The sequence below is a fragment of the Ureibacillus terrenus genome, assembly GCF_006569205.1.
Taxonomy (GTDB): domain Bacteria; phylum Bacillota; class Bacilli; order Bacillales_A; family Planococcaceae; genus Ureibacillus; species Ureibacillus terrenus.
This window is the reverse complement of record NZ_VIGD01000008.1, coordinates 1-57,671: the sequence shown is the minus strand read 5'-3', so window position 1 is coordinate 57,671 and position 57,671 is coordinate 1. Positions and strand designations below refer to the sequence as shown.

General features: G+C 48.2%; 56 protein-coding genes, 1 pseudogene, 1 riboswitch and 1 other annotated feature (1 of these 59 running past the window's edge). Of the genes and pseudogenes, 20 read left to right on the top strand and 37 right to left on the bottom strand.

The genetic code is table 11. The annotated features are described in order from the left end of the window. From icmF to speB, 15 genes are all read right to left on the bottom strand, one after another. A protein-coding gene (icmF, locus tag FKZ59_RS07620; RefSeq protein ID WP_141602239.1) for a fused isobutyryl-CoA mutase/GTPase IcmF crosses the window boundary here: on the bottom strand, positions 1–1,931 show its 5' portion. Its footprint begins 1,321 nt before the window's first position; only the first 1,931 of its 3,252 coding nucleotides appear in the window; it begins with the start codon at positions 1,929–1,931; its stop codon lies off the left edge, out of view. A gap of 451 nt (positions 1,932–2,382) precedes the next feature. Next, positions 2,383–3,021, bottom strand: coding sequence for a TetR/AcrR family transcriptional regulator (locus FKZ59_RS07615; protein ID WP_141602159.1), 639 nt, complete (start codon positions 3,019–3,021; stop codon positions 2,383–2,385). Positions 3,022–3,024: 3 nt separating this feature from the next. Next, positions 3,025–4,164, bottom strand: a complete 1,140-nt coding sequence (locus FKZ59_RS07610; RefSeq protein WP_141602158.1) for an acyl-CoA dehydrogenase — start codon at positions 4,162–4,164, stop codon at positions 3,025–3,027. Between the two features lie 93 nt (positions 4,165–4,257). After that, complete coding sequence (locus tag FKZ59_RS07605) at positions 4,258–5,388, bottom strand: acyl-CoA dehydrogenase (protein ID WP_141602157.1); 1,131 nt, start codon at positions 5,386–5,388, stop codon at positions 4,258–4,260. A 12-nt stretch (positions 5,389–5,400) separates the two neighbouring features. Next, a complete protein-coding gene (locus tag FKZ59_RS07600; protein WP_141602156.1) occupies positions 5,401–6,255 on the bottom strand; it encodes a 3-hydroxybutyryl-CoA dehydrogenase in 855 nt (284 codons plus the stop codon). A gap of 25 nt (positions 6,256–6,280) precedes the next feature. Then, positions 6,281–7,468, bottom strand: coding sequence for an acetyl-CoA C-acetyltransferase (locus FKZ59_RS07595; protein ID WP_141602155.1), 1,188 nt, complete (start codon positions 7,466–7,468; stop codon positions 6,281–6,283). Between the two features lie 799 nt (positions 7,469–8,267). Further along, on the bottom strand, positions 8,268–10,424 hold the full coding sequence (locus tag FKZ59_RS07590) for a (Fe-S)-binding protein (RefSeq protein ID WP_141602154.1): 2,157 nt from the start codon (positions 10,422–10,424) through the stop codon (positions 8,268–8,270). Positions 10,425–10,707: 283 nt separating this feature from the next. After that, a complete protein-coding gene (locus FKZ59_RS07585; RefSeq protein ID WP_141602153.1) occupies positions 10,708–11,268 on the bottom strand; it encodes a cob(I)yrinic acid a,c-diamide adenosyltransferase in 561 nt (186 codons plus the stop codon). Then, positions 11,265–12,731 (bottom strand): adenosylcobinamide amidohydrolase, encoded by a 1,467-nt coding sequence (locus FKZ59_RS07580; protein ID WP_141602152.1) that lies wholly within the window; start codon positions 12,729–12,731, stop codon positions 11,265–11,267. The genes FKZ59_RS07585 and FKZ59_RS07580 overlap by 4 nt, the downstream gene beginning before the upstream one ends. A 13-nt stretch (positions 12,732–12,744) precedes the next feature. Next, positions 12,745–13,734: a FecCD family ABC transporter permease gene (locus FKZ59_RS07575; protein WP_141602151.1), complete on the bottom strand. Its 990-nt coding sequence runs from the start codon at positions 13,732–13,734 to the stop codon at positions 12,745–12,747. A 295-nt stretch (positions 13,735–14,029) separates the two neighbouring features. Beyond that, positions 14,030–15,202, bottom strand: coding sequence for an acyl-CoA dehydrogenase family protein (locus FKZ59_RS07570; protein ID WP_141602150.1), 1,173 nt, complete (start codon positions 15,200–15,202; stop codon positions 14,030–14,032). A gap of 459 nt (positions 15,203–15,661) precedes the next feature. Continuing rightward, positions 15,662–17,329, bottom strand: a complete 1,668-nt coding sequence (argS, locus tag FKZ59_RS07565) for an arginine--tRNA ligase (protein WP_141602149.1) — start codon at positions 17,327–17,329, stop codon at positions 15,662–15,664. Further along, on the bottom strand, positions 17,326–17,763 hold the full coding sequence (locus FKZ59_RS07560) for a DUF1934 domain-containing protein (protein WP_141602148.1): 438 nt from the start codon (positions 17,761–17,763) through the stop codon (positions 17,326–17,328). Before FKZ59_RS07560 ends, argS begins: the two co-directional genes overlap by 4 nt. 62 nt (positions 17,764–17,825) lie before the next feature. Beyond that, on the bottom strand, positions 17,826–17,984 hold the full coding sequence (locus tag FKZ59_RS14715; protein ID WP_181733222.1) for a hypothetical protein: 159 nt from the start codon (positions 17,982–17,984) through the stop codon (positions 17,826–17,828). 137 nt (positions 17,985–18,121) lie between these two features. Beyond that, a complete protein-coding gene (speB, locus tag FKZ59_RS07555) occupies positions 18,122–18,994 on the bottom strand; it encodes an agmatinase (RefSeq protein WP_141602147.1) in 873 nt (290 codons plus the stop codon). 285 nt (positions 18,995–19,279) lie between these two features. On the opposite strand from speB, the gene FKZ59_RS07550 reads away from it, so the two are divergent. Beyond that, positions 19,280–21,337, top strand: a complete 2,058-nt coding sequence (locus tag FKZ59_RS07550; protein WP_141602146.1) for a transglycosylase domain-containing protein — start codon at positions 19,280–19,282, stop codon at positions 21,335–21,337. Positions 21,338–21,762: 425 nt separating this feature from the next. Here FKZ59_RS07550 and FKZ59_RS07545 read toward each other — a convergent pair whose 3' ends face one another. Further along, on the bottom strand, positions 21,763–22,284 hold the full coding sequence (locus FKZ59_RS07545; protein WP_141602145.1) for a YwhD family protein: 522 nt from the start codon (positions 22,282–22,284) through the stop codon (positions 21,763–21,765). Positions 22,285–22,354: 70 nt separating this feature from the next. Between FKZ59_RS07545 and FKZ59_RS07540 the strand changes: the two genes are divergently transcribed. Next, complete coding sequence (locus FKZ59_RS07540) at positions 22,355–22,540, top strand: 2-hydroxymuconate tautomerase (RefSeq protein ID WP_141602144.1); 186 nt, start codon at positions 22,355–22,357, stop codon at positions 22,538–22,540. 227 nt (positions 22,541–22,767) lie between these two features. Here the strand turns inward: FKZ59_RS07540 and FKZ59_RS07535 are convergent, their stop codons facing one another. Together FKZ59_RS07535 and FKZ59_RS07530 are read right to left on the bottom strand one after the other, a co-directional pair. Beyond that, positions 22,768–24,075 (bottom strand): HD domain-containing protein, encoded by a 1,308-nt coding sequence (locus FKZ59_RS07535; RefSeq protein ID WP_141602143.1) that lies wholly within the window; start codon positions 24,073–24,075, stop codon positions 22,768–22,770. A 275-nt stretch (positions 24,076–24,350) separates the two neighbouring features. After that, on the bottom strand, positions 24,351–24,581 hold the full coding sequence (locus tag FKZ59_RS07530) for a DUF1450 domain-containing protein (protein ID WP_141602142.1): 231 nt from the start codon (positions 24,579–24,581) through the stop codon (positions 24,351–24,353). 249 nt (positions 24,582–24,830) lie between these two features. On the opposite strand from FKZ59_RS07530, the gene FKZ59_RS07525 reads away from it, so the two are divergent. Next, positions 24,831–25,493, top strand: coding sequence for an RsfA family transcriptional regulator (locus FKZ59_RS07525; RefSeq protein ID WP_141602141.1), 663 nt, complete (start codon positions 24,831–24,833; stop codon positions 25,491–25,493). Positions 25,494–25,502: 9 nt separating this feature from the next. Here the strand turns inward: FKZ59_RS07525 and FKZ59_RS07520 are convergent, their stop codons facing one another. Further along, positions 25,503–26,336 (bottom strand): lipoate--protein ligase family protein, encoded by an 834-nt coding sequence (locus FKZ59_RS07520; RefSeq protein ID WP_141602140.1) that lies wholly within the window; start codon positions 26,334–26,336, stop codon positions 25,503–25,505. Positions 26,337–26,604: 268 nt separating this feature from the next. Here FKZ59_RS07520 and hemQ point away from each other — a divergent pair, with 268 nt between their 5' ends. Continuing rightward, entirely contained in the window at positions 26,605–27,354 is a 750-nt protein-coding gene (gene hemQ / locus FKZ59_RS07515; RefSeq protein WP_141602139.1) for a hydrogen peroxide-dependent heme synthase, read from the top strand. 39 nt (positions 27,355–27,393) lie between these two features. On the opposite strand, the gene FKZ59_RS07510 is transcribed toward hemQ, so the two are convergent. Next, entirely contained in the window at positions 27,394–27,585 is a 192-nt protein-coding gene (locus tag FKZ59_RS07510) for a hypothetical protein (protein WP_141602138.1), read from the bottom strand. A gap of 278 nt (positions 27,586–27,863) precedes the next feature. On the opposite strand from FKZ59_RS07510, the gene FKZ59_RS07505 reads away from it, so the two are divergent. Both FKZ59_RS07505 and FKZ59_RS07500 read left to right on the top strand, forming a co-directional pair. Beyond that, positions 27,864–28,283 (top strand): cell wall hydrolase, encoded by a 420-nt coding sequence (locus tag FKZ59_RS07505; RefSeq protein ID WP_141602137.1) that lies wholly within the window; start codon positions 27,864–27,866, stop codon positions 28,281–28,283. Positions 28,284–28,313: 30 nt separating this feature from the next. Continuing rightward, complete coding sequence (locus FKZ59_RS07500; RefSeq protein ID WP_246045844.1) at positions 28,314–28,757, top strand: spore coat protein GerQ; 444 nt, start codon at positions 28,314–28,316, stop codon at positions 28,755–28,757. A gap of 86 nt (positions 28,758–28,843) precedes the next feature. On the opposite strand, the gene FKZ59_RS07495 is transcribed toward FKZ59_RS07500, so the two are convergent. The 6 genes from FKZ59_RS07495 to FKZ59_RS07470 form a co-directional block, all read right to left on the bottom strand. Then, the gene (locus tag FKZ59_RS07495) at positions 28,844–30,514 is read right to left on the bottom strand and encodes a methyl-accepting chemotaxis protein (protein WP_141602136.1); all 1,671 of its coding nucleotides are present in this window, start codon (positions 30,512–30,514) and stop codon (positions 28,844–28,846) included. An 87-nt stretch (positions 30,515–30,601) separates the two neighbouring features. Then, complete coding sequence (locus FKZ59_RS07490) at positions 30,602–31,783, bottom strand: M20 family metallopeptidase (protein WP_141602135.1); 1,182 nt, start codon at positions 31,781–31,783, stop codon at positions 30,602–30,604. 185 nt (positions 31,784–31,968) lie between these two features. After that, complete coding sequence (locus FKZ59_RS07485) at positions 31,969–32,352, bottom strand: DUF423 domain-containing protein (protein WP_141602237.1); 384 nt, start codon at positions 32,350–32,352, stop codon at positions 31,969–31,971. A gap of 31 nt (positions 32,353–32,383) precedes the next feature. After that, the gene (locus tag FKZ59_RS07480) at positions 32,384–32,632 is read right to left on the bottom strand and encodes a YwdI family protein (protein WP_141602134.1); all 249 of its coding nucleotides are present in this window, start codon (positions 32,630–32,632) and stop codon (positions 32,384–32,386) included. After that, positions 32,629–32,808 carry a uracil-DNA glycosylase gene (locus FKZ59_RS14935; RefSeq protein WP_141602133.1) on the bottom strand — a complete coding sequence of 60 codons (180 nt, stop codon included), beginning with the start codon at positions 32,806–32,808 and terminating at the stop codon, positions 32,629–32,631. Before FKZ59_RS14935 ends, FKZ59_RS07480 begins: the two co-directional genes overlap by 4 nt. A 79-nt stretch (positions 32,809–32,887) precedes the next feature. After that, positions 32,888–33,565, bottom strand: a complete 678-nt coding sequence (locus FKZ59_RS07470) for a uracil-DNA glycosylase (protein ID WP_141602236.1) — start codon at positions 33,563–33,565, stop codon at positions 32,888–32,890. Between the two features lie 252 nt (positions 33,566–33,817). Here FKZ59_RS07470 and thiD point away from each other — a divergent pair, with 252 nt between their 5' ends. From thiD to ilvA, 7 genes are all read left to right on the top strand, one after another. After that, positions 33,818–34,654 (top strand): bifunctional hydroxymethylpyrimidine kinase/phosphomethylpyrimidine kinase, encoded by an 837-nt coding sequence (thiD, locus tag FKZ59_RS07465; protein WP_141602132.1) that lies wholly within the window; start codon positions 33,818–33,820, stop codon positions 34,652–34,654. A gap of 198 nt (positions 34,655–34,852) precedes the next feature. Further along, positions 34,853–35,200 carry a YojF family protein gene (locus tag FKZ59_RS07460; RefSeq protein ID WP_141602131.1) on the top strand — a complete coding sequence of 116 codons (348 nt, stop codon included), beginning with the start codon at positions 34,853–34,855 and terminating at the stop codon, positions 35,198–35,200. A 12-nt stretch (positions 35,201–35,212) separates the two neighbouring features. Beyond that, positions 35,213–35,896, top strand: coding sequence for a bacillithiol biosynthesis deacetylase BshB2 (gene bshB2 / locus FKZ59_RS07455; protein WP_141602130.1), 684 nt, complete (start codon positions 35,213–35,215; stop codon positions 35,894–35,896). Positions 35,897–36,495: 599 nt separating this feature from the next. Then, positions 36,496–36,879: a DUF485 domain-containing protein gene (locus tag FKZ59_RS07450; protein ID WP_141602129.1), complete on the top strand. Its 384-nt coding sequence runs from the start codon at positions 36,496–36,498 to the stop codon at positions 36,877–36,879. After that, positions 36,879–38,429, top strand: a complete 1,551-nt coding sequence (locus tag FKZ59_RS07445) for a solute symporter family protein (RefSeq protein WP_141602128.1) — start codon at positions 36,879–36,881, stop codon at positions 38,427–38,429. Before FKZ59_RS07450 ends, FKZ59_RS07445 begins: the two co-directional genes overlap by 1 nt. Positions 38,430–38,687: 258 nt before the next feature. After that, positions 38,688–40,040 carry a YjiH family protein gene (locus FKZ59_RS07440; RefSeq protein ID WP_141602127.1) on the top strand — a complete coding sequence of 451 codons (1,353 nt, stop codon included), beginning with the start codon at positions 38,688–38,690 and terminating at the stop codon, positions 40,038–40,040. Between the two features lie 350 nt (positions 40,041–40,390). Beyond that, the gene (gene ilvA / locus FKZ59_RS07435) at positions 40,391–41,650 is read left to right on the top strand and encodes a threonine ammonia-lyase IlvA (protein WP_141602126.1); all 1,260 of its coding nucleotides are present in this window, start codon (positions 40,391–40,393) and stop codon (positions 41,648–41,650) included. A gap of 324 nt (positions 41,651–41,974) precedes the next feature. Here the strand turns inward: ilvA and FKZ59_RS07430 are convergent, their stop codons facing one another. The 3 genes from FKZ59_RS07430 to FKZ59_RS07420 are packed head-to-tail and all read right to left on the bottom strand — an operon-like array spanning position 41,975 to position 44,830. Next, positions 41,975–42,769: an ABC transporter ATP-binding protein gene (locus FKZ59_RS07430; protein ID WP_141602125.1), complete on the bottom strand. Its 795-nt coding sequence runs from the start codon at positions 42,767–42,769 to the stop codon at positions 41,975–41,977. Positions 42,770–42,796: 27 nt separating this feature from the next. Further along, a complete protein-coding gene (locus tag FKZ59_RS07425) occupies positions 42,797–43,786 on the bottom strand; it encodes an ABC transporter permease (protein ID WP_141602124.1) in 990 nt (329 codons plus the stop codon). A 33-nt stretch (positions 43,787–43,819) separates the two neighbouring features. Beyond that, on the bottom strand, positions 43,820–44,830 hold the full coding sequence (locus tag FKZ59_RS07420; RefSeq protein WP_141602123.1) for an ABC transporter substrate-binding protein: 1,011 nt from the start codon (positions 44,828–44,830) through the stop codon (positions 43,820–43,822). Positions 44,831–45,199: 369 nt separating this feature from the next. Beyond that, positions 45,200–45,243: riboswitch (PreQ1 riboswitch) on the top strand. An 11-nt stretch (positions 45,244–45,254) separates the two neighbouring features. Here FKZ59_RS07420 and FKZ59_RS07415 point away from each other — a divergent pair. Further along, positions 45,255–45,743: a QueT transporter family protein gene (locus tag FKZ59_RS07415; RefSeq protein ID WP_141602122.1), complete on the top strand. Its 489-nt coding sequence runs from the start codon at positions 45,255–45,257 to the stop codon at positions 45,741–45,743. A gap of 323 nt (positions 45,744–46,066) precedes the next feature. Here the strand turns inward: FKZ59_RS07415 and FKZ59_RS07410 are convergent, their stop codons facing one another. After that, entirely contained in the window at positions 46,067–46,546 is a 480-nt protein-coding gene (locus FKZ59_RS07410) for a hypothetical protein (protein WP_141602121.1), read from the bottom strand. A 125-nt stretch (positions 46,547–46,671) separates the two neighbouring features. After that, positions 46,672–46,899 (top strand) — a binding site (T-box leader). A gap of 88 nt (positions 46,900–46,987) precedes the next feature. Between FKZ59_RS07410 and trpD the strand changes: the two genes are divergently transcribed. The 6 genes from trpD (at position 46,988) to trpB (FKZ59_RS07380) (ending at position 52,899) form a co-directional block, all read left to right on the top strand. Continuing rightward, entirely contained in the window at positions 46,988–48,022 is a 1,035-nt protein-coding gene (gene trpD / locus FKZ59_RS07405; protein WP_141602120.1) for an anthranilate phosphoribosyltransferase, read from the top strand. Beyond that, positions 48,022–48,819 (top strand): indole-3-glycerol phosphate synthase TrpC, encoded by a 798-nt coding sequence (trpC, locus tag FKZ59_RS07400; RefSeq protein WP_141602119.1) that lies wholly within the window; start codon positions 48,022–48,024, stop codon positions 48,817–48,819. The genes trpD and trpC overlap by 1 nt, the downstream gene beginning before the upstream one ends. Beyond that, complete coding sequence (locus tag FKZ59_RS07395; protein ID WP_141602118.1) at positions 48,816–49,454, top strand: phosphoribosylanthranilate isomerase; 639 nt, start codon at positions 48,816–48,818, stop codon at positions 49,452–49,454. The genes trpC and FKZ59_RS07395 overlap by 4 nt, the downstream gene beginning before the upstream one ends. A 59-nt stretch (positions 49,455–49,513) precedes the next feature. Then, positions 49,514–50,704: a tryptophan synthase subunit beta gene (gene trpB, locus FKZ59_RS07390; RefSeq protein ID WP_141602117.1), complete on the top strand. Its 1,191-nt coding sequence runs from the start codon at positions 49,514–49,516 to the stop codon at positions 50,702–50,704. Continuing rightward, entirely contained in the window at positions 50,701–51,483 is a 783-nt protein-coding gene (gene trpA, locus FKZ59_RS07385) for a tryptophan synthase subunit alpha (protein ID WP_141602116.1), read from the top strand. Before trpB (FKZ59_RS07390) ends, trpA begins: the two co-directional genes overlap by 4 nt. A 249-nt stretch (positions 51,484–51,732) precedes the next feature. Next, positions 51,733–52,899: a tryptophan synthase subunit beta gene (trpB, locus tag FKZ59_RS07380; RefSeq protein ID WP_141602115.1), complete on the top strand. Its 1,167-nt coding sequence runs from the start codon at positions 51,733–51,735 to the stop codon at positions 52,897–52,899. Between the two features lie 175 nt (positions 52,900–53,074). On the opposite strand, the gene FKZ59_RS07375 is transcribed toward trpB (FKZ59_RS07380), so the two are convergent. From FKZ59_RS07375 to FKZ59_RS07350, 7 genes and pseudogenes are all read right to left on the bottom strand, one after another. Next, on the bottom strand, positions 53,075–54,028 hold the full coding sequence (locus tag FKZ59_RS07375; RefSeq protein ID WP_141602114.1) for an NAD-dependent epimerase/dehydratase family protein: 954 nt from the start codon (positions 54,026–54,028) through the stop codon (positions 53,075–53,077). Between the two features lie 111 nt (positions 54,029–54,139). Next, on the bottom strand, positions 54,140–54,460 hold the full coding sequence (locus tag FKZ59_RS07370) for a YolD-like family protein (protein ID WP_141602113.1): 321 nt from the start codon (positions 54,458–54,460) through the stop codon (positions 54,140–54,142). Between the two features lie 145 nt (positions 54,461–54,605). Beyond that, a complete protein-coding gene (locus FKZ59_RS07365; RefSeq protein WP_181733226.1) occupies positions 54,606–55,904 on the bottom strand; it encodes a Y-family DNA polymerase in 1,299 nt (432 codons plus the stop codon). 225 nt (positions 55,905–56,129) lie between these two features. Next, the gene (locus FKZ59_RS07360) at positions 56,130–56,669 is read right to left on the bottom strand and encodes a cysteine hydrolase family protein (protein ID WP_141602112.1); all 540 of its coding nucleotides are present in this window, start codon (positions 56,667–56,669) and stop codon (positions 56,130–56,132) included. Positions 56,670–56,880: 211 nt separating this feature from the next. Further along, a complete protein-coding gene (locus FKZ59_RS07355; RefSeq protein WP_141602111.1) occupies positions 56,881–57,183 on the bottom strand; it encodes a DUF2269 family protein in 303 nt (100 codons plus the stop codon). A 5-nt stretch (positions 57,184–57,188) separates the two neighbouring features. Then, positions 57,189–57,332 (bottom strand): hypothetical protein, encoded by a 144-nt coding sequence (locus FKZ59_RS14710; protein ID WP_181733221.1) that lies wholly within the window; start codon positions 57,330–57,332, stop codon positions 57,189–57,191. 144 nt (positions 57,333–57,476) lie between these two features. Then, positions 57,477–57,671 (bottom strand): annotated as a pseudogene (locus FKZ59_RS07350) (IS1634 family transposase); the annotation flags it as partial.

Genomic DNA, 57,671 nt, shown 5'->3' with positions numbered 1-57,671 from the left:
CAGACGCTCACGCCGGATTCGCCGATTTTTCCGAAAATGTCCGGACGCTCATCCGGATCTTCCCCGTACAATGTCACGGAATCGAATGCCGTGGATAAACGTTTTGCCGGATCGTCTTTGCATAGATAATGGAACCGTTTGTTTGTGCGTTCCGGCGTCCCTTCTCCCGCGAATTGGCGTTTCGGATCTTCTCCCTGGCGTTTGAACGGGAACACGCCCGCCGTGTACGGGAAGGAACCCGGCACATTTTCTTTGTAAACCCAGCGCAAAATTTCGCCGTAGTCTTTGAACTTCGGCAAGGCCACTTTCGGAATTTTCGTTCCGGATAGAGAAGTCGTCGAGAGCAATGTGCGGATTTCTTTGTCGCGCACCTTTGTCACCATTTCATCTTTGGAGTAGGCCTCCTTCAATTTCTCCCAGTTTTCCAAAATCCGTTTGGACTCAGGCGTCAATTCATTTTTGATGCCTTCCGCCAACGTTTCAAGGGATTTGATGAGGGCTTCATCCGGATTCTTCGCTTTCAGCTCTTTGATGGTGCCTTCGATTTGGTAGAGCCTTGTCGCAAGTTCCGATTGCTGTTCGGCTTTTTTATGGTAATTGCGCACCGTTTCCACGATTTCCCTCAGATAGAACCGGCGGTCATTCGGAATGATGACATCCTGCTTCTCCGTTTTGGACACGATTTCATAGGATGTTTTCCAATTGTAGCCGAATTTTTCGTTGATTTTCTTGACAAGGGCCGCAAACAAGGCGTTTGTTCCTTTGTCGTTGAATTGGCTGGCGATTGTGCCGTAAACCGGCATGTCATCCAATTTTTTGTCCCATAATCCGTGGGAGCGCTGATATTGCTTCTGCACCTGGCGAAGGGCGTCTTCGGATCCTTTGCGCTCGAATTTGTTGATGGCGATCAAGTCCGCGAAATCGATCATATCGATTTTTTCCAGCTGCGTCGGCGCTCCGAACTCGCTCGTCATCACGTACATGGAAAGATCCGTGTATTTTGTGATTTCCGCATCCCCTTGGCCGATGCCGCTCGTTTCCACGAAGATCAGGTCGAATCCGGCCGCTTTCACCACATCGAGGATGTCGCCGATCGCCGCGGAAAGCTCCGAACGGGAACCGCGCGTCGCCAGGCTTCGCATGTACACCCGCTTGTCGAAAATGGCATTCATGCGGATGCGGTCGCCAAGCAATGCCCCTCCCGTTTTTTGCTTCGTCGGGTCGACGGAAATGATGGCAATCCGTTTGTCCGGGAATTCCCGCAAGAATCTGCGGACAAGTTCATCCGTCAAGGAAGATTTTCCGGCTCCCCCCGTGCCTGTGATGCCGACAACCGGCGTGCCTTTCGAACTTTGGCGCGCGCGTTTCAGCATTTCGTCGATTTCAGGGTCGCCGCCGATTTCCGCGGCTGTGATCAGATTCGCCAAGATTTCCGGCCGTTCCGGCGACAATTTTTCAAAGAGCTCCAGGTAGTTTCCTCTTAATGTGGAGAAGTCCGCCCCTTTGAGTTTGACGTTGATCATGCCCTGAAGGCCCAGGCGCATGCCGTCTTCCGGCGAGAAAATGCCGGCGATGCCGTAGTCGTGAAGCTCCTTGATTTCCCGCGGCAGGATCACGCCGCCTCCGCCCCCGTAGATTTTGATGTGGGGCGCCCCTTTTTCTTTCAGCAAATCATACATGTACTTGAAATATTCCATATGTCCGCCCTGGTAGGAGGACACAGCGACCGCTTGCACATCTTCCTGAATCGCCGCATTCACCACTTCTTCCACGGAGCGGTTGTGCCCGAGGTGAATGACCTCCGCGCCGCTTGCCTGAAGAAGTCTGCGGATGATGTTCACCGATACGTCGTGGCCGTCGAAAAGGCTGGATGCCGTCACGAAACGGACATGGTTTTTCGGACGATATACTTCTGTATCCGATCGTTTCATTTCTGCTGCCGATTGATTTGCCTCTGTTCGAACTTGAACCATATGTCAAACCCCTTTCGTTGAAATGTGAACATAATCCCCCAAAGCCAAATTTTGAAAAACGGATAGAAATTTTCGTATTAGCGTATGGAAATTCCCGAAATCCTGTAACCGGTTGGATCCGGAAAGTTTCTCTTGCGGTCAGCAATTTGATTCGCTCGCCCAATTTTTTGAAAAATCTTAAAACTTTATCAAAAAAATTTTTACCCGCTCTATTTATCTATGAAACATGGACGAAAACTATGAAAACTCTTACAAAATTTTTTCTGAAAATCTCGCAAAAATCTATCTTTCTATGTGCAAATGGAACACAGCCGTCTAAGAAACTCCCATTTTCCCCTTTGAATGAATGCAGGTGATAAAACACCGCTTTGCAAACGGAGAGGCCGTTTGCAGCGAGCGGTGTCCAATTTTATTTTTCCTGAAAATGAAGAATCCCTGAGAAAAATAATTTTATTTGCGTTTCAATAAAGTCTTCGATGGTATATTTCTTGTGGAATGCCCATTTCCGGAATGCCCAGCTTTGGCCCTGGACAACGAGATGGTTCGCGGCCAGGTAGATTTCCCGGTCCGTCAGACTGATTTCCCCGGACTTCACGCAGTTGTGGAGGATTTTTTCGAACAGGGAAACCATCTCCAGCTCTTTGGATAATACGTATTGCATCGCCTGCTTCGGCAAGGACTTCGTTTCCTGGTACATGACGGTGAATTCGTCCACCATGCGGTCGATCAAAAGGAAATATTGCCGGATGGCCTTTTCCAATTCTTCGATGGTCCCCTTTTTCGTGGAAATCTCCGATAAACATTCGGTCACTTTGTTGTAAATGTGGTCACATACCAGATAGAGCACGTCTTCCTTGGTGCGGATGTATTCGTATAATGTTCCGATACTGAATCCAGCAGCTTTGGCAATTTCTCTCGTCGTCGCCCGATGAAAGCCTTTTTCTTTGAACAGCTTGACGCCCGCTTCGATGATTTGCTGGCGCCTTAATTCAATCAGGCTCTCATCTTTGACGGACGTTTGTACGACAATTTTCTTCTTGTCGCCCATAGGTTATTTTGCCAACATGCGAGAGATTACAAGTCTTTGGATCTCTTGCGTTCCTTCATAGATTTGCGTGATTTTTGCGTCGCGCATGAAGCGTTCCACCGGATACTCTTTCGTGTAGCCGTATCCGCCAAAGACCTGCACAGCTTCTGTTGTCACTTTCATCGCTGTATCTCCCGCCATCAGTTTTGCCATTGCGCTTGCTTTTCCGTATGGCAAGCCATTGGATTCAAGCCAAGCTGCCTGATAAGTAAGTAGTCTGGATGCTTCTACAGCTGTAGCCATATCCGCCAGTTTGAAAGAGATTCCCTGGTTTGCGATGATCGGTTTTCCGAATTGCTCGCGTTCTTTTGCATATTCTACCGCTGCATCCAACGCACCTTGGGCGATTCCGACCGCCTGGGCCGCAATTCCGTTGCGTCCGCCGTCCAATGTTTGCATGGCGATTTTGAAGCCTTGCCCTTCTTCGCCCAGCAAGTTTTCTTTCGGCACGCGGCAGTTGTCAAAGATGATTTCCGCTGTAGGCGATGAACGGATTCCCATTTTGTCTTCTTTTTTGCCGACTTGGAAGCCCGGGAAGCTTGGTTCGACGATAAATGCGCTTACCCCTCTTGTTCTTGCTTCCGGATTTGTCAACGCAAAGACGATGTAGACATCGGCGATGCCGCCGTTGGTGATGAAGATTTTGGAACCGTTGATGACATATTCGTCCCCGTCAAGGACGGCCGTCGTTCTCATGCCGCCGGCGTCGCTTCCTGAACCCGGTTCAGTCAGGCAGTAGGCGCCGATTTTCTTTCCTTCCGCCATCGGGCGAAGGTATTTTTGTTTTTGTTCTTCCGTACCGAATTTATATACAGGCCAGCCTGCGAGGGATGTGTGCGCGGAAAGGGTTACCCCCGTGGATGCGCATACCCGGGATAATTCTTCCACCGCAATCACATATGCCAGGTAGTCGAATCCTGCTCCTCCGTATTCTTCCGGCCATGGAATGCCCGTCAGGCCGAGTTCCGCCATTTTGTCCCAGATCTCCCGGTCAAAACGCGCTTGTTCGTCGCGTTCCTTTGCTGTTGGAGCTACTTCGTTCAGTGCAAAATCTCTTACCATTTCCCGCAATTGTTGATGTTCATCCGATAGTTGGAAATTCATTGCAAGTCCTCCTTCATTTATTCAATCGGGCGCTGTCCCGCCGGGCGCCGGCCGCTTCAAAAGGTGCCGGCGCTTCGGGAACGCCAGGCGCCCTTATAAGTGTTTGCTGATGACGATGCGCTGGATTTCGCTTGTGCCTTCGTAGATTTCCGTGATCTTGGCGTCGCGGAAGTAGCGTTCCACCGGATAATCTTTCGTGTAGCCGTATCCGCCGAACACCTGCACCGCTTCGATGGCCACTTCCCTTGCCGTCTGGGATGCAAACAGCTTCGCCATCGACGCTTCCTTGCTGCAAGGAAGCCCCCTTGTGCGCAGGTCCGCCGCCCGGTATACAAGCAGCCTTGCCGCTTCCACCGCCGTTGCCATGTCCGCCAGCTTGAAGGCGATTCCTTGGTTGGCAATGATCGGTTTTCCAAACTGATGGCGCTCATTGGCATACTTTACCGCCGCATCCAAAGCCGCCTCCGCAATGCCGAGGGCCTGGGATGCAATGCCGATGCGCCCCACGTCCAGGTTGGCCATCGCGATTTTGAAGCCTTCCCCTTCTTCGCCGAGGCGGTTTTCCGCCGGCACTTCCATGTTTTCAAAGCTCAGCTCCACCGTTTTTGAGCCGTGCAGTCCCATTTTTTCTTCATTTTTCCCGATGATGAGGCCCGGCGTATCTTTCTCTACAATGAATGCCGTCACCCCGCGGGAACCTTTTTCCGGATCCGTTTTGGCAAAGACGATATAAACGTCCGCTTCGCCGCCATTGGTGATGAAGATTTTGGAGCCATTGATGATGTATTTGTCTCCCTTTTTCTCCGCTCTGGATTTCAGGGAAGCCGCGTCGCTTCCCGCGGATGGTTCCGTCAGGCAAAAGGCGCCCAAATACTCCCCTTTCGCCAGCTTCGGAACATATTTCCGTTTTTGTTCTTCCGTTCCGAAATATAGAATCGGGTTGGTGCCGACGGAAGTATGCACGGACAGGATGACGCCGATCACCGCGCTCACCTTGGAGAGTTCGTTGATGGCGATGATGTAGGATGTGAAATCCATTCCGGAACCGCCGTATTGTTCCGGCACGGTAATGCCCATGAGCCCGAGCTCCGCCATTTTGTTTAAAATAGGCCTCGGAAACTCGCCGGCTTCCATTCTTTCAACGAAAGGCGCAATTTCGTTCTGCGCAAATTCCCTCACCATGTCCCGCATCATGACTTGCTCTTCGGTGAAATTCAGGTTCATCCGCTCCACTCCTTAATCTTCATATGTGTAGAAGCCGCGGCCTGTTTTCTTGCCGAGCCATCCGGCCGCCACATATTTTCTTAACAGTGGACACGGACGATATTTGTCATCTCCCAATCCTTCATGCAATACTTCCATGATGTACAAGCATGTATCGAGTCCGATGAAATCCGCGAGTTGCAGCGGCCCCATCGGATGATTCATGCCCAATTTCATGACCGTGTCGATCGCTTCTTTGGAAGCCACTCCTTCATACAATGCATAAATCGCTTCGTTGATCATCGGAAGAAGGACACGGTTGGATACGAATCCAGGGAAGTCGTTTACTTCCACCGGCGTTTTGCCAAGATCGACCGCCATTTGTTCAACCGCTTTATATACTTCATCTTCCGTCGCAAGGCCGCGGATGATTTCCACGAGTTTCATCACAGGCACCGGGTTCATGAAGTGCATGCCGATCACTTTTTCAGGCCGTTTTGTCACAGCGGCAATTTCCGTAATCGGAAGGGAAGACGTATTCGTTGCGAGAATGGCATGCGCCGGCGCGATTTCATCCAGTTGTTTAAAAATGGATTGCTTCACTTCCATATTTTCAACGGCCGCTTCGATGACGATATCCACGTCATGGGCATCTTCCAGGCTCAAGGATTTGGTGATGCGGTTTAAAATCGCTTCTTTCTCTTCCTCTGTTTTGCGCCCCTTTTCCACATCGCGGGACAAGTTTTTCGTAATTGTCGCAAGACCTCTTTGGAAAAATTCTTCTTTAATATCGTTCAGTTTTACTTCAAATCCTGCTGCAGCGCAAACTTGTGCAATGCCGGAACCCATTTGTCCGGCGCCGACAACCATTACTTTTTGAATTGCCATTTCCTTTCCCCCATTTATTGTGTAATTAATTTTTTGGCACTTCGACCATGATGGCATCACCCTGGCCGCCTCCCGAGCAAATGGCCGCAATGCCGATTCCTCCGCCGCGGCGCTTCAATTCATAGCAAAGGGTCAGAACGATTCTTGCTCCGGAAGCTCCGATCGGATGCCCGAGGGCAACCGCTCCCCCATTGACATTCACTTTTTCCGGATCGAGTCCGGCAATCTGGTTGCTTACAAGAGCCACAGCCGCAAAGGCTTCATTGATTTCGATCAGGTCGATGTCATCAATCGTTTTGCCGGTTTTCTTCAGAATTTCATTGATTACGATGCCCGGCGTCTGCGGGAAGTTTTGCGGTTCGACCGCCACTTCCGCATGGGCGAGCACGTAAGCCAGTGGCGTGCGCCCTTCCTCCCGCGCCCGTTTTTCGCTCATCAATACAAGCGCGCAGGCTCCGTCGTTTACGCCCGGCGCATTTCCTGCCGTAATCGTGCCGTCCTTGTCAAAGGCCGGTTTCAATTTTGCTAGCGCTTCCAAAGATGTATCTCTGCGGGGCGCTTCATCTTCCTTCACGATGATTGTTTCTTTCCGGGTTTTCACTTCCACCGGCACAATTTCTTCCGCCAGCTTCCCTTCTTCGATCGCCCGAATGGCCCTTTGATGGCTTCGAAGGGACCAGGCATCCTGCTCTTCCCGGGTAATGTTGAATTCTTTCGCTATCGCATTCCCATATGTTCCCATATGCACATTATCCGGATGGAACGAACAAGATAAACCATCGTAAATCATGCCGTCAATCAGTGATGAATCCCCCATCCGCAAGCCCCATCGGCCTTTCATCAAGTAATAGGGAGCATTGGACATCGATTCCATACCGCCGGCAACGATGACTTCCTCTTCTCCCAGCCGGATCAATTGGTCTGCAAGCGTAACGCTTCTCAATCCCGAAGCGCATACTTTGTTGATGGTTTCCGTTTTGACGGACCAGGGAATACCCGCTTTGTGGGCCGCCTGCCGGGAAGGGATTTGCCCCTGCCCGGCCTGAAGGACCGTTCCCATGATCACTTCATCCACTTGATCCGGTCGAACATCCGCCCTTTTCAGCGCTTCTTTGATGGCAACGCCTCCAAGATCCGATGCCGAGAGAGACGATAAAGCGCCTCCAAATTTTCCGAAAGGTGTTCTTGCCCCATCTAAAATGACTGTTTTCAAACACTCCACCCCTTTTTCGAACGTGCCTAAAAAATCAATGAAATAGAAATTTTTAACAAAATCGAGCGGTAAAACGACTGAACGCTCGTTCGGCGATAGTAAAAGAAAAAACGGAGTTCAAAAAACTCCTTTTTTGCCTCCTGTTATAATATTTTACAGAAAGTATAGAAGATTAGCAATTCTATTTTTTGTATTTTTCAAACAATTTAATATTTTAATATAAATTTCCTATTTTTGGGGTACTACATTTTTCATAAAAATGAAAATGAATGAAAAGCACCGCATATTTTGGCAGGTTTTTCTGTACAAGATGCAATTCTTTCCTCACAAGATTAATACTCATCTGTCCATGATGCCATCCTTTCCGCCCATGAATGCTATCTTTTCCTGCCATGATGGATTCCCATCCGCCCGAGATGCAACTCTATCTGGGTTCCCTTTCTGCCCATGATGCAATTCCATCTGCCCAAGTTGACTTCCTATCTGCCCATGATGCAATTCCATCCACCCATGATGCTGTACTTTCCGCCCGAGATGGATCCACATTTGCCCGAGATGCAATTCCATCTGCCCAAGTTGACTTCCTTTTGCCCAAGTTGCTATCCTATCCGCCCAAGGTAAAATCCCATCTGCCCAAGATACGACCCCATCCCCCAAGTATTGCAGCCCCTTTCCCCACACCCTCCAAAAACAAAAGAAAAGGGCGAATGCTTCCATTCGCCCTTTTCCATCCCATCGGCATCAATGTCATTGGAAATGCCGGAGCCGATCCTTTTCCCCGGCGCCAATCCATCCATCTTTATTGCGTTTCCACTGCCGCTTCTTCTTCCGGAACAGCCGTTTCTTCCGCCGCTTCTTCCTTCACTTTTTCCCCGAAGACGGAGCGTTCCAACAATTCACATACATCATATGTCTTGATTTGGTCTTCCACTTCCTTCGCTTTCGTACCGTCCGTGAGCATCGTCAAGCAGTATGGACAGCCGGCAGAAATCACGGATGCGTTTGTCGCAAGCGCCTGTTCCGTACGCGCCACGTTGATGCGGTTTCCGACACGGTCTTCCATCCACATCAATCCGCCGCCCGCACCGCAGCACATCGCCGTTTCGCGGTTGCGCTCCATTTCCACCAGCTTCACGCCAGGGATGGCTTTCAAGATTTCCCGAGGCGCGTCATACACATTGTTGTAGCGGCCCAAGTAGCAGGAATCGTGGAAAACGATCGTTTCATTCACCGGATAGTTCAATGTCAATTTTCCTTCTTCAATGAGCTTGTGCAAGAGTTCGGTATGGTGGTACACTTCCCCTTCCCATCCGAAATCTTTGTATTCGTTTTTGAAGATGTTGTAAGCGTGCGGGTCGATCGTCACAATCTTCTTCACGCCGTATTTCTCGAATTCTTTGATGTTGCCTTCCGCCAGCTCCTGGAACAGGAACTCGTTTCCAAGGCGTCTTGGCGTATCGCCGGAGTTTTTCTCTTTATTTCCCAAAATCGCGAACTTCACGCCTGCCGCATTCAACAAACGCGCGAAGGACATTGCGATTTTTTGGGAACGGCTGTCGTATGAACCCATGGAACCTACCCAGAAGAGGTACTCGAAGCCTTCTTCGGATTTCGCCGCTTCTTTCACTGTCGGAATATGCACGGCCGGATCCAAATCGCGCCAGTTTTCCCTCTCTTTGCGGTTCAGACCCCATGGATTTCCTTGGCGTTCGATATTGTTCAACGCCCGCTGCGCATCCGGGTTGATGCGTCCTTCCGTCATCGTCAAATAACGGCGGAGGTCGATGATTTTATGGACATGTTCATTCATGACCGGGCATTGGTCTTCACAGTTGCGGCATGTTGTACATGCCCAGATTTCCTCTTCCGTGATGACATCGCCGATCAATGAAGGAGAATAAATGTCCTCGATGACCGCCCCTTCAGCGCCCGCCGCCATGGCCAATTGGTTTCCTTTCGTTTTGTTCCAGACAAAGCCGGGCACCCAAGGCTTTCTCTTCGTCACCACCGCTCCCGTATACGTCAAATGGTCGCGCAGTTTGATCATCAAATCCATCGGCGAAAGCATTTTTCCTGTGCCTGTTGCCGGACACATGTTTGTACAGCGGCCGCATTCCACGCAGGAATATAAATCCATTAATTGAATACGGGTGAAATCTTCAATTTTCCCAACCCCGAAGGATTCGGCCTCTTCATCGTCAAAGTCGATTTTGCGCAGGCGTCCGGCCTTCTTCGCCCTTTTGAAGAAAAGCCCGATTGTCACAAAGACTTCGTGGAACTGCTTGGATTGAGGCACAAATACCAGGAATGTGAATACGGCAAGCATATGTACCCACCAGAATACATAAAAGAGCACATTCGCCACATCCGGGTTCAAACCGCCAAACACGAGGGCCACGAAGCCGGAAAACGGCGCCATGATGAAGTCCGGTTCATCCCCGAGCGCCACCGTTTCAAACCCTAATGCCAAGAAAAGGGAAACGCACAGCGTAATCAGCGCGATATACACGAAAGCCGCCTTTTGGTCGCGCTTCCATTGCAGGCGCTCAAGCTTTTCCCCGTAACGGCGGTAAGCCGCATAAATGAGCGCACATAGCATCAAAAACATGGTCCATTCCTGGATGAATGTAAAGAATTCATGGTTTTTCCCCAGAGGAAAAGTATAGCCCGGAACAAACGCTTTGATGATCAATTCAATGAGTCCCAGCTGAATAATAAAGAACGCATAGAATAAAACGAGGTGCATCAGTCCGCTCTTCCGGTCTTTCAGCAATTTCTTTTGGCCAACGACATTGACCCAAAAGTTCTCAAACCGGTCTTTGAAGGTCAGATCCAGTTTCTCCTCTTTTCCGAGCTTGATATATTGCAATCTTGTAACCACTGAATAAAGAAAGAGATAAACGGCGTATAAAACCACTGCTGCGAACAGTATTCCGTTCACCAGCTGAAAATTCATTTCTACTCCCCCCTGAAATATTTGGTCCTTTTGTAAATGGAACCGCTTTACATTTTCTGTCTTTACCCTTCATTTTAATTATGAATGAGCATTCAGTCAACAACTATTCGAAAATTTCTAAAAATTTCGTTCTTTGAAATATGATACTATATTTTGTATCTATGACAAATAGTAAATTTTTATGATTGACAAAATATCCTGAAACAATAGGGAAAATCTTTTTTCAAAAAATCAAAATCCGGGCATTTTTAAGAGCATTGCCCGGATTTTCCAATCTCCATATTTATCTGAATACATCGCCGCTGCGGATATATTCCACATCTTTCACGTTCAGCCGGAAATTGACGGCCCGTGCGGCCACAAAGAAATAATCCGACAGCCGGTTCAAATATTTTTGGACGACCGCCGGCACATCTTCTTCCGAATTCATCAATTTCACCACTTGGCGTTCCGCGCGTCTTGTCACGGTCCGCGCGATATGAAGGGTCGCCGCTGCGGGAGCTCCCCCCGGCAGAATAAAGCGCTTCAATGGCGGCAATTCTTCGGAAAGCGCGTCAATCCGCTTCTCCAACGCTTCGATGGAAGCTTCCTGCAATTTATATTTCCGCTCTTTCATCACGTTGGCCAAATCGCCGCCGCAGTCGAACAGCTCATGCTGGATCGTTTCGAGGTCTTTGAGGATGTCCTGGAATTTGGCCGGATCCAATTCCGACGCGGCCTTTCCGATAAAGGCATTCAATTCGTCGATCGTGCCGTACGCTTCCACCCGCAGATGGTCTTTCGGCACCCGTCCCCCGATCAGACTTGTTTTACCTTTGTCCCCTGTTTTTGTATAAATTTTCATTGCTCCATCTCCCTTTTATAAATTCGGATGGCTTCCACCGTCGCTTCATAAACCCCTTTGCCTATCATTTTTCCGACTTCCGTGATCGGACCGGCGTATTGCATGTACTTGCCGTGCTGCGTGGCAGCCACGAGCAGGCTGTCCGTCGGCGTTCCCGTGGCGATGGTATTGGACCATTTATCCATGACGTTTTCGGTCTGCAAGGCTTTCGATTTGGCTTCCGTCGCCGTCATCATCCCCTGCACGAAGGCTTCATCGGACAACTTTCCGTTGATGATGACCCAGGTGTTGATGGTGCCGATGGGCTGGAATACGGTCTGTTGATAGGCGCGGGAAACATCGACCGCCCCGCCGATTCCCGCCGTGACAATGACGATGAGGCTGCCGAATGAAGCCGGATACTCCTTCATGACCGCCTTTTTCGTATCCACCGCCGTCATCATGCCTACCGTATTCGTCGGTGAAAAGCCGTTATTCATAATATATTGCATAAATTCCGTTTGCACATTCTCGATATCATACTCCGGCGGGACGGTGCGGTTGATGAACGTCCTGTACCATCCAAGCCCGGCATTGTGCACGGCCGAAGACAGCACTTTCAATGGGAAGTCCGCGATGAAGGCGACATAATCCGCACCCATTTGTATATTGGATAAAGAAACCGTTTTTTCCTTTTTCTCATCCTCAAAATCCGGCAAAATGGCCATTTGCGGCTTCGGCTGCTCCGGATGGGCCTGGGTGGAGATGCGCGCTTCGTACACTTCCATCAGCTGCTGCTCAATAATGACTTCATGGGGCTCTCCGTAGGCTTTCATCCTGCCCGCCTCCATCAACAGCAAATGGTCGCAGTATAGGGAAGCCAGATTGATGTCATGGAAGACCGCCACGACGGTGAGCCCGTGCTCCGTCACTTCCCGGCGGATCATATCCAAAATTTGTTTTTGATGGGCAATATCAAGATGGTTGGTAGGCTCGTCCAATATCAGCAGCTCCGAAGATTGGGCCAGCGCCTGGGCAATGAATACCCGCTGCCTTTCCCCGCCGGACAAAAATTCCACATTGGTGTCCTGATATTTCAATACATCCGTGAGTTCCATCGCCTTGATGACCGCTTTTTCATCTTCTTCCGACCAGCTGGAGAAGAACCCGGTCTGGTGCGGATAGCGGCCGATTTCCACCGTTTCCCGAACCGTCGCCGGAAAAGCGTTGTTCTGGATTTGCGGCAGCACGGTCATCTTCTTCGCCAACTGACGCTTGGAAAGCTTTTCGATCGGCGTCCCGTCGATGAAAACCCTTCCCGAAGACGGTTTTATAATCCCGCTGATTATTTTGATCAACGTGGATTTCCCGCATCCGTTCGGACCCAAAATGCCGAGGAACTCCCCTTTCTGGACTTCAAAGGAAATATCATGAATGATCGGGGTTTGTTGATAGCCGCCCGAAATATGTTCCACCTTCAGCACGCACATCACCCCTTTACTTCCGTCGCTGTTTAAAGAAGATATAAGCAAATACCGGCGCGCCGACAAACGCGGTCACCACGCCGATCGGCAGTTCCTGCGGCGCCACGATCGTGCGGGATACCAAATCGCAAACGATCAATAAGCTCGCTCCGTTTAAAAATGAAAGCGGCAGCAAATGGCGGTGATCCGCTCCCCAAATCATCCTCGTGATATGCGGTACCACCAGTCCGACAAACCCGATCGTTCCCGAAACGCTCACGGCGGCGCCCGTCAGCACGGATCCGCCAACCAGGATGGCATATCTGCGCCGGACGACATCCACCCCCAGGGAAGCCGCCCGCTCGTCCCCGTACATCATGACGTTCAATTCTCTCCGGTTCAGCCAAAGAATGAAAAATCCGATAACGAGAAAAGGAACGAGGATATTCACATAGGACCAGCCGCGCATCGCCACGCTTCCAAGAAGCCAGCCCACAACGGCCTTCAGCTCTTCATGGGAAAGGGCCGTCAACAGCGAAATGCAGGACCCTAAAAACGAGCTGAAGATGACCCCTGTCAATATGAGGGTCTCCATTTTCATGGATTTATCCACAAGGCGCGCAAAGACAAGGACGATGAGCAGCGTGAGAAATGCGCCGATGATGCCGAAAACGGCCAGCGTATACGGGCCGAGAACCGGCAAGGAAATGCCGAAAAATATGGTGGAAATCGCCCCCACGGAAGCGCCGGACGACACGCCGATCGTATACGGATCCGCCAACGGATTCCTCAACAGCCCCTGGAATGCCGCCCCCGCGATGGCAAGGGCAGCCCCGACAAGCCCCGCAAGAACCGCGCGCGGCATGCGGATATTCCATAAGATGCTATAGGCTCTCGGATTTCCTTCCTGATCCCAGATGGCGGAAAATGGGACATCCACGGAACCCATCGAAACCGCCAGCCACATGCTGGCCATCAATAGAAAAATAGAGGAACCGTAAGCAAGCAACAACTTTTTCTTCATCCCGCATCCTCTGCCCATTCGAGATATGTATCAAACGTTTCCATACTTCCTCCAAATAAAATCAAAATGATGAATGGGAAAAAATAAAAAACTCCCGTATTCTTCGAGAAAAAACAACAGAATTTGAATCTTTCATTGTTTCGTAATTATCAATATTTTTTATTATAGCGGATTCTCAAACAAATGATAGAACGAAAGAGAAAAAAGAGAAAAGAAGCATAAAAAACGCCCTCCATCCTTCAAAAGGAGGACGTTTCATTCTATCCATTTTTTTGGAACCATGATCCAGGTCATTTTATGATTGTTTGAGCGCATATTCCGCCAATTTTTTGATGGTCAAGTCATCCATCGGCGGATTATGGAGGCCTGCCCTCACATCGCGGTAATAGCGCTGAAGCGGATTGTTGCGCTGCAAGCTTTTGATGCCCACCACCCGCATCGCTTTATCCACCACATTGATGGCGTTGTTGATGACCGTATATTTTGCGATATTGACCGCATTGACGATCAATTCGGCTTTTGCCTCCAGTTCCCCTTTGTTTCTCAAATCGATGTAGCCTTGTGCCGCTCCGTAGATGGCAAAACGGGCCTGCGTCAACAGCAAATCGATTTCTCCAATCAATGTTTGGACGTTCGGCAATTGGGCTATCGTTCCTTCGATGCTGTTCGGCGAATGGCGGTTGGCGAATTCCACCGCATAATCGCGGGCCGCCTGGGCGACTCCCAGATAAGTCGCAGGAATGATCAAGAGCCAGCCATTCAATTTAAATCCGGTTTTATACTCCGGAATTTCCACCAGCGCCGATTCATCCACTTCCACATTGTCCAATATTAAATCATGGCTGCCGGTCGCTTTCATCGCAACGACGTCCCACGCTTCTTTGATGGAGAAGCCTTCTGTATCCTTGTGAATCAAGAAATTGCCGACCTTCTCAAGCTCCGGAATCCAGGCGGTGATGATAAAATAGTCCAATTCCGGGGAACATGTGGCATAGGATTTGTGCCCATTGATGACCCATTTGTTTCCCTTTTTCACTGCGGTCGTCGCCGGCCGTCCCCCGCGGATCGGGCTTCCGGTCACCACTTCGCTGGCCACTTTGTTGATGATGGCCCCGTTCGCCACCTCTTTTGCAAATTGCTCCAATTTTTCTTGCGGCCAGCTCTTTGATTCAAACAAATCCCCTACCGTCGACAAAGTCCAGCCGATGGAAAGAGCCGTGCTGCCATCATAGCTTCCCAACGTTTCCTGGAATAAAACCGCATCATAAATGTCCAACCCTTCGCCGCCATGCTCCTTGGGCAACGTGATTTTCGTATAGCCGATTTCCCGCAGTTTTTGGATGTGGGCATGGGGAAAAAGGGATTGTTCATCGTTTTCCTGCGCATGTTCCTTCAGGGGCTGTTCCAAAGCCTTTAATTTTTCCAGCCATTCCCTCTGCTTTTCTGTTTTGATGAATAGTTCCTTCACCGGACGTTTACCTGCCTTTCAATAGGAAAAGGATGATTTATTTTTCCGAAATAACGAATCTTTATTCCATTCTACTTTTCTACAACTTTCCGCGTCAATAGATAAAACATAGTATTTTAGTAAGATTTATATTTTTGATGCCGCTTGAGTAATCTACTTGGGAATTTAGCTGTTTCCTTGGGTACTTGAGTAATCCACTTGGGCATTTACACTGCTTTCTCGGGCGCTTGGAATTTCCTCCCGGGCATTTGAAATACTTTCTCGGGCGCTTGAGTGATCCTCTTGGGCATTTACACTGCTTTCTCGGGCACTTGAGGTTTCCTTTCGGGCACTTGGAGTACCCTCTCCACCCCTTGCGCGGACAGAATCCCGCTTAAACAAATAAAAGTGTCCAAAATCAAAAAATAAAAAAAGCGGACTAGGAAACAAAACATTTTCCTATCCGCTCTTTTATAAAATTTACATCCTTTCCGGTGCGGAAACGCCGATCAATCTCAATGCGTTGGCAAGGGTTGTGCGAACCGCCTGAATTAAAGCGAGGCGTGCTTCCGTCAATTCTTTATTGTCCGGGTTCAATACCTTTTCCGCATTGTAGAAGCTGTGGAATGCGGCCGCCAATTCCTGGATGTAGTTGGCGATGCGGTGCGGCGTGCGGTGTTTTGCCGCTTCCGCCACAACTTGCGGGAAGGCGCCGACGATTTTCAGCACTTCCTCCGATTTTTCATCCGCCAATAGATTCAAGTTGTCCAATGAAGGGCGGAATCCTTGCTCCCCCGCCGCCCGCAAAATGGAACAAATGCGCGCGTGGGCATATTGGGCGTAGTAAACCGGGTTTTCGTTCGTTTCCGCCACGGCAAGGTCGATGTCGAAGTCCATATGGGAATCGCATGCCGTCTTCACGAAGTAATAGCGCACTGCATCCAGACCCGCTTCTTCCACAAGCTCGCGCATTGTCACCGCATTCCCCGTGCGTTTGCTCATTTTGTATTTTTCGCCGTTTTTATAAAGCTGCACCATTTGGATGACTTTGACTTCGAGTTTGTCGCGGTCGTATCCAAGGGCTTCGATGGCCGCTTTCATGCGCGGGATGTAGCCGTGGTGGTCTGCTCCCCAGACGTTGATGATTTTGTCGAAGCCGCGCTGTATTTTATCTTCGTGATAGGCGATGTCCGGCGTCAAATAAGTGTAAGAACCGTCCGATTTGATCAATACGCGGTCTTTGTCGTCGCCGAATGTCGTGGAGCGGAACCATGTCGCGCCGTCCTTTTCATAGATGTGGCCGTTGTTTCTTAATTTCTCCAAAGCTTTTTCAATTTTTCCGCTCTTATATAATGAAGTTTCGGAATACCATACATCAAAGTGCACGCGGAAGTTTTCCAAGTCTTTTTTCAGTTTTTCCAGTTCAAGGGCGAGTCCTTTTTCGCGGAAGAAGTTGAAGCGTTCTTCATCGGATTTTTCCAATATGGAATCCCCATATTCTTCAACCAATCTTTTCGCGATATCGATAATGTCCTGGCCGTAGTAGCCGTCTTCCGGCATTTCCGCATCAAGCCCGAGCTGCTGTTTGTAGCGCGCTTCCAAGGACCGGGCCAAATTGTTGATCTGGTTCCCCGCATCGTTGATGTAATATTCCCGAGTGACATCGTATCCCGCAAAATCTAAAACGTTGCATAGGGAGTCGCCGAATGCAGCACCGCGGGCATGTCCCAGGTGAAGGTCCCCCGTAGGATTCGCGGATACAAATTCCACCTGAATTTTTTCGCCGCCGCCGGCATTGGAACGGCCATAGTTTTCGCCCTGTTCGAACACCGCCTTGACGATATCCGCGAGGAAATCTTTGCGCACAAAAATATTGATAAAGCCGGGCCCTGCAATTTCCACTTTTTCAATTTCCGTGCCTTCCGTCTCGAGGTTTTCCACTATGGCATCCGCGATTTGGCGCGGAGGCTTTTTCGCCAGTTTCGTCAGCTGCATCGCCAAGTTTGTCGCGAAATCGCCTTTGGACTTGTCTTTCGGCACTTCTATATGAACCGTAAATTCCGTCCCCTCTTCCACAAGTTGCGCTTTTTCCACAGCCGATTTCAACAAGTTTTTCAGTTTTTCCTGCAATTGTTCTACTGCATTCATGCTTGTCCCTCCGTGTATTGTATTTCCAATGAATAATGACCGACTGAATGTCCACTAATAATTAAATCATATTGCACATTGAATCTGCCACTGATATTGTCTTCCTCCGAATGCTCAAGCCCGATCCGGTAAGTTTTCGTCTGCAAAGGCAATGTGCCGTACATTGTATCGTAATGGCCGTTTTGCCTGCTTTCCAGGCTGAACGGCAGCCGCATATTGACGTCTCCACTTCGCAAAATGAGTGCATTGTCGCTGTTCATTTTCACGGTCGTTTTGATTTTTTTATCCTCCATGATTTCTTCATACCGCAAGTACATATTGTCGTTCTTTTTGATCCAAATCCCTTGCAGCCACAGTTCGTAAGTTTCTTCGTCCCCGTCGATTGGACAGATCTTCGAAATCACCCTGATTTTTACGTTCTTTTCAACACTCATTTCCCGTGGGCACTCCTTATTTATTACTATAACTTAAATATTATAGGATGAATTTTCATTTCTTAGCAAGATGGAATCAGGAATTGGGATGCTTTTAGGCCCGCGGCATGATCGGCAATGGCGGGGGGTGCGGCGATATCCCGGGAGTTTGCGTTGATATCCCCGAACCGATTGCCCCGGGTTTGATGAACATGCATTGCAATCAATCCGATTGGGCGCATACCTCCTGCATGATTATAGCGGAGGTTGATGAACATCCTTTTGGAACTTATCCGTCCATCCCCAAAAATCCAAGCCAAACAAAAACGACCAAAGCTTGTCCAACCGGCAAACTTTGGTCGCCTTATGCCCGGCCTGATTACTTAATCCAGCCAAGGATCATTTCCCTTAACAATTTGGAAGCCGTGTTCACGGTCATCTCGGAGTGGTCCAATACCGGAGCGACTTCCACCAGGTCGAAGCCCACGACATTCACTCCGCTTCTTGCAATCGCGTGGATGGACGCGAGCAATTCTTTTGACGTAATGCCTCCGCAGTCCACCGTACCTGTGCCAGGGGCAAAAGCGGGATCCAGAACATCGATATCCGTCGTAATATAAACATTGCGTCCTTCCAATGACGGCAACACTTCTTTCAACGGTTCGAGCACTTCAAATTTGGCAATGAACATGCCGTTTTCTTTCGCCCATTCAAACTCTTCCTTCAAACCGGATCGGATGCCGAACGAATATACATTGCCCGGACCGATCAATTCCGCGATTTTCCGGATCGGCGTTGCATGGCTCAACGGCTCCCCTTCATAATCCGTGCGCAAATCGGTATGGGCGTCAAAATGAAGAACGGCAATATCCGGATATTTTTCATACACGGCCTTTACCACCGGCCATGTCACCAAATGCTCGCCGCCCATGCCGACCGGGATTTTTCCGTCCGCCAGCACTTTTTTGACGAACTTTTCGATTTCATCCAACGCTTTTTGCGCATTCCCGAATGGAAGCGGAATATCGCCCGCGTCGAAAAACTTCACTTCATCCAATTCACGGTCAAGATACGGGCTGTATTCCTCAAGACCCACGGACACTTCACGGATTCTCGCCGGACCGAAACGGGAACCCGGACGGAAGCTCACCGTCCAATCCATCGGCATGCCGTAAAGCACCGCTTTGGCCTCTTCATAGTTTTGATGGCTCTTAATGAACACATTGCCGGAATATGTTTCGTCAAAACGCATATCCATCACCTACTCTATTGATCTTTGATTTTCCATATAAAGCTGAACATTTCAAATTCAAAAGAATCCGGAACTTTTTTCGACATATTTCGTATTCTCTTATAGATTCAAACAAATGACAATTTCATCCGATGTACATGGTTGCCTGCTAAAGCAAAAAATTTCATACAGAAAAAGTATAGACGTTTTTAGACAAAGTGCAACAGTTTTTTTCCGTAACTTTTCGATTAAACTGCCATTTTCAAGTACATACTATGGATAATCGGATGAAATGGGGTGAAATGGATGGATCGACGGAGTTATCAGCGGAAAATCAGAAGAAAAAAACGGAAAAGACGAATCACTTTCTATTCCATTGTCTTTCTATGCGCCTTCATCGTCGCTCTGGGAGGTTTGCGGCTGTTTGCGCAGATTGCGGGAGCACCGCCGTTGACGATTCCGAAAGCGACGGTTTTTTTGGACAGGAACGGCCACCAGATCGGCGATCATTTCACGGACGAGCGGCGCTACTGGAAAGAGCTCGATGAAATTTCACCTTATTTAATAGAAGCGACCATCGCCGTGGAAGACAAAGATTTCTATCGGCACCACGGTTTTGATATTCCTAGGATCGCAAGCGCCCTCCTGACCGATTTGAAAACCCGGAGCAAAGCCCAAGGCGCGAGCACCATCACCCAGCAATTAGCGAGAAATCTCTATTTGAGTTTAGATAAAACCTGGTCCAGAAAAATCCTGGAAGCCATTTACGCCTATCGTCTGGAAATCTTCTATTCTAAGGATGAAATACTAGAAGCCTATTTGAATACCGTCAACTACGGGCACGGCATGTATGGAGCGGAAGCGGCAAGCCGGTATTACTTCGGCAAATCGGCCAGCGACCTGACTCTCGCCGAATCCGCGCTGCTTGCGGGCATCCCGAAAGGACCAAGCATCTATTCGCCCCTCAATAACTATGACAAGGCGATCGGACGTCAAAAACTCATTCTGTCCTTAATGGAAGAGCAAAATAAAATTACTCCGGAACAGAAAGAACGGGCCTTGTCCGAAAAAATCGTGCTGAAAAATGATCAATGGACGGCTTCGAAAAGCGTTGCCCCTTACTTTTTGGATGTCGCCTGGCAGGAAGCGGAAAAAATATTGGAAGAGAAAAACCTCAATATCCGGGCGGGCGGCTGGGTGATCAAAACGACTTTGAACCCTGCCCACCAAAAAGCGGCGGAAGAAGCCATTGAAAAAAATATGCCAAAAAACGACCTGCAAGTGGCCTTCGTCAGCATGGATGTGAAAACGGGGCAAGTGACATCCCTTGTCGGCGGCCGGAATTATCAGGAAAGTTCCTATAACCGGGTTACCCAGGCAAAACGCCAGCCGGGTTCCGCCATCAAGCCGATCCTTTATGCGGCGGCATTGGAAAACGGCTTTACGCCGTTGACTTTCCTAGATGTCGGCGAAACGATCTTTACGTACGATAATGGACGGGCAACGTACAAACCTCAAAACGTCAATGGAAAATTCGCGGATGGCGACATGTCCATGGCCCAGGCCATTGCCATCTCCGACAACATTTACGCGGTGAAAACGCTGGAACAAATCGGCTATGAAAAATTCCGCGATATGTCCAAGCGGTTCCATTTAAGATATTCCGATAAAGATAATCCATCCATGGCGCTTGGCACAGTCGAAAACTCTCTATATGATTTGACGAATGCGTTCAATATCATCGCGGCAAAAGGACAGGAACGGAAGCCGACGACGATCTTATCCATTACAAACGCGGAAGGCGAAGTCGTATACGAATATGAAAAGCCGAAAGAAGAACAGGTCATCTCCGAACAGGATGCGTTCATTTTGACGCAAATGATGACAGGAATGTTTGATCCGGTTTTCAATGATTATTCGCCTGCAACCGGCGTTTCCCTCCGGTCCAAAATGACGCATACGTACGCGGCAAAATCCGGAACAACCGTTTCGGACCAGTGGATCATCGGCTTTAGCCCGACTCTGACGGCGGGCGTTTGGAACGGATACGACCAGGGAAAAACGTTGTCTTCTTCATCGGATATGTCCGCCCATAAGCAGGTCTGGATCGATTTCATGGAAACGGTCCACAAAGACAAACCAAACGAATCCTTTGATGTGCCCGATGGCGTCAAAGGGGTCGTGATCGATATCGAAACGGGAAAACTGGCGACCGACGCCTGTCCGAAACAGCGCTTGATATATCTGAAAGAAGAGGATATTCCGACGAAAAAATGCACGGATTTGGATATCTTTAACGAAGATTCCTGGAACGGATTCTTTGAATTGTTCCCGTTCGATACATTGAAAAAATGGTTGCATTAAAAACAATAGAGGGTGTCCGGAAAAGCGAAACACTTTCCAGACACCCTTAATTTTTGCTCCCGCGGCGGACGAAACAAGTTTTCCGCCATCCCCGCCGCAATGGTATCTGCGGCGAAACCGCAAGACAGACGCAAAAGGGGGCGCCTCAAAATGACTTTTCAGGCGCCCCCTTTTGTTGTAAATAGAGTCATTCATGTGGCATTTGGCTTGGGATATCAAATACCGCATAGCACTTAACCCTATCTACGGTGTCCTAGTTATACTATTAATTTATTATAACTTCAGTGTACTTTTTTTTAAAAACGGTTTCAATAAAGGAACAAATATTACAACGATTCGTCACAATTCTGACATCTTTTATATCTTTTTTTATGAAACCTATTGACAGAATGGAAGGAACGTTTCTCTGTTCAGGGACACCTTCATTATCCCTGCGCTGCCAATGCCTCTTTCAATTCCCGGCTGCTCCGTTCCCACATGCCCTGGTCATGGTTTTGCAGAAATTCGGCCAATACTTTTTTGGATTCCGCATCCATGTGATCGACAACGATTCTGCGTTTCAGGGACTTGTCCATTTTGTTGACATGATCGGCCAAAATTTTATAGCCTCTCCGTTTTTCACGGTTGACCACCATTTCGCAGGCGGCCACCCCCGCATAATATGGGCCGTCTTCTTTGATTTCGACCGTCACCCAAACGAGCCAATACGGCTTTCCGCCGGCGGAATCTTCCCGGTTTGTCGTGAATTTGATGCCCTTTTCGACTTCGCTTTTGGCATGCATGGCCCCCATGTCAATAAACGCATGTTTTTCTTCTATATCAATGAACACGGGCGTTACATTTTCCAATGAAATGGCGCCGATGCCAAACCCTTTGTGGCCGTCCGTGGGATTGTTCTTAATGATGGTAAAGGTCATTTTCTGTTTCGGTTTTTCGTTATTTGTCATATTGTCATCCCCTCCATTTAAACCTATTATAATGATTATACTCTAAATTTATCCACTGGGAGGTTCAGTCATGCCTGTAGTAACCATCAAAATGCTCGAAGGACGCACGGATGAACAGAAAAAAGCGATGGTCGAGAAAGTGACGGAAGCGCTTGTTGAAACGATCAACGCAAAACCGGAAGCGGTGACGATCATCATTGAAGAAATGTCCAAGAACCACTACGCAACCGGCGGCGTTCGCGTTTGCGACAAGTAAAGCGCATGGATTGCCCGGTTCTTTTTCAGACCATCCAAAAAGCAAAGCGGGTGTCCGGATCGTGAAAAAACTTTCCGGACACCCTTTCTTCTATAAGAATTTTCTATTTATAAATCTCCGCTTCTGAAGGAGCCGTACCCGTTTCCTCCCTTCCCGTCGCCGTTCGGCCGGGGCGGAAGCGTCAGATTTTCTTAGTCGCCAAAAAAGGTTGAACAATTTTTGTTATCCTATCTTCCGGAATTGTTTAACAGCTTTTCAATCTCCGCCTTCAATGCCGGATCAAGATTGGGGTCCATCAATACTTCTTTTGGATAATACACTTTATGGTCTTTTTTCATGCGCCCCGCTATCGCGTCGACAATAAACGATTCCTGTGACAATTCCCGGATTTCCCCGTTCGGCATCTCCAAAAAAATCGGGAATTTATCCGTTTCCTTATCCGGTTCATAGTAATCGTAAGGCAAATCCGACGTGCAATCGTGGTAAATGTAGTAGTCCGTATCCACCCCCGCTTTTTCGAACAGCTCTTTCAATCTTTCGAAACGCCCCGGTTCTTCTTCCGGATTGAGATTCGTATATTTGAACAGTTTGCGGTTCACAAATCTCGCGCTTAAATCGCTGAGAATCGGGTCCTTTTCTTTCATCCAGGATTTGAAATAGGTCACCAATAAATATTCGTCCAGTTCAATATAATCTTCCACCGTTATATTATTTTCAAAAAATGATTTGAAATGAACCGGTTCAACGGCAAATTGGTAGCCCTGTTCATAGAGGTCTTTCGTTCTTTTCAAAATATTGTTCAGCAACACTTCCGCGCTGCGGGAAACGGGGTGGAAATAGACTTGCAGATACATTTGATAGCGGGACATGATATAGTCTTCCACCGCATGCATGCCGCTTGATTTAATGACGACTTTCCCTTTTCTCGGTCGCATCACGCGGAGAATCCGTTCCATGTCAAAGTGGCCGTAGCTCACCCCTGTATAGTAAGCGTCCCGTTGCAAATAATCCATCCGGTCCGCGTCGATCTGGCTGGAAATGAGACTGACGACAAGTTGATTCTCATACGTTTTTTCAATGACTTGCGCCACCTTTTCCGGAAAGTCTTCCGATACCCGCTTGAGCACCGCATTGACCTCGGTGTCTCCCAAGAGGATTTGCCTTGTAAAATATTCATGGTCCGTTTTAAAGACGTTTTCGAAGGCGTGGGAAAACGGGCCGTGGCCCAAATCATGCAGCAGTGCCGCGCATAAGACAAGCAGCCGTTCCTCCTCGTTCCACTCCGGTCTTCCATGGAAAACGTTGTCCACAATCCGCCGGACCACTTCGTAAACTCCCAAGGAATGATTAAAACGGCTGTGTTCCGCGCCATGAAATACGAGATAAGTCGTGCCCAGCTGCCGGATTCGGCGCAAACGCTGGAATTCTTTCGTGCCGATCAAATCCCAAATCACTTGGTCGCGGACATGGACATATCGGTGCACGGGATCTTTGAACACTTTTTCTTCCGAAAGTTTTTGTTTTGCATATTCCACCAAAAGACCGCACCTCGTTCCTTCCAATTCTTACTATCATTATAAGAAATTTTCTATTTATTTACACGCAATAGTTGCCAAAGTGAAAGATTTTTGCGGACAAAAGCATTGGTGCGGCTTCCCCATTGTTTCCACAACCGGTTGCGGGAACAAGATTTTGACATCCGAAAATCCTATGAAAAATGGTTTCCCTCACGTTTAAAAATCTTTTTTCCCACTAAAACTAATAGAAACAAAATAAGCTACCTTCTATCCTCATAGAAAGTAGCTTTTGTTCAATCCATCTTCAGTTTGGCTTTGACCTTTTCAATCAATTCATCTTCTGTCAATGCATTGACCGGTCTGCCATTTACGAAAGTAAACGTTTTTTTGCGGCCCGGTCCGCAATAGGATTGGCAGCCGATCTCAATTTTTGCGTCAGGGTCCAGCTTTTTCAACTTCGGAATCAGCGTTTTCAAATTGACGGCTTTGCATTCATCGCAAACTCTAAATTCGTTTGCCGCCATATTGTCAACAATCCTTTCTATCACTCAATTTCAAAACTACTTTTTGGCCTAAATGATATTTTAGACTATCGTCATGCTTTGGTTCAAGCAAAAAGGCCAAATATCCAACTAATGGCTGAATTGGAACCTGTTGCGCCGTTTTTTGATAAATTCATATAAAAAATTGTAAAAAAAATGAATAAATTTGGAACTTGTTGGACACGATATGTTTTGACATAAGAAACTACTACATTAACAGGAGGGAAAACGATGGCGAAATTAAGACAAGATGCCTGGTTGAAAGAAAACGATGAACTCCTTGCGGAAGCGGTGTTGCGTCATGTCAAAGAAGGTAGCACTCAATTAAATGCTTTTGAGGAAGTGGGGGACAAATTAAATCGTACACCGGCTGCATGCGGTTTCCGGTGGAATGCGGTAGTCCGCAAACGCTATGAAAAAGAATTGGAAGAAGCGAAACGCATCCGGAAAGAACGCATGAAACTATTAGGAATGTCCGGCAGAAGACGCTCACCCGGCGTTTACCTGCTTCCTGGTAACAATGGAGAATCCAAACCTATTTCACTATCTGATATGAATCTGGATATCGTCATTGCCTATCTATTGCGTTTGCAATCCCAGGGAGGCAGCGACAGCGAAGCGACAAAATGGCGCCAGATTGCCAACTCCGCTACCGAAAAAATAAAAGAGTTGGAAAAAGAGATTGAGAAACTGCAAAAAGAAAACAAACAAATCCGCGAAGATTATGAGCAATTCGTCCAAATCATGAACCGCGCGCGCAAACTAGTGGCATTGGAAGATGAGGAAACGCGCATCGCTCCGGTCTTCAAAATGGAGAAGAACGGCAACCTGATCCCTGACTACTCCCATATGCAATCCAACAAAGAAAAAGAAAACGTAGATGTGACGAACTGATTCGCACATCTACGTATTTTTCCCTATCAATTTTAGATTCCGATCCAAAACTCTCTTCAGGTAGAAAGAATATAAATCTGATTCATCCTGATTTAGCGGTTGGAAGAGCACCTGGTCCGACAGGGAGGCGAGCAGCTGTTGGACCCGTATGACCGTTTCCTGCACAGTGACGGTGCGGTCCAGCAATTCGCTCAAACTGGCCATCACTTCCGGACGGATATCCGGATATCGGAATTTTGTCCGGACATCCTGCAAACTTGTCTGATACATCCGTTTAATGAGTTCCGCCCTCTCGCTTCCGCTTCCTTCCATACATAAATAAATCTGGACGGCCACCCCGTTGCGGATCCGGCGTTGGGAAATCCCCGCAAATTTTTTCCCGCCAATGCTCAAATCATAAGATCCGGGGCAATAAGAACCGACAATTTCATAGGCTTGGATTTGATCGGCCGCTTCCGGAAAGAGCAGCTTCACAAATTGCAGCATCACTTCATAACCTGTGTTGATGCTGATGGACCCCGGCGCTTCGGAAAGGACAATCGAAATGTTCAAGATCCCCCGGTCCAGCACCACCGCAAGCCCCCCGGAATTGCGGACTATCGCTTCATAGCCGGCTTTTTTCAGTTCCCCGATCCCTTCCTGGATATAAGGCATGCGATGATCCTGAATGCCCAGCACCACATACGGGTCATGCACCCATGTGCGGACCACCGGAACGGACAACCCTTGGCCGACCAAATGGCAAAGGGCGTCATCCATCGCAAAGGACTCCAGCGGCGAGCGGTCATAGGACGTGGACTGGTCGATGAACCGCCATGTTTTCTGCTGTAACAATGACTGCATTTTTTTTGCTCCTTACAAAATTTTCACCGCACTTTAAGTATGCTACGGTTCCGAAAGTTTTGCCAACATTCCTGCACGGCTTTTTTCCAATCTTTTTTACAATGCCAGCGCATTCTTATAGTCAAGAATACACAAAATGAATTGTGAAAAAAAGTGGGCGAATTCATGAAAGCTTCATTAAATTTGAAGCTTAAGGAGAAGGAATATTTTATAATTTATGCTAAGATAGTGGTGAGTTTGATTATCAATTCGAAGGAGTGTTTATGCAATGAGCGAAGCAGCATTCACATTAGACGGCTGGTACTGTCTGCATGATTATCGCGTCATCGACTGGACTTCATGGAAGCTGTTGCCTGAAGAAGAACGGCAAGCTGCATTGGAAGAATTTTATCAATATCTTGATAAATTGGAGGAAGTCCATCAGGCCAAAACCGGCTCCCATGCCTTCTATTCCACAATCGGGCAAAAAGCGGACTTTATGTTCATGATTCTTCGCGAAACGCCTGATGAAATCCATGAATTGGAAACCGCTTTCAGCAAATTGAAATTGGCTGATTATACAATTCCGACATATTCCTATTTCTCAGTTGTGGAGCTTTCCAACTATTTGGGCAACTCCGACGAAGATCCATATCAAAACCCTTATATCCGTTCCCGTCTATATCCGGAATTGCCGCGGACAAAATATATTTGCTTCTACCCTATGGACAAGCGCCGTTTAGGAAAAGACAACTGGTTCATGTTGCCAATGTCTGAGCGCCGCGAATTGATGCGCTCCCATGGCGAAGTGGGCCGCAAATACGCCGGCAAAGTGAAACAAATCGTAACAGGTTCCACGGGGCTGGATGACCATGAATGGGGCGTTACCCTCTTCTCCGATGACATGCTCCAATTCAAGAAAATCGTCTATGAAATGCGATTTGATGAAGCGTCCGCCCGCTTCGGCGAATTTGGAGAATTCCTAGTAGGCACATTGTTGGATAAAGAGAAATTCGCAAACATGCTGAGCGTTAAATAAAATAATAAATAAAGCGGGACGCACCGTTCACGTCCCGCTTTATTTATGTTCATGATGGTGTTGTTCATCGGGCGCCTGCAAAATCATAATGATCGTTTGAAGCAAAAAGCCGATGAAAAGTATCAAAATGAAGAGATACCAATGGAGCGGTTGATGAAACAACCCTGCAATCACAAACGACAAAATTGCACTGACAATAATCCCAATATAGATCCCTAATTCCGGTTGCATGAATAACCGACCTCCAAATAAGCTGTTTTGGATCCCTTCTCCCCTTTTCAATCAAGTTCCCCTTTGTTTGTCACCAACTAACACCTTCACTCATATTTTATTCATTAGTGTCGCCTGTCGAACCATGTCAACTGTTACAATTCTATTTTATTGCTATAACAATTTCTTTATACTCCTTCATCACCTCTTTCAATTTTTTTAAAGAAAGAGAAACATTTTCAAAAAATCTATTCTGAAACACGTTATCATGCATACATTATGTTGAGGAGGTATGAAACATCGCCGTTATTGCAGCCAATGAAGCAGAAGTTGCCTTGCTTGCCCGGCTGATGCGGGCGGAAGCGGAAGGTGACGGGGACCTTGGCATGCTGTTGGTCGGAAATGTAGGCGTAAACCGTGTCCGGGCGGATTGCCTTGATTTCAAAAACATCCGGACGATTGAACAAATGGTGTACCAAAGTCCGGGCGGCTTTGAAGCCGTGCAAAAAAGCTATTTTTATCAGCGGGCGCGTCCGCAGGACATTGCGTTGGCCCGCAGAGTCATCAGAGGCGAACGCTTCGTGCCCGCCGAAAGAGCCCTGTGGTTTTTCATGCCTTCGGGAAGCTGCCCTGCCCAATGGTATGGCCAATGGAACACCGGCAGATATAAATCCCACTGTTTCTTTGCCCCCCTCGAGGGATCTTGTCCAGGTCTATAAAAAACTTTACAAGGAAAGGATGTTTACTTAGTGACTTATTATTATTGGGGTCCTGGCGCAACAGGCGGCCAATATTTCCAACAACCATTCTTCGGTCAAGGGCAAATCCAACAGACGCCGCCCTCCGTACAAAGCGGAGATTACATTACGCCTTCCGGCACTGTTACGCCTTCACCCCCCGGAGGACGACAAACGGAAGAATCTTACATTGAAAACATTTTGCGCGCCAATATCGGCGTTACAGGCACCTTCTATTTCACATTCCCGGTTTCCGAAACATTATCGAACGAAACCCGCGGAAATGTACTGAGAGTCCGCGGCGCAGTCATCCAGGCAGGACGCGACCATGCGGTAATCCGTGAAGCAAACACAAACCACGTTTATTTGGTGCCGATGATTTATTTCGACTATGCCCGATTCGATGACGGATTCAAATATATCAATACCTCTCGCCCAAGACCTCAACAGCGTTAGAAAATATGTTGGAAAAGAGCGAATGGAAGAATTCGCTCTTTTTTATGTATTTTTCATCCAAAAAGCCTATGTATATGTATGGGATGTTATTGGATTTGGAACTTCCGGATTTCCCTTTGCAAGTTTTGGGCGTTCTCGCTCAATTCCGCCGCGACTTTGTTCACTTGCTCCATTGTGGCGGTTTGTTCTTCGATGTTGGAAGCGACCATCTGGATTTCGCCCGCCGATTCCATCGATGCGCTTGAAATTTCGTTGACCGCCGCCGAAACTTCCTCTGCGCTCGCGGAAATCTGTTCGCTTGTTGCGGAGATTTCCCCGATTTGCATTTTCATTTGTTCAATTGCCTTGACAATATCCGCAAAGGCCTGTCCGGCTTCCGCAATCACCTTTACGCCATCTTCCACGGACTGCAGGGAATCGGATACGGCTTTTTCCACGTTTTCGGTATCCTGTTTGATTTCAGCGGTCAACGCCGTGATCTTGCTTGCCGACTGTTTCGATTGTTCCGCCAGTTTGCGGACTTCTTCCGCCACGACGGCAAACCCTCTTCCATGTTCGCCGGCGCGGGCAGCTTCAATTGCCGCATTCAGCGCGAGCAGGTTGGTTTGGTCGGTAATTTCTGTAATGACCTTTGAAATATTTTCTATTTCCTGCGTTTGTTTGCTCAATTTTTGAACCAATTCGTTTACCGCGTTTGTCGAGTGATTGATGGTGCCCATTTGTTTTTCAGCATTTTGGAGCACCTCCCCGCCGTGGGAAGCCAATTCGCTTGTATCCAGAGAAGCGGAATGCAGCATTTGAGTGGATTCGGCAATTTTTTGCACTCCGATTGCCGTTTCATCCATTGCCCGGGCGGAATCATTTGCCGCCTGTGCGTTTGTTTGCGCCATTTCCGCCGTTACATTCACCCGGCGCACCATTTCTTCCGCCGTCGCGGAAATTTCTTGCGTGCTTGCGGAAAGCTGCTGTGCAGCCCCGCTCACTTGTTCCGCATTCAGCCTTGCGTTCCAAAGAAGGGTTTTTAAATTCTTTTTCATGGTGTTGAACGCTTCGGAAAGCTGGCCGATTTCATCCTTTGACCGGACGATTAAATCTTCTTCCGTCAGATCGCCGGACGAAACCGTTGTCACGGCTTCCACCACTTTTCTCAACGGCCGGGTGATGGTTCTCCTTACGAAATAGACCAACATTCCGCTGACAATCAAACTGGCGGCCAGCACCGCCGCGGCCGTGATGTTGGAAGAAGCGATGGCCCCCTTTGTGTCCTTCTTGATGTCTTCCAATTGGCCGGTTTGATATTCAATCATTTTGTCAGTCGTATCAATCAGGCTTTGGCTGATGCCTTGGATCGCGCTGTTTGACAATGCGGCGCCATGGGTTGCTGCGGCGATTTTTTCAAATTCCTGGTCCAGGCTCCCTTTCTGCCGTTTTAATTCTTCAATATAGCCTTTCATTGTGTCGGTAACGGCCAATGTTTCCAATGATGCGATTTGTTCATCCATTGATTGCATATATGTATGTACTTTTTCATAATCTGCCCCGTCTTCAAGCAGCAGATATTTGGTTATGTAATTGTCGAGCTGCGCCGCCTGGTAGCGCACGGACGAAATTTCCTGAATGGCCGTTACCCGCTCATTCATGGCCGTGTCCACTTGATGATCGATTCTTTGAAAGTTGACAAAACTTACAATCATCGATATACAAAGCATACCGATGAGCGAATAAAAGGCTACATTCATCTTTGCCCCAATGCTCATATCGGTCACCCCTTCATTGATAGATATTTTTGTGTTCATTATACTATTTTCCAACTTATTTTTTGTTAAAATTCTATTAAAATTCACTTATTTGTGATATTTTTCTAAATATTGAAGCGTTGCAAGTCCCATCGTTTTGGCCGCAATCAGCATCGCCCTCTCATCAAAATTGAATCTCGGATGATGATGCGGATACGCCGTTTCCCAGTCCGGATGTTTTGCGCCGGTGATGAAAAAAGTGCCCGGCACCTTTTGTAAATAATAGGAAAAATCCTCCCCGATCATGAACGGCTCGCATTCCTTCACGGCCGCCACATCAGGCACCCGCTTTGCCGCATCCGCCAGAAAATCCGTTTCTTCCGGATGGTTGACAACCGGCGGGTATCCTCTTGTATAGGTAAATTCGTATGCGGCATTTGCCCCTTCGCAAACCGATTTCAGAAGGGCTTCCAACTCCCGTTCAATGCGGTTTCTTACATCCTCTTCGAATGTCCGCACCGTCCCCCTGATGACCGCTTTTTCCGCAATGACATTGTAGGCGGTTCCGGCTTCAAATTGTCCGACTGTAATGACGGCATGTTTTAGCGGGCTGATTCTCCGCGAAACGATGGTTTGCAGTTGGTTGACGTACTGCGCCCCAAGCACGACGGAATCCACCGCATGATGCGGTTCCGCCCCATGTCCCCCCGTTCCGTGAATCACGGCTTCGAACATGTCCGGTGCCGCCATAATGGCTCCTTTGCGGACATGGATTTCCCCCAACGGCGTCGGCGCCCATAAATGCGTTCCGAAAATCACATCCACCCCGTCTAGGCAGCCGTCTTCAATCATCGGTTTGGCGCCGCCCGGCAATACCTCTTCCGCAAATTGATGAATGAACACAATATTTCCGCTGATCGCTTCCCGCATTTGATGAAGGGCTTTCGCCAAAATTAAAAGGGTTGCCGTATGCCCGTCGTGTCCGCATGCATGCATGACACCATCCACTTTTGATTTGTAAGGGAGATCATTCTCTTCCTGGATTGGCAATGCATCAAAATCCGCCCTCAACGCGACCGTTTTTCCCGGTTTCGCTCCTCTCAATGTTGCGACTACTCCTCTTCCTCCAACCCCTTCCCGGACTTCCAGCCCCAGCTCCCGATGAAAGTTGGCAATAAATTTGGGCGTATGCACTTCCTGGAATGACAATTCAGGATTGGCATGCAAATATCTGCGGATGGACACCATTTCCTCATAATGCCGATCCAACAAAAGCGCCAAGCTTTCCATTGCTACAACCCCTTTCCAAAGTCGCGACAAATACTATTAGCTATATGTAATCGTATCATGAAACATCCCGTTGAATTGTGTCTAATTCTTGTGATTTGCGGCTTCCTTTCGGGATCTCCCCCAAAATTGAAAATGGGCGGCTGGAGAACCAAAATCGGCTTCCAACCGCCCTGCAATTGTTTTTATCAATAAACTTTGCCTTTTCCGGCTCCAATGGCAAGAAGTATCCATCCAACGACAAACAATACGCCGCCGATTGGAGTGATGGCGCCCAATGTGCGGATGCCGCTGACCGCCAACACATATAAGCTGCCGGAGAAGAAAAGGATTCCGAATGCCATGGCAAAAAATGCCCATTTCAAAGGGGCTGAATCCCCTAAAAGTTTCGGATGCATCAAAATTCCGACCAAAACGATTCCCGCGGAATGAAACATTTGGTATTGGACCGCCGTATCCCAAATCGATTCCCCGTAAGCATCCAATACACCTTTTAAAGCATGGGCGCCGAACGCCCCCAATGCAACTGACAAAGCTCCCAAAATCGCACCAGTAATTACAGAACCTTTCATCATCTTGAAACCCTCTTTTTCTTATATTTTATTAAAAATCAAAAATCGAATCCCCATTGGCATCTTCGTCTTCAATTTTAACCGGGGAGAGAAGGGGCTCTCCGCTGGCCGGCGGGAGTTCTTTCCGGACAGCCTGCGCCCGCTGTTTTTCATTCAGCACCACATCGCACATTGCCCGGATTCCGCTCAGCAACTCGCGGAATTCCCGGTCATCCTTTGCATTTTTCGCTTTTATCACGTATTCTTCCATTTCTTCAAGCAATCGTTGGTAGGTGATCATCTTCTCTCCCCCTTGCTTTTTTTCGGCTCAAACTTTAAACATTCCATCCCGGAAGATTGTTTGACTACGATGGACGGGATTTGCCCCGTTTTGAAATTGTAGGCAGTACACCCCCGTGGATGGCCAGGATCCCATGTCACTTTGAAATATTTGCACCGGAAACAGTTCACTTTCATGGCTTCCCGCCTTTACTTCAATGTACCAAATTTTGTGGGATGTGAAAAGTTTTATTGGTGTCGCCGGATTTGGGACGTTTTATTCCAGGCACCAATCAATCGGTTCTTTTCCCCAGGCGGCCAGTTGCGCGTTGATTTTCGAAAACGGGCGGCTTCCGAAAAATCCCCGGTGGGCGCTCAACGGGCTCGGATGCGGCGCCTGCAAAATGCAGTGATGGGAGCCGTTCCGTTCGATGATGGCGCGCTTTGTCTGGGCAGGTCTTCCCCATAATACAAAGACGATCGGGTCTTCCCGCTGCGCCAATTTTTCGATGACGGCATCGGTGAATTGCTCCCAGCCCATCCCCTGGTGGGAATTGGCCTGCCCCTGTCTCACCGTCAACACCGTGTTTAACAGGAACACTCCCTGCTTCGCCCATTTCATCAAATACCCGTCTTTCGGTATCGGGCAGCCTAAATCGTTGTGCAATTCGATAAAAATGTTTCGGAGGCTCGGAGGATGCGGCACTCCCGGTTTCACGGAAAAACACATGCCGTGCGCCTGTCCCGGACCATGGTAAGGATCCTGGCCCAAAATCACCACTTTCACATCTTTGTAAGGAACGGTGTAAAAGGCGCTCATGACTTCCTCTTTTGGCGGATAGACGATTTGAGTGCTGTATTCTTTCGCTATAAATTTTCTTAAATTTTGATAGTATGGTTTTTCAAACTCTTCCTGCAAAATTTCCTGCCAATCATTGTCGAACACTTTTTTCATTTCGATACACCTCATTTTCAACCTACTCCAATACGCCGGGAGAATCAATAGCGGTTTTCGATTTTATTCCTTTTCCAACCCCTTCATGCCGGGATGTCCGGCCCCTGCAGGTTGCAATGATTTCTTCTTTCTCCTATTATTTAAATTGTCAAAGAACGTGACATTATCAAAATATTTAATTCTGGCTATTTTTATATAGTCAGTTAAGCAATATAATGGAAATGGATCCAGACAAAACAGGAGATGAGGAAAGTGACATTGAAGAAAACGTTGACGATCGCCGGGTCGGATGCTTCCGGAGGCGCCGGAACCCACGCCGACTTAAAAACTTTCCAGGAATACGGCACTTACGGAATGCAGGCGTTGACATGCATCGCCACAATGGACCCGGAGCGCGGCTGGAAACACAGCGTCTATACTTTGCCGATTGAAGTATTGAAAGAGCAGCTGAAAACAGCCATTTCCACGGGAATTGACGCGGTCAAAACAGGAATGCTTCCAAATGAAGAAGTCATCCGGGTTGCGGCGGAAGGCATCGAAGCTTCCGGAACAGACAATGTTGTCATCGACCCGGTGATGGTTTGCAAAGGCGAAGATGAGGTATTGAATCCGGGAAATGTCGAAGCAATGATCCAATATTTGCTCCCTCTCGCTTTAGTAACGACTCCCAACCTGTTTGAAGCCGGTCAATTGGCCGGAATGAAAACGCCCAAAACCATTGATGAAATGAAACAGGCCGCAGAAAAAATCCATGCATTGGGCGCAAAAAATGTCGTGATCAAAGGAGGCCGCTCCCTTGCGACGGATAAAGCCCTCGATCTGTTTTTTGATGGAAACAAATTCTATGCATTGGAAACAGATCCGGTTGCAACGTCATACAACCACGGCGCAGGGTGCACTTTTGCGGCGAGCATCACGGCCAATTTGGCAAAAGGCCTTCCAGTCAAAGAAGCGATTGTCGCTTCGAAAGAATTCGTTTCAGCAGCAATCCAGCATGGCTGGCGGCTGAACCAATATGTCGGACCGGTCATGCACGGGGCGAAAAATGTGTACGGAGCCCCTGAAGTAACCATCCGCGAAATTGACTGATCAATCCTGATCATGGTTCCCCTTTTTATAGGAAATTTCAAGAAAAATTGCATGATTGATGGAAAATGCCCGTACAATAAAATGTACGGGCATTTCTCTTTTTCTGGGAATTTCTCATTCATGCGGCTTTTTCTTTTCATTGTGTGGAATTTTTTACTATACTAATGACATAAGTTCACGGGGAAAGGAGAATGGGTAATGAAGGAAGTTGATGTGCAAGACCTTCAAAAATGGATCGATTCCTTTGCAAATAAGGATGTATATATACACCTCGAAACGACGAACGGCTCGTACGCAACCCATTATAATGAACAATTTTTCAACGCCAGCGCTTTTATCCGCAACGCGAAAATCCGGTATGAATACGGCAAGGTGATCGACGACAATCCCCACCGTGTCGGATTGAAACTGGAAAACGGCTGGGTCTATGCGCAAGGAATCACCCATTATGAATTGGATGAACAAGGACGGCTCCTGATGGCAGGGTTAAACCCGGAAGGAAAATTGGCCGTTGCATTGGAAATCAGCGAAACGCCATTTAAGTAAGGGGGATGAAACATGACTGTCAAACCAGAGCGCCACGTTTTACTCGTCTTTCCTCATCCGGATGATGAATCTTTTTCATCCGCCGGCCTCGTCCGCATGTACCGCAACATGGGAGTTCCGGTTACATACGCTTGCCTCACTTTGGGAGAAATGGGACGGAATCTCGGGAATCCTCCTTTTGCGACGCGCGAATCTTTGCCGGAAATCCGCAGGAAAGAATTGCTGAAAGCCTGCGAAGCCATGGGCATAGAAGATCTTCGCATGATGGGATTCCGGGATAAAACGATCGAATTTGAAGATGATGAAAAAATGGTGAAGCTTGTACAGGATTTGATTGATGAATTGAACCCTTCCCTCATCATCACCTTCCTGCCGAATTACTGCGTCCACCCGGATCATGAAGCGACTGCCCGCGCCGTTGTGGAGGCGGTGCGCCGCATGCCGAAAAACGAGCGCCCCGTGGTGTACGGCGTCGGCTTTGCCACGAACACGGTCGCCGAAAAAGGGGAACCGGACGTCGTCATCGATATTACGGAAGTCAAAGAAGATAAATTGAAAGCGTTGCAGGCCCACGATTCCCAAACGGCATGGATGATCGAAGAAAACCAAAAACGGATTGACGAGGGCCAGCCGATGAGCGACAGCTGGTTCCATTACGAGAAGTTCTATACGATCCGCTTTGATGATGAAGAATAAAAAATAATAATTTTTTCTTTGGCAGTACAGACCATCCGACCGGTTTGTACTGCTTTTTTTTATGCAGGACGCCCGGGAGCATGCCGGTTAAGGGGCCCCCAATTTTCTGAAAAAAGAATAATTTTCCCTTTTTCCGCCGGCTTTTCATCAACATCCTTTGATGTTCCTCTGCAAAAACAACAAAAAATTCTCTGTCAAGAAAAAAATTTTTATTTTTTGCAATTATCAATTTTTTATCATTTCCTTTTGTTATATAACACCCTTGGACCAACTTGTTCCCCGCCGGTTATTATCCAACATTTTCATGTTGGAAATATATTATTCTACGTTATGTTTTGTTTTCTCTTTTTTATACAGATAAATTGTCAAAAATTCTTCAAGTAAAACGTTTCTGGCCGGATTCTCCCTCATAAAAACCCCCATCCAGCAACTGGTGCTGCAAAGATAGATTATTGATATGGAATTTTTTGAGAGTTCAAGACCGCCGAAAATTAATATTGAATTATAAGAATTTGTCCCCTAGAATAGTATCTTGTAAAAGGGATGGGGCAGAAATTTATTGAATAAAACAGAATAATTTTTCTTAAGGGGGAAATTGCATGACGAATGTAACTACAATGAGAAATGCTCAAGTAGCGAAACAAAAATCAGAAGTTTCTGTAAAATCGTCCAGAAATGATTCCATTAATTTCGATCAAATCTATGAAATGGAATCATTCAACAAGTTTGTAAGAAAGAAAAATGCCTTTTTATTCGGTACAACTGGTGTTTTCTTGTTCCTCTACATTTTATTGCCAATTCTTGCGTTCACACCTGTATTACAACAGAAATGGATCGGCAACATCACCGGTGTATGGGTATATTCGGCGGGGCTATTTGTCATGACTGTTGTGCTTTGCATGGTCTATACGAAAATGGCGCCGAAATTCGACCAAATGGCTTCAGAAGTATTGAGCGAATATGAACAAGGCGGTGCAAAATAATGGATTTGGTTACAGTAATATTCTTCCTGGGGATTGTAGGATTGACTTTGGTTGTAACATATATCGCCGCGAAACGGACTTCTTCCGCAAGCGATTTCTATACGGCGGGCGGAGGATTGAAAGGCTGGCAAAACGGGTTGGCCATTGCCGGCGACTATTTGTCCGCGGCGGCATTCCTGGGCGTATCCGGCGCCATTGCGTTGACGGGATTTGACGGATTCTTCTTCTCCGTCGGCTACGTTGTGGCAAACCTGGTGCTTCTTTACATTATCGCCGAACCGATGCGCAATCTCGGACGTTATACGCTGGCGGATATGTTGACTGCCCGTTTCAGCGAAAAGCGCGTCCGCGGAATTGCGGCCACTTCGACCATCACCATCGTGATTTTATACATGATTGCCCAGCTTGTCGGCGCGGGCGCCCTGATCAAATTATTGTTCGGCATCGATTATTGGTTGGCCGTGCTGATCGTCGGCGTCATGATGACGACTTATGTATTGTTCGGCGGCATGACGGCTACATCCTGGGTGCAAATCATCAAAGCTTGCCTGCTTTTATTTGGTACAACTTTGCTGGCGTTTTTAGTGCTTTGGAAATTCGACTTCAGCCTGATGAAAATGTTTGATACGATTTCAACACAGCATGGCGACCAGTATCTGGTTCCTGGAATGAAATATACGTCCATGATCGACTCCGTTTCCATGATGATGGCGCTCGTTTTGGGCACATCCGGCTTGCCGCATATTTTGATGCGCTTCTTTACGGTAAAAGACGCCAAAACGGCCCGCACTTCCATTTCATGGACAACTTGGGTCACAGCCATTTTCTTCTCGTTGACGATCTTCCTTGGATTCGGTGCCATGCACTTTGTGGGAATCGATACAATCAAGGCGGAAAATGCTGCCGGCAATACCGCCGCTCCGCTTCTGGCAGAATTTTTGGGAGGCAACATTTTATTGTCCTTTATTGCGGCCGTGGCATTCGCGACGATTTTGGCGGTTGTTTCCGGCCTGGTGTTGACTGGCGCTTCTGCCATTTCCCATGATATTTACGGCGAAATTTTAAATGATGGCAAACTTTCGGAGAAGCAGCAAGTGCTCGCTGCCCGCATCGGCTCCATCTCGATTGCTGTGGTTTCCATCATTTTGGCGCTCTTTGCCCAAAGCCTGAACGTTTCTTTCCTTGTATCATTCGCTTTCTGTATCGGCGCATCCGCCAACTTGCCGGTGATTTTATACACAATTTACTGGAAACGATTCAATTCAAACGGTGTCATTGCCGCGATGGCGACAGGGCTTATTTCCTGCCTCGTATTGGGCGCTATGGGGCCGAATGTATGGAATCCGGTGGAAGGCGCGGCCATTTTCGTGGGCGAACCGCTTGTTCCGCTTTCCGTTCCGGCCATCATTACGATTCCTTTGGGCTTCATTGCCGGATATCTGGGAACCGTATTGACGGCGAAAAAATCTTCTGACGCGGAAGAGATCTATAAAGAAATCCGCGTAAAAGCCAACACAGGCGTAGCAGTTTCCGAAGTTTCCCATCATTAATAGCTCCTTAATGCACATCCCTTGAATACTGGGTTTATGATTCCCATTTCACATCCCAACACACCATTTTTTATCAAAAATGGTGTGTTTTTCTTTTTTATAACAATTCCCCCCGCAGAATTCAGTCAAATAAGAATAAAAAATATTCAAAAAGTAGAAAATTTCGAAATACTATTACTTTTTCCCCGCATATGGACATTTGTATAAATACCATTTATAGTGTATAAACATGCAGAAAAAATTTTACGAGGGGTTCATATGAATAAGAAATTTCATCCATTAATATGGTTTTTGTTTATTGGTCTTTCGGTGATCGGAATCTTTTTATTTATCGTTCCCGTCCAGTCTCCGGACGGGCTGAAAGTGCCTATTGCGCTTCTTGCCAATTGGCTTTCGTCCAATATCGTCTCTTTCATCCATTGGTTTGCCTACATCGTATTTATCATTTCCGCAATCGGCTCCATTGTGATGCATTTTGTGCCTCAGAGCGGAAAAGTGACGGTTTTCGACGTGTTGTTCCGCACCCATCTGTTCTGGACGATCATGCGGGTGCTTGCGGTCATTTTCGCGACATTGTATTTGTTCCAAATCGGTCCGGAAGCGTTCACGAGCGAAAATACGACCGGCTTATTGCTCAATCCGGATGGCGGTCTGGTGACGATGCTTTTTGCTTTGTTCTTCTTTGCCGGATTGCTGTTGCCGCTGTTGACGGACTTCGGGCTTTTGGAGTTTTTCGGTTCCATGATGGTGAAGATCATGCGCCCGATTTTCAAAATTCCCGGACGGGCCGCCATTGACTGCCTGGCTTCCTGGGTCGGCGACGGTACAATCGGCGTGCTTTTGACGAGCAGACAATATGAAGAAGGAAATTATACCGCGAGGGAAGCCGCCGCCATAGCGACGACCTTTTCCGTTGTTTCCATCACTTTCTGTTTCGTGATTATCGAAACGGTGGACCTTGGTCAATATTTCTTGCCGTTTTACGGAACGGTCATTTTGACCGGTTTCATATTGGCGGTGATCATGCCGAGAATCTACCCTCTCCGCAACAAGCCGGATACATTTTTTGACGGATCCTCCCCCGAAAAGCATCGCGAAGATGTGCCGGAAGGATTTAATCCGTTTACCTTCGGGCTGCAAAATGCCTTAATGAAAGCCGAAAGCAACAAAAATTTGTTAAGGGTGGCCCAGGGCGGATTGAAAAATGTATTGGAAATGTGGATAGGCATTACCCCTGTCATCGTGGCATTCGGCACCATCGCCCTGATTCTCGCCGAATATACGAGCTTCTTTAAAATTCTGGGCATGCCGTTCGAACCGATATTGCAGCTGCTCCAAATCCCTTATGCGGGAGAGGCGGCCCAAACGATGATCATCGGCTTTGCGGACATGCTGCTCCCTTCCATTTTGGGGGCGGACATCGAATCGGAATTGACCCGCTTCTTTATCGCAACGGTTTCCGTAACCCAGTTGATTTACATGTCCGAAGTCGGCGGATTGATTTTGGGCACGAAGCTTCCATTGAAATTGTGGGATTTGTTTGTCATCTTCTTGATCCGCACCATCATTTCGATACCGATTGTGGCGCTCATCTCCCACTTGATTTTCTGACGCAAAAAATGCGGTTGGGGAACCGGACTGCGTGGCGGTCCGGTTTTCTTTTCCGCTCTTTTTTTTTGATTTTTTTGGACCGGGCTGCGGTACGGCCGGCTTATTTTTTTCAATGATAGCGCTTTAACGCTTTGCCGGCATAATTTTTCATTTTTTCATGGATAATTCCTTGATTTTTTTAGGGCGTGTCTTTAGACTATTCTGTATATTATTTATATTTCAAAAGGTTTTTTTCTGAATATTCCATACATACTTGGAAGTATTGTGAAAAGTGCCGGTTAATTTCGAAAAATAATGAATCTTATGTTAAAATATATAAATGCTGAATCTTTATGGAGGTTACAATTGAAATGGAAGTTGCGGATAAAAGTTTTACAGTCGAAAACATCATCAGAGCCCAACATCAATTGAAAGACGTCGTGATTCATACGCCTTTGCAAAAGAATGAATACTTGTCAGAAAAGTACGGAGCGAACATTTATTTAAAGCGCGAAGATCTCCAATCCGTGCGCTCCTTCAAGTTGCGGGGCGCCTATTATAAAATAAAGAAAATCGAAGACGAAGCCCGCGAAAGAGGCGTCGTGTGCGCCAGCGCCGGCAACCATGCCCAGGGCGTGGCCTATTCCTGCTCCCATTTAAAAATCAAAGGGACTATTTTTATGCCGCTTACCACACCAAAACAAAAAATCGACCAGGTGCGCATGTTCGGCCGCGATTATGTGGAAATCGTGCTCGCCGGCGATACATTTGATGATTCGGCCAATGCGGCGATGGAATATTGCAACGAACATAACATGATCTTCATCCATCCTTTCGAAGATTACGATATTATCGCCGGACAAGGCACTGTGGGCGTCGAGATTTTGAACGACATCGACGAGCCCCTGGACTTTGTATTCGGCGGAATCGGCGGCGGAGGTTTGATGAGCGGAGTGGCCGCCTATATCAAAAACATTTCACCGACGACAAAAGTCATCGGCGTCGAACCGGAAGGCGCCCCAAGCATGAAAGCGGCCTTTGAAAACGGCGGCCCGATCACCCTTGAAAAGATCGACAAGTTCTGCGACGGTACAGCCGTTCAATGCGTCGGCCAAAAAACGTACGAAATTTGCCGCAAGTATTTGGATGACATTATTACCGTGCCGGAAGGAAAAGTATGTACGACAATCCTTGATTTGTATAACAAGCATGCCATCATCGCCGAACCATCCGGCGCGTTGCCGGTGTCAGCCCTTGATTTGTATGCCGATCAGCTGAAAGGAAAAACGGCGGTGGCCATCATCACCGGCGGCAACAACGACATCAGCCGCATGCAGGAAATCAAGGAAAAATCTTTATTATATGAAGGATTGCTTTATTACTTCATCGTCAACTTCCCTCAACGGGCAGGAGCGCTTCGCCAGTTCCTGACAGTGGTGCTTGGCCCTACCGATGACATCATCCGTTTCGAATACACGAAGAAAAACAACAAAGAGGAAGGTCCGGCCTTGGTCGGCATCGAAGTCAGCAAACCGGAAGACTATAATGGCATCATCGAACGCATGCGCATGAACGGCTTCGAGTTCAAAGAAGTGAACAAAGACAGCACATTGTTTGGATTGTTGATTTAAAAAACCCCCGGGTCTTTCGTGCCCGGGGTCTTCTTTTGCCGGTTATGCACGGATTGCAATGCTTTATGTGCGGATTGGGACGTTTTATGTCCGGTTTCGCAGCTTATGTGCGAATTTCATTCAATAAGGGATTTTCGCAGTATCGAAAATTAAATTTTGCCCTCATAATAAAAAAAGCAAAAACCATTGAAAGGTTTTTGCTTTTTTACTTGCCTGCACCATGAAAAAAGCGGATGCCCGGCAAGTTCGGATACCCGCTCTCCCAAAGGCGATTTATGATGGAACCGCCACATCGTACAGTCCGATATTTAAACTCGTCTCCATTCAGCCCAACAACGTTCGGTCAGTGGCCATTTTTTCGCCGCGGATGCGTTCAAATTCCGCCATCAGGTCAGGGATGGTCAGATTCGGTTTCTGGTCTTCGTTCACTTCCAAAATGATCTGTCCTTTGTCCATCATGATCAACCGGTTTCCCAAATCGATGGCCTGCTGCATATTGTGGGTTACCATCAGCGTCGTAAGTTGGTTTTCTTCGACCAATTGCTTTGTCAAATTCGTAATCAATTCGGCCCGGGATGGGTCAAGCGCCGCCGTATGTTCGTCCAGCAACAGAATCGACGGTTTCGTAAAAGTCGCCATCAACAGGGACAACGCCTGCCTTTCCCCTCCGGACAACAATCCGACTTTGGCGTTCAGACGGTTTTCCAAATTCAAATGCAATTTTTCCAGAGCCGTGCGGAAGAAATCCCGGCGTTCCCGGTTCACTCCCAACCGCAGCGTGCGGCTGGAATTCCGGGCATAGGCAATCGCGAGGTTCTCTTCAATCGTCATCGATGGAGCCGTGCCTGCCATCGGATCCTGGAAGACCCGCCCGATGTAGCGCGAACGTTTATATTCAGGCAAATTCGTCACATCTTTTCCATCGATCCATACTTTCCCGACATCCGGAGTTAACACACCGGAAATCATGTTCATCATCGTCGATTTCCCTGCACCGTTGCTCCCGATGACCGTCACGAAATCCCCCGGTTTGAGGTGCAGATTGATATGATTTAACGCCACTTTTTCATCCGGCGTTCCTTCATTGAAGATTTTCGTAATTCCTTCTAGCTTGAGCACAATGTCCGCCCTCCCTTCTTGCTGCCTTTATACTCTGGCTTGAAGGCGCTTTGCTTTGCGCTTCTTCTGTTTTTGTTTCTCGATGGCCTGCGGAACAATCAACGCCAAGATGACGATGACGGCCGTAATCAGCTTCATGTCGCTTGCGTCAAGGAATGGCACGCGGAGTGCAATCGCCAATACAATGCGGTAAATCATCGCACCGACAATGACGGCCAACGTTGTGCGCATGATGGATTTCGTGCCGAAAATCGCTTCCCCAATAATGACAGAGGCAAGCCCTACCGTGATCATCCCGATCCCCATTGTGGCATCGGAATATTTGGAATATTGGGCGATTAACGCGCCGGAAAACGCCACAAGCGCATTGGATAGGCCCACTCCCAAAATGATCAGGTTGTCGGTATTGGCCGAAAAGCTGCGGATCATCCGTTTATTGTCCCCTGTTGCGCGGATGGCGAGCCCGATTTCCGTTTTGAGGAACCAATCGACGATCAACTTGATCACAAGCGTCACAACGATCATCATAAAAAGATTTCCCCAAGTTTGCGGAAGGGTTTGGGCGCCAAGACCCGCCACAATATTATTGATAAATGAATCAATCCCTAATGGTTCCCAAATTTTTGCAAATTTCGCGAAGATGGTTTCACTATTCAGGAGGGGAACGTTCGGAAGGCTCGTTGCGTTCTCAGTCGAGAGGCCCATGATTCGCAGGTTGACGGAATAGAGGCCAATCATCATGATGATTCCGGCAAGGAGCGGGTTGATGTTCCCTTTGGTATGTAATATGCCTGTAATACATCCTGCAATAAACCCTGCAAGCAGGGCGACAAGCGAAGCAACAATCGGGTGATATCCCAGGACGATCATCGTCGCCGCCGTGGCCGCACCCGTTACAAAGCTACCATCTACCGTCAAGTCTGGAAAATCTAACACTCGGAATGTCAGATACACTCCGAGTGCCATAATTGCGTAGATGATTCCTTGCTCAACTGCCCCGAACATTGCTGTAAACATACTGAATCATCTCTCCTAACATGCTCGAATTCATTATTTTTCCGTTTCTACCAATTCCGCTTTCCAGTCATCTTTGATTTCGATGCCCAGTTTTTCCGCAGTGTCTTTGTTCACAACCAATTTCAATGTTGCCGGATATTCTGCAGGGATTTCCGCAGGAGTCGCTTCGCCTCTTAAGATTTTTGCGGCCATTTTTCCAGCCTGGTAACCGATGTCATAATATTCGAAACCGAACGCCAACAATCCGCCGCGTTTTACAGAGTCGAATTCGCCCACTACAAGAGGCAATTTGTTGACTTCCGCCACTTGAACGATGGATTCAAGGGCTGATACCACCGTGTTGTCCGTAATGATATAGAACGCATCCACTTTGCCGATCAATGATTCCGCCGCCTGCTTAATTTCCGAGCTTTGGGCTACCGTCGCAGTTTCCACTTTCATTCCCAAAGAATCAGCAATTTCTTTCACCTGGTTCACTTGCGCCACGGAGTTTTGTTCCCCGGCGTTATAAACCATACCGATTTTTTCAATGTTCAATTCGTTTTTCATGAATTCGACAGTCGTTTTGATGGCATCCGGATGCAAGTCGATCGTACCTGTCACGTTTCCTCCAGGAGATTCAATGGAATCGATCAATTGCGCTTTCACCGGATCCGTCACGGATGTGAAAACGATTGGAATATCGCTTGTTACGTTTTTCGCAGCTTGCGCGGATGGTGTGGAGTTCGCGAAAATCAAATCCACTCCCGCACTTGCGAGGTTCTGAGCGATTTGCGTATTTAAGCTGTTATCGTTCTGCGCGATTTGATAGTCGTATTTCACTTTCAATCCTTCATCTTTCAACGCGTCCTGGAATCCTTTGTATGCCGCGTTCAAAGACGGGTGTTCGACGATCTGTGTTACCCCGATTTTATATGTTTTTGTCTCTTCCCCATCTTTTTTGTCTTTTGATTCGGATGTATTGTCATTACCGCCGCCGCAAGCAGCCAAAATCAAAATTAAACCGATCAGTAAAAATGATAGTTTTTTCATACTACTTTTCATATAATCCCCCCACTGTTTGTATTAAAATTCTGATGATTTCAATAAAAAAACTTTTCGCTTTATTCTGATAAAGCTAGAGTTTAACGTTATATTACATTTTCGACAAAAAACAGTCAATAACATTAGAAATGTTCTGAATTTATAAATATTCATTTTATTAAATCAATTATAATAATTTATTGCTTTAAACCGCTAAATTACATTAATTTTATGCAATAAATTATTATCCAAAAATAACGAATATTTTGTGAGGAATTTGTGAAATTTGATATTTATAAAAAAAATCTACAATTATATTAGTTAAAATATTCCAAGAGCCAATTTGATACTTTCCTTCTATTGTGATATTATGAATTTTTGTGTGTCCATCACACCGTGGTTCGCGAAATCCCACGATAAAAAACTAAGGAGTGACTTATTTTATATGAAACCGAAATTTTTGGCCGTTACGGCAATTATTGCTGCCCTTTATATCGCTGTAACCTATACCCTGTCCTTTTTAAGCTATGGGGAAATCCAATTTCGCATCGCCGAAATTTTCAATCATCTGGTAGCCTTCAATCCCCGCTATATGTTGGCGGTTGTTTCGGGAGTATTCATCGCCAATCTGTTTTCGCCGCTTGGCTGGTTCGATTTGGTGTTTGGCGTATCGCATTCCGTCATCTGCTTGACCATTCTGATCATCGTCGGCAAATATGTGAAAAATGTGATATACCGCATGTTGATCAATTCATTCGTCTTTACGTTCATGATGTGGATCATTGCCTTGGAGTTAAAGTTGGCGCTGGAACTTCCATTCTGGCTTTCCTGGCTCACAACGGCCATCGGGGAAGCGGTTGTTCTCTTCGTCGGCATCCCGATTATGAAGCTGTTGGACAAGCGGCTGGATTTCAAGAATTTAATCGGCCGGTAAACAGCGGATTCGAAAGAGCGAATGCAGGCCATTCGCTCTTTTTTTGATGGATGGACGGCAGGGGGCTTCTTCCGCAGGATTGCGCCTGGCGGATGGAGGGCCGGTTTGGGCAGATAACACCTGGCCTTGGGCGGATAATTCCTCAGATTGAGCAGTTACCCCCTGCCTCGGGCGATTACCTCTCTCACTTGGGCAGATAGCTCCCTCGCTTGGGCAGTTAACCCTCGGTCTCGGGCGGATCACACCTCGGCTTGGGCACATAACTCCCTCGCTTGGGCAGATAGCCCCTTCACTTGGGCAGTTATCTCCTGGCCTCGGGCGGATCACACCTCGGCTTGGGCACATAGCCCCCTCGCTTGGGCACTTAATCCCCTGGCTCGGGCGATTACCTCTCTCACTTGGGCAGATAGTTCCCTCGCTTGGGCAGTTATCTCCTGACCTCGGGCGGATAATTCATCAGCTTTGGCACATAACCCCCATATCGGGGCACTTAACCCCCACACTCGGGCACTTGAACCCTCCTCTAACGCATTTAATCCCCATTCTCGCGCACTTATGCTCCCAACCAAAGCACATACCCCCCATACTCGTACTCCTAACCAATCTTCTGCATATCCCGTCCCCAATTCCCTTCCCGCACCGCCGCTTTCCCTGCTATCCGACAACATCTCGAATGTAAGCTTTTTGGGACGGTTTTGGGATATTGGGACGGAAAACACGCTATCCGACAACATCTCGAATGTAAGCCCTTTTTTACTGTCTTCCCCCTTTTTCATTTCGAATTGCTCGAAAATTATTGACATTCGTACAATTTCTGAATAAAATATTCATCAACTAAATTGTTCGTGGCGGAGAAATGTTGTGGAAGCACAGCCACCGCACCGATAGATTAGTTGAGTTGAGCAGAGTTTAGTTGAGAATAGCCGAGCCAAAATTGATGAGTAAGGAATAGTAGCGAAATGCGCATGCCGGAGAGAGCCAGTGGTCGGTGAAAACTGGCGCATGCCTTTCGTGAATGGGCCTTACGAGAGCAACTGCGCAAGTGGTTGACGTCTTTCCCGCGTTACTGGGAAGTGCCTGGAGGTTGGGCACACTGAGGTGGAAGTATGAACTGCTTCAACAGAGGTGGCAACGCGGCAGCAATGTCGTCCTCTGCAAACGGGGTTTTGCGCCCGTTTGCAGAGGATTTTTTTATTTCGGCTATTCTATCTAAACTTCAAATTATAAATTTGGAGGATGATAGAATGGATATTCAAACTTTTACAAAACGCGTACAACAAAAAGAAAACTTGCCTTACGATGACATGATCCAGGCGGCGAAAATCCTTTTTGACGAGGAAACGCCAAAAGAGGACATCAAGGAATTTTTGCTTGCCCTCCGTGAAAAAGGAGAAACTGCCGAGGAGGTTGCCGCCCTTTCCATCGTCATGAAATCCAATGCCGTCCGCATCCCTGTGCCGGAAGGGCCTTATATCGATAATTGCGGCACCGGAGGCGATGGGCTGCAAACCTTCAACATCAGCACAACTTCCGCATTCGTGCTGGCCAGCAGCGGCGTCAAAGTGGCCAAACATGGCAACCGGAAAATTTCCAGCTCTTCCGGCAGCGCCGATGTTCTGCAGGCATTAGGCATCCATACGGATTTCACCGTCGAAGAATCCGTGCAATTGCTCAAGCAGGAAGGCATCGTTTTCCTATACGCCCCTGCCGTTCACCCGAAACTCAAACGCATCGGCGAAGTTCGACGGGACATCGGAAAACCGACAATCTTCAACCTGGTCGGCCCTTTGACAAACCCTGTGGATTTGGACGTCCAGCTTGTCGGCATCAACCGTCCGGATTTCGTCGAAGAATACGCAAAAGTATTGCGCATTTTAGGCCGCAAACGGGCCATCGTCGTATCCGGTTCCCAAGGAATGGACGAAGCGTCCCTGGATCACCGGAACCGCGCCGTGCTGCTTGAAAACGGCGACATCCGGCCTTTGACCATCGATATCGAACAATTGGGATTGCAGCCGGCAACGGTTTCGCACCTGCGAGGCGGCACACCGGATGAAAATGCCGAAATTTTAAAGGCCCTCTTAAAAGGCAAACGCACGCCATATTATGATGCCGTTGTATTAAATGCGGCCCTCGGTTTCTACGCTTACGGCACCGCCGATTCATTGAAGGACGGGGTGGCCATCGCCCGAGAAGCCATCGAATCCGGCCGCGCCTATGAGAAGCTGGAGGCGGTCGTCGAGTTCAGCCAAAACATTATAAAGGAGCAAACAGTCTGATGACGATTTTGGATACCATCATCGAACATAAAAAAACCCTTCTTCCAAAATTGAAAGCAACGAAGCCTGAACGGAACGTCCCTTTAAAGAAACGCCCGTCCCTGTACGAAACTTTGCGGAAATCGGACACCCTTCAGGTCATTGCCGAAATGAAGCGGGCCTCCCCTTCCAAAGGGATCATCAATGCGGAAGCCGATCCGGTCGAACAGGCAAAGCGCTATGAAAAAGCCGGAGCCGCCTGCATTTCGGTTTTGACGGAAGAAAAGTTTTTCAAAGGTTCCTTCGAAGATTTAGCGGACATTTCCAAAAATGTAAACCTTCCTATATTAAATAAAGATTTCATCATCGATCCGGTGCAAATCGATTATGCCCTTCACGCGGGCGCATCGGTCATTCTGCTGATTGTTGCAGCCCTGGATGACGAAACGTTGTCCGAATTGTACGACTATGCGACAAGCCGCGGATTGGAAGTGCTCGTGGAAGTGCACAACGAAGAAGAGCTGGAGCGGGCCCTCCGCCTTCATCCGAAACTGATTGGCGTCAATAACAGGGATTTAAAAACGTTCCATATGGATTTGGCCCAAACGGAAAAATTGGCCAATATCATCAACCAATACGAAGACATCGCCTTCATCAGTGAAAGCGGCATTTTTGAGACAGCCGACGCCGAACGGGTGGCAAAGGCCGGCGCCCGGGCCATTCTGGTCGGAGAATCGTTGATGCGAAGCGGAAATCCGGAAGAGACATTGGCATCTTTCCAAGTCAAACTTCCGACGGCGGAGGATGTCAAGCCATGACCAAGGTAAAAATTTGCGGATTGAAAGAACCGGAGCATGTGCTCTGCGCCGTCAATGCGGGAGCGGATTTCGTCGGCTTCGTGTTTGCGCCGAGCAGACGGCAGATTACCGTTGAACAAGCGGCCCGGCTCGCGGAACTTGTACCGGCCCACGTCAAAAAAGTCGGAGTCTTCGTCAATCCCTCCGAAGCGGAAGTGCGGGAAGCTTTTGAAAAAGTCCCGCTCGATTATGTGCAATACCACGGCAATGAAGACCCCGACTTTATCAAAAAACTGGGCTGCCCTTCCATCAAAGCCTTTTCCATCCGGGACGCCAAGGATGTCGAAAAAGCCGCCGGATATCAGGCGGATTACTATCTGTTCGACGCTCCCGGAACCGATTACGCCGGCGGGAGCGGCAAAGTCTTTGACTGGTCATTGCTGGAGCGCCTTTCCATCCCGAGGGAGAAAGTGATTCTGGCGGGAGGTCTCAACCCCGCAAACGTCCGGCAGGCGGTTGCCGCCGTCCAACCTTTCGCCGTGGATGTCTCAAGCGGTGTGGAAAAGAACGGGAAAAAATGCTGCGAACTGATCCAATCGTTCATCCAGGCTGCAGCCGCTTCAACACAAACCGTGCGTATAAATGAACGTAAATAATACGCTTAACATCAAGCTGCCAACCATTTCACAACAAACCGTAAAAGGAGCTAATTGACATGACGATGACAACAAAAGGCAAATTCGGCCGTTTCGGAGGCCAATTTGTTCCGGAAACTTTAATGACCGCTTTGCAAGAGCTGGAAGAAGCCTATGAACATTATAAGCAGGACGAATCCTTCCAACAGGAACTTCGCTACTATTTAAAAGAATATGTGGGCAGGGAAACGCCCCTCTATTTTGCCCAACGCCTCACAAAACATTGCGGCGGCGCGAAAATTTATTTGAAACGCGAAGATTTGAATCACACGGGTGCTCACAAAATCAACAACGCCCTCGGCCAGGCATTGCTCGCCAAAAAAATGGGGAAAACGAAAATCGTGGCCGAAACGGGAGCCGGCCAGCACGGTGTGGCAACGGCGACCGCCTGCGCCCTTCTCGGCATGGAATGCATCGTCTTCATGGGAGCCGAAGATGTGAAGCGCCAAGCCTTGAACGTGTTCCGCATGGAGCTTTTGGGCACAAAAGTGGTGGCGGTCGAAAAAGGATCAAGAACATTAAAAGACGCGGTCAATGAAGCGCTGCGATACTGGGTGACCAATGTGGAAACAACCCATTACATTTTGGGTTCCGCCTTGGGTCCGCACCCCTTCCCTGTCATTGTCCGCGATTTCCAACGGGTGATCGGAGATGAAACCAAGAAACAAATTTTAGAAAAAGAAAACCGCCTTCCGGATGCGGTCGTTGCCTGCATCGGCGGCGGAAGCAACTCCATCGGCATGTTCTATCCGTTCATCGAAGATCGAGAAGTCGCTTTGTACGGCGTGGAAGCGGCCGGCAAAGGATTTGAAACCGGGAAACACGCGGCCGCGATCAACGCCGGAAAAACAGGCGTGCTGCATGGCGCTTTTATGTACCTGTTGCAGGATGACAACGGCTTCGTGCAGGAAGCCCACTCCATCTCCGCAGGGCTCGACTATCCGGGAGTCGGACCGGAACATTGCTACTTGCATGAAACCGGCCGCGCCAAATACGTGATGGCGACGGATGACGAAGCGCTTGCGGCAGTGAAACTTCTTTGCCGGACGGAAGGCATCCTCCCCGCCCTTGAAAGCGCCCATGCCGTCCATTATGCGACGGAACTGGCAAAAACGATGGATCCGGACCAAATCATCGTCGTATGCCTGTCCGGCCGCGGCGACAAAGACGTGCATACCATTTATGACGCCCTTGGAGGTGAGCTGGCATGAGCCAAATCAAAGAAGCGATTTTGGAAACGAACCGGCAAGGCCATAAAGCCTTTATTCCATATATTATGGCGGGCGACGGCGGACTTGAAAAACTAAAACCGACCATTTTGAAGCTGCAGGAGCTGGGCGTTACGGCCATCGAAGTGGGCATCCCTTTCACCGACCCGGTTGCGGACGGACCGACGATCGAGGAAGCCGGCGTGCGGGCTTTGGCCAATGGGACCACTCTGCGCAAAGTGCTCGAAACCCTTGCCGGCTTTGCCCATGAAATCAAGATTCCGTTGATTGCGATGACGTATTTGAATCCGGTGCTTGCTTACGGCATCGGCCAATTCGCCAAAGACGCCCATAAGGCGGGCATCCGCGGCGTCATTATTCCGGATATGCCTCTGGAAGAAAGCGATTTGGTCCATCCGGCGCTTAAGGCAGCCGGCATTGACCTGGTGCAGCTCGTTTCATTGACAAGCACGCCGGAACGGATTGAAAAATTGACGAAAGCCAGCGAAGGATTTATTTATGCCGTGACGGTCAACGGAATCACCGGCGCCCGCTCCTCTTTCGAAGGCGATTTGGAGAGCCATTTCAAAAAAATCCAAAGCTATACCGATACGCCTGTATTGGCAGGGTTCGGCATTTCCACCCCTGAACATGTCAAACAATTCGGCTCCTTTACAAGCGGCGTCATCGTCGGCAGCAAAATCGTCGACAGTCTGGCAAAGGGCGACTGGGATGCTATCGAAAATCTCGTCAAAGCTTCAAAAACCGTTCCATTGGCTTAAACGTTTCGCCTTGCGTGCTGCGGCAATATCGGCCCTCCGCGGAGATATCGCCCCTTCTTTGAATTTGAAGTTTGCGGCGATTTCGCCGCGTTTGGCAATCTATCGGCAGCGCGGGTTTTGTCCGCCGTTTTTGCGGACACCCCGCCCGTTATTGACAGATTTTTGTTACAATATCGACTGTTCCGTAAATTTGATATTGAAATCGATGCGCTCTGAGACAATAATATTAAAAAAGGAGTTGTAATCATCATGAGCCAAACATTAATCAAAAACGGATATTACGGCAATTACGGCGGAAGCTTTGTGCCGGATGAAGTGCAAAAAGTTCTCGACCGGATCGCGGAAGAATTCGCGAAAGTGAAAGACGATCCGGATTTCAACAATGAACTGAACTACTACTTGAAAGAATATGCCGGCCGCGAAACGCCTCTTTATTTTGCAAGAAATTTAACGGAAAAATTGGGCGGCGCCAAAATTTATTTAAAACGGGAAGATTTGAACCATACCGGCTCCCATAAATTAAACAACGTGCTGGGCCAAATTTTGCTTGCCAAACGCATGGGTGCAAAGAGAATCATCGCGGAAACCGGAGCGGGACAACATGGGGTTGCCACTGCGACAGCCGCCGCGATGTTCGGCATGGAATGCACGATTTACATGGGGGCAAAAGATACGAAACGGCAAGCGTTGAACGTGTTCCGCATGGAGCTTCTCGGCGCCAAAGTGGTGGCCGTCGACAAAGGAAACGGCTTATTGAAAGAAGCGGTCGATGAAGCATTCATGGATTTGGTGAAAAACCATGACAACACATTCTATCTGCTTGGATCGGCAGTCGGTCCTACGCCATATCCCGAAATCGTGGAACATTTCCAATCCGTCATCAGCCGTGAAAGCCGCGCGCAACATTTAGAAAAAGAAGGAAAACTTCCGACAGCGGTCATTGCGGCAGTGGGGGGCGGCAGTAACGCAGCCGGTGCGTTCGCGCATTACATCAATGATGAAAACGTGCGCTTGATCGGGGTGGAACCTGCCGGCGCGGCAACCATTACAAAAGGCAAACCTGGCGTTCTTCACGGTTTCAAAAGTTATGTCCTTCAAGATGAGGAAGGCAATTTGCTTGAAACGGACTGCATCGCTGCCGGATTGGATTATCCGGGAGTAGGCCCGCTTCATGCTTACTTGCATGAATCCGGACGCGGCGAATATGTGACTGTCACAAACGACGAAGTGTTGGATGCATTCCAGGTGTTGTCCAGAACGGAAGGCATCATTCCTGCCCTTGAAAGCTCCCACGCAGTCGCTTATGCGTTGAAATTTGCGCCGACTTTATCGCCTGAAGATACGATCATCGTCAACATTTCCGGACGCGGCGATAAAGACGTGCAGCAAGTATTTGAATTGCTGAAAAACAAATAAGATCCGGGGGTGCTTATCAGAGAGGCCCCGCAAAATCCTTTTAAAATAAAAAAGGGGATGTTCGCATTTTGCCGAACTCCCCTTTTGATTTTGCAGCCATGTCACGGCGAATACGCCGGATCATTGCGATGTCCGCTGTCATGGAGAATCTATGTCAAGAACCCTTCGAATTCCTTTATAACGGCGTCCTGCTCTTAATGCCGCCCCCGATTTTATCGAGCATATCGATGGTCATCGCTTTCAAATCATACTTCGGATTGAATCCCCAGTCGGCAACCGCCCGGGATGAATCGATGTTGTTCGGCCAGCTTTCGGCGATGCTTTGCCGCACCGGATCGACATCGTATTTGATTTCAAAATGCGGAATATGCTTTTTGATTTCCGCCGCGATTTCCGACGGATCGAAACTCATGGCGGAAACATTGTAGGCGTTGCGGACCGTCAATTTGGCAGGATCCGCTTCCATTAATTCCACGATGGCGTTCAATGCATCGGGCATATACATCATATCCATATAAGTGCCTTCCGCAATATAAGAAGTATAACTCCCTTCATTCACCGCTTTATGATAAATTTCCACCGCATAATCGGTCGTCCCTCCCCCGGGCGGCGTTCCCGGCGAAATCAGGCCCGGAAAACGGAGACCCCTGACATCCACGCCATAGCGCAAATGATAATAATCGCAGAGCAGCTCCCCTGCCACTTTATTCACCCCATACATGGTCGTCGGCCGCTGCAACGTTTCCTGAGGGGTGTCGTTTTTCGGAGTCGATGGGCCGAATACGGCAATGGAGCTTGGATTGAACAATTGCATATTCAATTCTTTGGAAACTTCCAATGCATTCAACAGGCCGCCCATGTTCAATTCCCATGCCAGAATCGGCTTGATTTCCGCCGTTGCCGAAAGCAGCGCCGCCAAATGGATCATCGTATCCGCTTTGAACTTTTTCGCCACTTCGTACATTTTCAACGCATCGAGGACATCCAGCACTTCGAAGGGTCCGTCATGGTTCTTGTCTTCCCGTATATCCGTTGCCAGGACATTGTCTTTTCCATATTCAATCCGGAGCTTTCTCACCAATTCGGAACCAATCTGTCCAAGCGCACCTGTGACAATGATTCTCTTCATTTCGCCCCTCCTCTGTCGAGTGATTATGGAACATATAAATGTGCCGTAAACTATTTATATGCCGGCGTTTACCGATGGGCTATTCATTCGACCAGAGGAGGGTTTTTATTTTTATTCCATCACCGTGATGCCGCAGATGGATTCAAAGGGGAAAGCGCGGCCGTCCTCGAATGTGCAGATGCGCCGTTTGCCGTCGAGTTCGGCGATTTTTCCCGCCGCTTTAAAGATGCGCCGGTTTTGCCAAATTTTCAGCTCGACTTCACAGTGATTGGCGCATGCCGCGATGAGCTGTTCATTCAAATCCTGCAAAGCCCATTCATCCAGAACCGGCCTCTCTTCGCATCTGTCCTTCTCTCTCCATTCCCTGAGCATTTTCACATGTTCCGGGAGCATCATCGCGTTCCATTTGATATTCCCCCGATCTCGAATCATCTTTCTTCACCTCTTTTGTTTCGAAGAATTTGGGTGGTGGCGGTGGAAGCGATTTTGGAAGAACCGCAAACGGCGGCCTTTCCATTCCGCGTGCCTTCGGGAAGCGAATCCCGCACGAATCGGCCTTTTGCGGGCATCCATGTTTCTATTTCTTATGGCCGCCAAGAAACTGCGACCGATCCAGTGCGGTTCCCGCTTCCGTATAAGACACCGCGCGAAGGACGGCGGTCGGTCCGATTTTGGAACGCAAATAATCCATCGTCGCGCCAAGTTTCCGCCTTTTCCATTTTTGGCGGTCAAAAAAGCTCAATTGCATGGAGCGTTCCGTCTCCAACTTGGAAAGGCTGATGGTGATTTGTCTGACCGGGCGCTCGGCATAATATTCATCCAGCAGTTCTTTGCAGACTTCATAAATTTTCATCGTATCATTCGTCGGTTCGTCGATTGTCCGGGAGCGCAGGAACCCGCCCCCAAAGGCGTCTTTGCTGTAGCCCACGCCGAGGGAAACCGTCCGTCCCGCCTGATGCGCTTCCCTTGCCCGGCGAGCCACATCTTCGCACATTTCCAAAATGACCGTGAGAATCTCCCGGCGCGTCCGGTAATCCCGCATGAGCATCTGCCCCTTGCCGAAGCTGATCTGCCCCTCCGCAATAGGGGCGCCGAGAGGGGACAAATCGATTCCCCACGCATGGTAATATAATTGATTTCCCAAAATGCCAAAGCGGCTCTCCAACATCTCCAAATCCGCGCGAGCCAAATCCCCCACTTTGAAAATGCCCATATTGTTCAACGAGCGTTCCGTGCGGCGGCCAATCCCCCACATTTCCGAAAGGGGCGAAACGGGCCACAATTTTTTCGGAACATCTTCATAAGTCCATTTGGCAAAGTTCGTTTTCTTCGCTTCCAAATCCAAAGCCAATTTGGCCATCAGCATATTCGGCCCCATCCCTACCGCGCTCGGAATTTGGAATTGGCTGTAGATGCTTTTTTGAATGTATTTTGCCGTTTCTTCCGGCGGACCCCAAAGCTTTTCCGTGCCGGACAGATCCACGAAGCTTTCATCAATGCTATAGACATGGATCGCTTCTTTCGGTACGAATTGGTTGAGCAAATTGGTGATTTCCATGGACATTCGCACAAAAAATTCCATTTTCGGTTCAAACAGCCGGATGTCCGGATGTTTCGGTATTTCATAAAGGCGGGAGCCGGTTTTGATGCCAAAGCGTTTCTTCATCGGTGGTGATGCAGCGAGCACGACACTCCCCTTTTGCTCAAAGTTGCCTACGACCGCAATCGGCACTTCCATCGGATCCAAATTGTGCAGCATCGCCATGCAGCTGGCATAAAAACAGCGCATATCGATGCAAATGATCGAACGGTCCGGAAGAAGCTCGTACAATTCTTCGGGGCTAAAGTCCGTGTAATTCAGCGCATGGATGTGCATCATGGCCACCTCCGCTTATCCATTATATGTATAGATTATATGTGCAGAACGTATGTTCTATACCTCATTTTAAAATGAGACCATTGAGACGACAAGTGGGAAAACTTGGGAAAGAAATTCGGACGGTGATTGGGCAAGCGGATATCCGCACAAGCGCCATCCTGCCCCAAATAAAAACCATCCGGACGATCCCCGGATGGTCCCTTCTTTATTCCAAAAGCAACACTACTCCACCACTTCCGTAAAGAAGCATCTCTTCATATGTTCAATAAAAAGTTCGCCCTGATCCGTAAAGGTCGCGACGCCCCGCTTATGGACGGCCGTTTTGAATCCTTCCGCGTCGGCTCCGGCCACCGTCAAAAAGTCGCAGATGTCCGTGCACACGCCGCATACATGCACTTTCTCCACGCCGAGGGAACGCAGCTTGTCCGCAAGACCTGTGCGAAAGAACGCATTGTAATTTTCTTTCGGCTGCATGATTACATTCGGATGGTCTTTATGCTTTTCGTACCAGTCCTGTAGCTCCCCGTACAGCTGCTGCCCCTTCGTCCCGACCACATTGTGGGGCGGCCATAATGCAAAATGCGGGTCGTTCTCCTGATGGGCATCCATCGCAAAAACGACAATCTGATCCTTCTCCAAAAATTGATCGGCCATTTCCACAATATACGGCACAATTTCCTGTGCCGGTTTCCCGGCCGTCAAGCTGCCATCATCCGCCACAAAATCGTTGCTCATGTCCACAATCAGCAAAGCCTCTCGCATCACGACACCTTCTTTCCCTGATTTTATATTTCTATTGTATCATGGAAATTTTGGAAAGAAACGATGCCCCAAAAGGATTAATAAAATTGAGACATCTCCGCCGGACAGACAAAAACGGAGAATCCGGGCTGCGTCCGGATTCTCCTTTAATATGCATTATAATTAGCACTTTACTCAATAATATGCGTCTCAATGCCTTCCAAAGGGCCAATCAGAACGGTTTTACCGACATGAGGACAATCATGACCACCGCAATGAGGGAAGCTGTCATTCCCGCAGCGGCGATTTGTTTATTCAATGCTGCTGCATCGGCCGGAATGTCGCTGCCTTTGTAACCGTCCAAAATTTCGGAAACTTTTTTTACTCTCTTGCCCGTATATCCCACCGCCAAGTAGTGGGCGATGACGTATAGCACGATGGACGCAATGTACCAGCCTTGAGTGAACAACGATGTGTTAAGCGCGCCCATAATGAGCCCTGAGAGGATTAGGATGATGCTTCCCACTTTCGCCACACTCTCTACCTTTTCACGATTTGGTTGACAAAAACGAGGCTTTCTTTCGTCTTGCCGAAAGACTGGATGACCGGCATGGCAAAGGATGGTCCCATCCCCACAACCGCCGCCACCACATGGATAAGTACGAGCAATCCGTAAAGTGACATGTAAAATATCTCCAAATCCATAATTCTACTATAATTACTGTAAAAATGTTGACCCGAGTTCGACAGTCACTAGGCAAACAAAATGCCTCTCGCCCCTTGATACAAAAGGGATCGGAGGCATTTGGGCACACTTCGGGCGTGTATCTAGGTGCGAGGGTGGATGCCTAGAATCTTTGGAGGAGGTTCCAGCCCTAGAGCCGCAAGGAATAGCGCTTGTTTGGCCGTCAGTTCGGTTCGTTGATAAAGGTCGCCGTTTTTTGAAGAAAAATGTCCAAGCATGAGACGCTCGCATTCGTCTCTTACTTTCGGCCACGATTCATGAGTTCGGATCTCCACGAT

Bases quoted from the DNA above. Each gene is read 5' to 3' on its own strand.
- FKZ59_RS07615 (WP_141602159.1), bottom strand. From the start codon at position 3,021: ATGGGCGACAAGAAGAAAATTGTCGTACAAACGTCCGTCAAAGATGAG.
- FKZ59_RS07610 (WP_141602158.1), bottom strand. From the start codon at position 4,164: ATGAATTTCCAACTATCGGATGAACATCAACAATTGCGGGAAATGGTA.
- FKZ59_RS07605 (WP_141602157.1), bottom strand. From the start codon at position 5,388: ATGAACCTGAATTTCACCGAAGAGCAAGTCATGATGCGGGACATGGTG.
- FKZ59_RS07600 (WP_141602156.1), bottom strand. From the start codon at position 6,255: ATGGCAATTCAAAAAGTAATGGTTGTCGGCGCCGGACAAATGGGTTCC.
- FKZ59_RS07590 (WP_141602154.1), bottom strand. From the start codon at position 10,424: ATGAATTTTCAGCTGGTGAACGGAATACTGTTCGCAGCAGTGGTTTTA.
- FKZ59_RS07585 (WP_141602153.1), bottom strand. From the start codon at position 11,268: ATGAAAATTTATACAAAAACAGGGGACAAAGGTAAAACAAGTCTGATC.
- FKZ59_RS07575 (WP_141602151.1), bottom strand. From the start codon at position 13,734: ATGAAGAAAAAGTTGTTGCTTGCTTACGGTTCCTCTATTTTTCTATTG.
- argS (WP_141602149.1), bottom strand. From the start codon at position 17,329: ATGAATGCAGTAGAACAATTGCAGGAAAAACTGAAAAACTTGTTGAAA.
- FKZ59_RS07560 (WP_141602148.1), bottom strand. From the start codon at position 17,763: ATGAGTGTTGAAAAGAACGTAAAAATCAGGGTGATTTCGAAGATCTGT.
- FKZ59_RS14715 (WP_181733222.1), bottom strand. From the start codon at position 17,984: ATGCGCCCAATCGGATTGATTGCAATGCATGTTCATCAAACCCGGGGC.
- speB (WP_141602147.1), bottom strand. From the start codon at position 18,994: ATGCGTTTTGACGAAACATATTCCGGCAATGTGTTCATTAAGAGCCAT.
- FKZ59_RS07550 (WP_141602146.1), top strand. From the start codon at position 19,280: ATGGATCGACGGAGTTATCAGCGGAAAATCAGAAGAAAAAAACGGAAA.
- FKZ59_RS07545 (WP_141602145.1), bottom strand. From the start codon at position 22,284: ATGACAAATAACGAAAAACCGAAACAGAAAATGACCTTTACCATCATT.
- FKZ59_RS07540 (WP_141602144.1), top strand. From the start codon at position 22,355: ATGCCTGTAGTAACCATCAAAATGCTCGAAGGACGCACGGATGAACAG.
- FKZ59_RS07530 (WP_141602142.1), bottom strand. From the start codon at position 24,581: ATGGCGGCAAACGAATTTAGAGTTTGCGATGAATGCAAAGCCGTCAAT.
- FKZ59_RS07525 (WP_141602141.1), top strand. From the start codon at position 24,831: ATGGCGAAATTAAGACAAGATGCCTGGTTGAAAGAAAACGATGAACTC.
- FKZ59_RS07520 (WP_141602140.1), bottom strand. From the start codon at position 26,336: ATGCAGTCATTGTTACAGCAGAAAACATGGCGGTTCATCGACCAGTCC.
- hemQ (WP_141602139.1), top strand. From the start codon at position 26,605: ATGAGCGAAGCAGCATTCACATTAGACGGCTGGTACTGTCTGCATGAT.
- FKZ59_RS07510 (WP_141602138.1), bottom strand. From the start codon at position 27,585: ATGCAACCGGAATTAGGGATCTATATTGGGATTATTGTCAGTGCAATT.
- FKZ59_RS07495 (WP_141602136.1), bottom strand. From the start codon at position 30,514: ATGAGCATTGGGGCAAAGATGAATGTAGCCTTTTATTCGCTCATCGGT.
- FKZ59_RS07490 (WP_141602135.1), bottom strand. From the start codon at position 31,783: ATGGAAAGCTTGGCGCTTTTGTTGGATCGGCATTATGAGGAAATGGTG.
- FKZ59_RS07485 (WP_141602237.1), bottom strand. From the start codon at position 32,352: ATGAAAGGTTCTGTAATTACTGGTGCGATTTTGGGAGCTTTGTCAGTT.
- FKZ59_RS07480 (WP_141602134.1), bottom strand. From the start codon at position 32,632: ATGATCACCTACCAACGATTGCTTGAAGAAATGGAAGAATACGTGATA.
- FKZ59_RS14935 (WP_141602133.1), bottom strand. From the start codon at position 32,808: ATGAAAGTGAACTGTTTCCGGTGCAAATATTTCAAAGTGACATGGGAT.
- FKZ59_RS07470 (WP_141602236.1), bottom strand. From the start codon at position 33,565: ATGAAAAAAGTGTTCGACAATGATTGGCAGGAAATTTTGCAGGAAGAG.
- FKZ59_RS07460 (WP_141602131.1), top strand. From the start codon at position 34,853: ATGAAGGAAGTTGATGTGCAAGACCTTCAAAAATGGATCGATTCCTTT.
- bshB2 (WP_141602130.1), top strand. From the start codon at position 35,213: ATGACTGTCAAACCAGAGCGCCACGTTTTACTCGTCTTTCCTCATCCG.
- FKZ59_RS07450 (WP_141602129.1), top strand. From the start codon at position 36,496: ATGACGAATGTAACTACAATGAGAAATGCTCAAGTAGCGAAACAAAAA.
- FKZ59_RS07445 (WP_141602128.1), top strand. From the start codon at position 36,879: ATGGATTTGGTTACAGTAATATTCTTCCTGGGGATTGTAGGATTGACT.
- FKZ59_RS07440 (WP_141602127.1), top strand. From the start codon at position 38,688: ATGAATAAGAAATTTCATCCATTAATATGGTTTTTGTTTATTGGTCTT.
- ilvA (WP_141602126.1), top strand. From the start codon at position 40,391: ATGGAAGTTGCGGATAAAAGTTTTACAGTCGAAAACATCATCAGAGCC.
- FKZ59_RS07425 (WP_141602124.1), bottom strand. From the start codon at position 43,786: ATGTTTACAGCAATGTTCGGGGCAGTTGAGCAAGGAATCATCTACGCA.
- FKZ59_RS07420 (WP_141602123.1), bottom strand. From the start codon at position 44,830: ATGAAAAGTAGTATGAAAAAACTATCATTTTTACTGATCGGTTTAATT.
- FKZ59_RS07415 (WP_141602122.1), top strand. From the start codon at position 45,255: ATGAAACCGAAATTTTTGGCCGTTACGGCAATTATTGCTGCCCTTTAT.
- FKZ59_RS07410 (WP_141602121.1), bottom strand. From the start codon at position 46,546: ATGTCAATAATTTTCGAGCAATTCGAAATGAAAAAGGGGGAAGACAGT.
- trpD (WP_141602120.1), top strand. From the start codon at position 46,988: ATGGATATTCAAACTTTTACAAAACGCGTACAACAAAAAGAAAACTTG.
- trpC (WP_141602119.1), top strand. From the start codon at position 48,022: ATGACGATTTTGGATACCATCATCGAACATAAAAAAACCCTTCTTCCA.
- FKZ59_RS07395 (WP_141602118.1), top strand. From the start codon at position 48,816: ATGACCAAGGTAAAAATTTGCGGATTGAAAGAACCGGAGCATGTGCTC.
- trpB (WP_141602117.1), top strand. From the start codon at position 49,514: ATGACGATGACAACAAAAGGCAAATTCGGCCGTTTCGGAGGCCAATTT.
- trpA (WP_141602116.1), top strand. From the start codon at position 50,701: ATGAGCCAAATCAAAGAAGCGATTTTGGAAACGAACCGGCAAGGCCAT.
- trpB (WP_141602115.1), top strand. From the start codon at position 51,733: ATGAGCCAAACATTAATCAAAAACGGATATTACGGCAATTACGGCGGA.
- FKZ59_RS07375 (WP_141602114.1), bottom strand. From the start codon at position 54,028: ATGAAGAGAATCATTGTCACAGGTGCGCTTGGACAGATTGGTTCCGAA.
- FKZ59_RS07370 (WP_141602113.1), bottom strand. From the start codon at position 54,460: ATGATTCGAGATCGGGGGAATATCAAATGGAACGCGATGATGCTCCCG.
- FKZ59_RS07365 (WP_181733226.1), bottom strand. From the start codon at position 55,904: ATGCACATCCATGCGCTGAATTACACGGACTTTAGCCCCGAAGAATTG.
- FKZ59_RS07360 (WP_141602112.1), bottom strand. From the start codon at position 56,669: ATGCGAGAGGCTTTGCTGATTGTGGACATGAGCAACGATTTTGTGGCG.
- FKZ59_RS14710 (WP_181733221.1), bottom strand. From the start codon at position 57,332: ATGTCACTTTACGGATTGCTCGTACTTATCCATGTGGTGGCGGCGGTT.